Origin of the sequence: Uliginosibacterium sp. H1 (assembly GCF_036017065.1) — a bacterium.
GTDB lineage: Bacteria > Pseudomonadota > Gammaproteobacteria > Burkholderiales > Rhodocyclaceae > Uliginosibacterium.
Map to the genome: position 1 here is coordinate 1069433 of NZ_JAYXHR010000002.1, position 56744 is coordinate 1126176.

Sequence of the window (56744 nt, forward strand, 5' to 3'; positions counted from 1 at the left end):
AAGATCGAGATCTGCAAGCGCGCCTACGACCTGCTGGTGGGCATCGGCTTCCCGCCGGAAGACATCATCTTCGACGCCAACATCTTCGCCATCGCCACCGGCATCGAGGAGCACAACAACTACGCCGTCGACTTCATCGAAGCCGTGGGCTGGATCCACAAGAACCTGCCCTATGCCAAGACCAGCGGCGGCGTGTCGAACGTGAGCTTCAGCTTCCGCGGCAACGAGCCGATGCGCGAGGCGATTCACACCGTCTTCCTGTACCACGCCATCAAGAATGGTCTCTCGATGGGCATCGTCAACGCCGGTCAACTCGGCGTGTATGACGACCTCGACCCTGTCCTGCGCGAGAAGGTGGAAGACGTGGTGCTCAACCGCCACCCGGACGCCGGCGAGGCGCTGGTGGAGATCGCCCAGACCGTGAAGGGCCAGGCCAAGGAATCCGGCCAGGACCTCGCCTGGCGCGAATGGCCGGTCGAGCAGCGCTTGTCGCATGCGCTGGTGAAAGGCATCACCCAGTTCGTCGTCGAAGACACGGAAGAAGTACGCGCCAAGCTGGAGGCTGCGGGCAAGCCGCCGCTGTCCGTCATCGAAGGCCCGCTGATGGATGGCATGGGCGTGGTGGGCGACCTCTTCGGCGCCGGCAAGATGTTTCTGCCGCAGGTGGTGAAGTCCGCCCGCGTCATGAAGCAGGCCGTCGCGCACCTCATCCCCTACATCGAGGAAGAGAAGAAGCGCACCGGTGCGACCAACAAGGGCAAGATCGTCATGGCCACCGTGAAGGGTGACGTGCATGACATCGGCAAGAACATCGTCGGCGTCGTGCTCGGCTGCAACGGCTACGAAGTGATCGATCTCGGTGTGATGGTGCCCACCGAGAAGATCCTGCACGCCGCCAAGGAACATGGCGCGCAGGTCATCGGCTTGTCCGGCCTCATCACGCCGTCGCTGGAGGAGATGAGTTTCGTCGCCAGCGAAATGAAGCGTCTCGGCTTCGGCGGTGATGGTGGCAACAGCGCACTGCCGCTGCTGATTGGCGGCGCCACCACCAGCCGCGCCCACACCGCCATCAAGATCGCGCCGCACTACGACGGCCCGGTGGTGTACGTGCCGGACGCCTCGCGCGCCGTCGGCGTCGTCACCAGCCTGTTGTCGAAGGACCAGCGCCACACCTACGTCGCCGAGATCGCCGCCGACTACGAGCGTGTCCGCCAGCAGCACGCGCAGAAGAAGGGCGTCAAACTCGTGACGCTGGCCGAGGCCCGTGCCAACCGCTTCAAATGGAACGGTGACCCGGCCTATGTGCCGGTCAAGCCTTCGCGTCCCGGCATCCAGCGCCTGCGCAACATCGACGTCGCCACGCTGGTGGACTACATCGACTGGGGCCCCTTCTTCCAGACCTGGGACCTTGCCGGCCCGTATCCCGCGATCCTCACCGACTCCGTCGTCGGCGAGACGGCCACCAACGTCTTCAACGACGCGCAGAAGATGCTGAAGCAGGCCATCGACCAGCGCTGGATCGAGGTGCATGCCGTATTCGGCCTGTTCCCCGCTGCCACGCAGGACGACACCGTGCTGATCTACAAGGACGAGTCGCGCAGCGAGGTCATCGCGCGCTGGCACGGCGTGCGCCAGCAGCACGAGCGTCCCGAGGGCAAGCCGAACTACTGCCTGTCCGACTTCATCGCCGATGCGGGCAGCGGCGTGCCGGACTGGATCGGCGCCTTCGCCGTCAGCGCCGGCCGCAACCTGGAAAAGCGCATCGCTGACTACGAAGCCCAGCACGACGACTACCAGGCCATCATGCTCAAGGCGATTGCCGACCGCTTCGCCGAGGCCGCGGCCGAATGGCTGCACCAGCGCGTGCGCAAGGAGTACTGGGCGTACGACGCAAACGAGAGCCTGACCAACGACGAGATGATCGCCGAGAAGTACACCGGCATCCGCCCCGCGCCCGGCTACCCGGCCTGCCCGGACCACACGGCCAAGGGCGAGCTGTTCCGCCTCATCAACCCGGAAGAAGCCATCGGCCTCACGCTGACCGAAACCTTCGCGATGAACCCGGCCGCGGCGGTGAGCGGCTTCTACCTCGCGCACCCCGACTCGCACTACTTCGCCGTCAGCAAGATCGCCGAGGACCAGTTGAAGGACTGGGCGCAGCGTGCGGGCTTCAGCGAGGCGGAGGCCAGGCGCTGGCTGGCGCCCTTGCTGTGACGGGGTGAGAGGTGTCCATGCAACGGGCCGCAATCGCGGCCCGTTGCCTGTCGGTCGTCGCCGACAGGCGTCTGGCGCCGCGTGGGCGGCCGCCCGCCCGGCTGGCAACAGTCGGGGGCGCAGAGCCTCTTTCCCGCCTTTGTTGACGGAGATGCCCTCCGGACGGCCGTAGTCGCAAGATAATGACCCGACTGCAGGCAGCCGGCTGGCATGCGGCCCGCGGCAGGCAGTGCATCAGGCGGTGCTTTTCAAAGCCACGAAAGTCGGTTTGACCGGGAAGGCGCCTCATCGACGCAGCATCACAGACCCAGGGCCCGGCTCCATGCGCATCGTTTCCCGAATCTTCTCCGCCTACATGCGCGGCAACCTCGTGCTGCTCATCCTCGCGGGCATGATTTGCGGCGCGCTGCTCGCGTTGGCCTGGCCCGACGCAGGCAAGGCCGCATCCCTGTTCGGCGCCCTGTTCGTCGGCGCACTGAAGGCCGTGGCGCCGCTGCTGGTGCTGTTGCTGGTGGCGTCGTCGATCGCCAACAAGCGGCGTGGCAGCGCGACAGGCATGCGCACGGTGCTGCTGCTGTATCTGATCAGCACCTTTGCCGCGGCGGTGGTGGCGGTCTGCGCCAGCTTCCTGTTTCCCTCTACGCTGACGCTGGTGAGCGCCGCAGACGCAAGCAATCCACCGAGCGGCATCGGCGCAGTGCTGCGCAGCCTGTTGCTGCAGGTGTTCGACAACCCGGTGCACGCGTTGGCCAACGCCAACTACATCGGCGTGCTGGGCTGGGGCGTCGCGCTGGGCTTCGCGCTGCATCACAGCAGCGAGCCGACCCGGCAGCTCCTCGCCGATGTCTCGAATGCCGTGTCGCGCATCGTGCAGGTGGTGATCCGCTTCGCGCCGCTGGGCGTGCTCGGCTTGGTTGCGGAATCGGTGGCCGAGACGGGCTTCTCGGCGCTCGGCCGCTATTCCCATGTCCTGCTGGTGCTGCTCGGTTCGATGGCCTTCGTCGCGCTGGTCGTCAACCCGCTGATCGTCGCCGTGGTGACCCGCCGCAATCCGTATCCGCTGGTCTTCACCTGCCTGCGCGAAAGTGGCATCACCGCGTTCTTCACCCGCAGTTCGGCGGCGAACATTCCGGTGAACCTGCAGTTGTGCGAGAAGCTGGGCCTCAACGAAGACACGTACTCGGTGTCGATTCCGCTCGGCGCCACGATCAACATGGCCGGCGCGGCCATCACCATCACGGTGCTGACGCTGGCGGCGACGCAGACACTGGGCATCCCGGTCGACCTGCCGACGGCGCTGCTGCTGTGCGTGGTGGCAAGCCTCGCCGCATGCGGGGTCTCGGGTGTCGCCGGTGGCTCCTTGCTGCTGATTCCGATGGCATGCAGCCTGTTCGGCATGTCGAACGACGTCGCGATGCAGATCGTCGCCATCGGTTTCATCATCAGCGTGATCCAGGACTCAGCTGAAACCGCGCTCAACAGTTCGACCGACGTGCTGCTGACCGCCGCAGCTTGCATGGCCCATCCGCAAGACCAGCCGGCCACCCGCCAGGCCGGGCACGGCGTGGGCTGACACCGCAGCGGTGTTTTCGAGGACCGAACGACAAAGGGGCCGATGGCCCCTTTGTCGTTTGAGGTGGACCTTCGGTGCGGACATCCAGCGCCTGGTGAACTTTCTGGTGTGGCTGGCGCAGGTGCAGCAATCGGGCCCATGCGATTCCGTTGTCACGTGAATCTGAAGGGTTGCGGCGCAGCATCGAAACAGTGTTTCTTGCGTTCATGACGTTTGCCGCATTTGCTGGCGTGGCGGCCCGAAAGCGGGGGTTTTCTCGTGTGCTAGCCTGACTCTGGCCGCGCGTTTCCGGCGGCATCACAACAACCAGAATCAGAGGCAACCCGTCCATAAGGAGGACACAGAGATGACTACTTACCGCGCAGCAAAACTGCCCGTGCTGGCAATCCTGATGATTGCCCCGGCTGTCGCCTTCCAGGCCCACGCCGCCGACACCAGCAAGATCCCCTCGAAGCCCACGTCGCCCATCGTCGTGGAGAGCGGCCAGACCTACGACTTCGGCGGCCGCACGCTGGACGGCAGCAACATCAAGGACAACGGCCTGTTCCGTTGCTGGGGCAAGGACAAGGTCACCATCAAGAACGTCACCGTGACCAACAGCCCGCGCTACGCCATCCTGGCGCGCAACTGCACCAACGCCACCATCACCAACTTCAAGATGACCAACATGAAGAACAGTGTGGGCGGCATCCGCTTCGACATCGACGGCGATGCCAGTGGCCTGGTGATGGACAAGATCACCGGCAGCGACGTGGGCGGCCAGGCCATCGAGATCTGGAATGCCAATGGCTTCAAGATCGGTGACGTGACCATCGACCGCTCGGGCGGCAGCGGCCTGCTGCTGAACAAGAGCAAGAACGGCACCGTGGGCACCGTGAAGGGCACCTACAACAACCAGGGCGGCGGCTACGCCACCTTCCGCGTCGCCAACGGCAACGGCCCCAACGTCAAGGTCAAGAAGATCTACTCGCGCAACTCCGGCCGCGGCTTCTTCAGCGTCAGCAACAGCGGCGGCACCACCGTCGAGAGCGTGGACATCGCTTCCTCCACGAGCGAAGGCATCTACATCCAGGACTCCACCAACACCAAGGTCCAGGGCGGCAAGGTCCGCAGCACCGGTTCGGCCAACTGCCGCATCCGTGGCGGCTCCGGCAACTCCATCAGCGCGGATTGCGGCGGCACGATCCACAACTGATCGGTATTGAAGATGTAACCAGGGGAGGATGACCCGTCCTCCCCGCATGGTTCAGACTGAAGGGCGGCCCCGCGAGGCCGCCCTTCGCATTCATGGAGCACGCAACATGGCAGACAGCACATCCCTCACCCCCGATCCGCTGGAATGGGGTCACGGCAGGAAAGTCCTCGAAGTCTTCCTGGAGCCGACCTGTCCGTATTCAGGACGCGCCTTCGGCAAGCTCGACGCACTGCTCGCGCTGGCGGGCGCAGACAAGCTGACGATCAGGATCCGGCTGCAGCCGCAGCCCTGGCACATGTTCACGCCGGTCACCACGCGCGCCATCCTCGCCGCGGCCACGACTGCAGGTGGACGCGAAGCCGCGCGCAAGGTCATGGCCGCCATCTACGCGCATCGTGAAGAGTTCGAACCCACCGACCACTGCCGCGGCCCGCTGCTGGACAAGTCGCCGGCCGAATTGCTGGCGCGCATCGAGGAACTGAGTGGCATTGCCTTGCGTGCCGCCTTCGAGGACAGCGCGCTGACGCAGGCCGTGAAGTGGCAGGCCCGCTACGCGCGGCAGAACGGCATCCATGTATCACCGAGCTTCGTGGTCGATGGACTACTGGTGCCGGACATGAGTAGTGGGGATGAGGTGGGGGTGTGGCTGCAGAAGATCGGACTGGCTGCGTAAGCGCTATTGCCAGCCCTGAGAGAGTACGCCGGTCGGCAGGGATATCTGCAGACCGGCGTCTGTTGCCGTGCTACTGCGTGAGACCCAGCGTCAGGCTGTAGGCACCCGTGGAGCCCGAGTAATAGCTGGTCACCTCGATGGAATAGACGCCCGCGCTGCCAGCAGGCAGCGTGAAGACACCACTGCCGGCGGGAATCCGAGAATTGGTGCCGCCGCCCCCGTCATCGTTGGCGGCGATCACCGTGCCGCTCGGATTCTTCAGGTAGACGTAAGTGTCGAATGCCGAAGAGCTGAGTTGAATGGAAACGAGATTTCCCGGTGCGGCATTGAAGGTGTAGCGATACGTGTTGTACGACGAGCCGCGCGCACCTGCCGGACAGCCGGCCACCAGATTGCCGGTATAGCTGCCGCTCGTGATGTGCGTGCTGCAACTTGCCGGGGGCACCACGGCTGCAGCCTGATTCAGGTTGAAGGTACTCGTTACGCCCGAGGCGGACACTTGGGCGGTCGCGTAGCGAGCACTGCCGGTATTCGCTGCCACCTGGAACGAGACAAAGCCGTTGCCCGTGCCGCTGGTCGCGGATGTGGCCGTCACCCAGCTCGGCAGGCCGCTGAGACTCCAGGTGCAGGTCGACGCCGCGCTCACCTGGATCGACGACGATGTAGCGGCCGCGCCGAAACTGAGGAAGGTCGGATTCAACATCAGCACGGAAGTACAGGTTCCGGCCGCTGCCTGACTCACCTGCACGCTGCTGCCATAACCGCCGCTGGAGACCAGCAGGGACGCATTGCGCGCGCTGCCGGCATTCGCTGCAACCTGGAAGGTCACGGTGCCGTTGCCGGAACCACTGGTGGCTGAAGTCGGTGTGATCCAGGACGGCAGGCCGCTCAGGCTCCACGCGCAGCCGGCATTCACACTCACCTGCAGCGAACTGGTCGTGGCCGGCGCGGTGACGCTCAGGCTGGGCGGTGACACCGTCGGTGCCGGGCACGAAGCGCTCGAAGGCTGGGTGATGCTGGCGGCATTGTTGCCTAGCGACAGCGTCACGTTGCGGGAGGCGCCTGTAGAGTTGGTCGTGGCCGTAAACGTGAGGGCCAGGCTACCGGAAGCCGGCATGGTCTGCGGGCCCACCGCGCTCGCCGTCAGCCAGGCGGGCACGTTGGCGATCTCGAACCGGCAGCCCGGTGCGGCTGTCAGCGTAAAGATGACCTGGCCACCACTGGCAGCCAAAGTCTGCGAATTGCTGCCGGACAGCGCAATGACTTGCGGCGAACATGCCTTGGCCCAGATCTGCGCCGTGCTGTTCGCATCGTTCAGCTCCGCCCCGCCGACCAGCAGCAGGTCGCCGCCGGGCAGTAATGACGCCGTGCTGCTACGTACGGCCGCCCGTTTCGGGCCGGTCAGGTTCCATTGTGCGGAGGCCGCCTGATAGCGAATCAGATTTCGCGTGTAGTCGCCCATCACGATGACGTCGCCATTGTCGAGCACCGTGGCGGACGTTACTGCGGTGGCGATAGGCATTGCCGGGCCGGCCAGGAACTGGCCTGTTGCGGGGTCGTATATCTCGGTGCTCGAGAGGGAGGAGGTGTTCCTGCCACCCGGCACAAGTACCTTGCCGTCGCTTAGCAGGAAGGGGCGCACGTCCTGGCGGGGCTGTCCCATCGATCCCGTCGCGCTCCATTGATTCGTTGCCGGATCCCAGATCTCGGCGCGGTTCAGATAGTTGCTTGCATAGCCCCCCACCTTGAGCACGCGGCCGTCCTGCAGCACTACCAGTCCGTGCCAGCCGGTGACATCAATCATGCTGCCGGTCTGCGTGAACGTATTTGTAGCCGGGTCGTAGATCTCCGCAAACCGGACTGTGCTGTAGCTGTCCGGATTCATGACGAAGACCTTGCCGCTTGGCAAGAGGCGCGCCATCGCTCGGGCTCGTACGACATGCATGTTGGCCGCTGCGGTCCATTGATTCGTGGCGGGGTCCCAGATCTCGGTGCTCGCCGTGCCAACGAGCCCCGGGCTTGTCACGATCGAACCGCCGAAGACCATCACTCGGCCGTCCCTCAAGGTGACAGCTGCGTGCTCTGTCCGTGCCTGCAGCATCGGCGCAACGGCAGTGAACACGCCTGTCGCCGGGTCATAGCGCTCTACGCTTGCGTAAGGTGGGGTGCCGGGCCGGGCATAACCGCCGGCGAGCAATATCTTCCCGTCGGCCAGCGTGCTCGCGCTGTGCATCATGCGTGGCACGGTCGTGCTGCCCGTGCTGGTCGTGGCCGGGGAGAGAGTAGAAAAGAGGGAAAGAAAGAAGAGAACGAGGACTGCCAGAATGCTGCGGTGCTGCCGGTTGGACGTGCGGAGCCTGTGCATGTGTCATTCCATGTGAGTGAGTGCGCGCCCCTGCGGACCCATTTCCCCAGGGTGGCAGGACTATAACGACGGCGCCATGCAGGACATTGTTGGCATGCCCGCAAGAGCGGGCAGCCACCTGATGAGCGGCGGCCGGCAATGCCCGGACGCAGGAGCCGTTTGTTTTGGTGAGGCGGTGCGCAGCAGGGAGCTTCTGCATGGCCTGTCGACGAGCCCACACGCAGCCCGCATTGCTTGTATCGCGGGTGTTGGGAGGCCGTGCCGATCTGGCCTACTGCAGCCGTATGGCGTTGTCGAACACCCAGCTCCGGCGCAACTCGATGACGTCGTACTCCCGCGCCAGTCCCGCTGAGAAAGGCGGATAGGGCGCGGCGCTTTCCACGATCTTGCGGACGGCGGCATCGACGGCAGGCACGCCGCTGGACACGACGAAGGTGACCGCTTCCACCGAGCCGTCGCTGCGTAGCGCCACGGTGACCAGCGGCTGGGTGTGCGGCTGCCTCGCCAGTTCGCGCACGGTGTCGATGGGCGTGTTGAGCTGGATCTTGCGGGCCCAGGCTTCGGCGTAGAGGATCAGTTCCTGGTTGGGGTCGCTGCGGCCGAAGAGGCGGGCGCGGCGGATGCTGCTGGCGCTGGGCAGGGGCGGGCGCGGTGATGTCAGGGCGTCGGCGGCAGCGTCGCGTTGGGCGCGTTCTTCGTCGAGCTGGCGGCCGATGGCGCGTAGACGCTCTTCGCGGGCGGCCTCCTGTGCGGCACGGGCAGCGTCCTGCTGGGCCCTGGCTGCTCTGGCCTGTTCCTGTCGCGCGCTTTCCTGGCGGGCGGATTCCTGACGTTGTGCTTCGGCGCGTTCGCGTTCCTGTCTGGCGGTGGCTTCCCTTTCGGCTGCGATGCGCGCCGCCTCGGCCCGTGTAGCGTCCTGTCGGGCGGTTTCGGCTCTCGCCGCTTCCTGTCTTGCGGCTTCCTCCGCACGTTCGCGCTGCAGCTGCGCCTGCCGGGCCTGTTCGGCGCGCTGGGCTTCGAGGCGTTCCGTTTCCCGGCGTTCGGCCTCGCGACGTTCCGCTTCGCGGCGCGTGGCTTCGAGGCGGGCGATCTCCTGCTTCTCGGCTTCGAGACGGGCTGCTTCCACCCTGGCGGCTTCTGCGCGCGCCGTCTCGATCCGCTCGGCCTCGCGTTGCGCGGCGAGACGCGCCTGTTCCTGTCGTATCGCTTCCAGGCGCTGGGCCTCCTGCCGCAGCGCCTCGGTGCGTTCGCGCTCGGCGACGGCGGCGGCTTGTCTGACGGCTTCGACGCGCGCGGCTTCCTGGCGGGCGAGTTCCTGCTCGCGTTGTTGCCGTTGCTCGGCCTCGATGCGTGCCGCCTCGCGGCGCTCGGCATCCCGTCGCCGGGCATCGGCCTGCTCGCGCTCCAGTTGGACGGCGGCCTGGCGGGCGGCTTCGAGGCGGGCGGCCTCCAGCAGTGCGGCTTCGCGCTCGGCGGCGGCCTGCCGCGCCTGCTCCTGTCGCATGGTCTCGCCGCGTTCCGCAGCGAGGCGGACGGATTCCTGCCGGGCCTGTTCCTGTTGTTCGGCCAGTCTCTGTGCTGCCTCGGCGGCATGTACCGGCGCCGGTTTGTCGATCTCGGCGACCGGCGCGCTCTGGTCGGGCGCGATCTCCGGCACCACCGCTGGCGGCGTGTCGGGCGTGACCAGTACGGTGGCGGGAGAGGGCTCCGGCCTGGTGAGCACGGGCGGGCGGTTGGGGCTGGGGAGTGGTGGGGGCCGGGGCGGCGCCGGCGGCTCGGGCGCGACGGCCTCGGCAGTGCCGGCCGTGTCGCTGCCGGGTGTCGGCAGGGTGACGGTGGTGGCGTTGGCGGCTGGCTGCGCAGACGGAAAGCCGGAGGGCGGGGGGGGCAGCGGGGGGGCGTTGCTCTCCGTGGCGGACGTGCTGGCGTCCGGCATGGCGGGCCCGGGGGCGATGGCGGGCGTGGGAGGTGGCGCCGTGGCAGGAGTCGTGGCGGGTGCGGGGGCGAGCACGACGCGCAGGTCATCGGCCTGGAAGCGGCGTTCCCGCCAGAAGTCGAGCCCCGGCAGGCCCAGGCCCTGACCGCTGAGACTGAGGTTGAGCAGCAGGCCATGCACCAGCAGCGAGAGCAGCAGGGCGGCGCCGAGGCGTCGGCGCTCGCGCAGCGAGGCGGGGTCGGTTCTCAAGTCAGGCCCTGTTCGGTGTGCGGGCGTGGCGCCGGGGAGGTCGTAGCCTGCTTTTTATCATCCTTCGGTGCGGAACATGGCGGGGACAGTCTCTCGGGGCCGTGCGGTGACCGGCGGTTGATGTGGCGTATGGGCTGGATGCGCCACTGCCGCGCAGCGGGAGTCCGGCGGGCTTCTGCCTGTGACGCCGGGCGTGGGCGGGCCTTGCATCGTCCTCGGCGGCCAAGGAAAAAGGCCCGCGCGATGCGGGCCTTTCAGGCAGCGTGATGCGCGCTGCAGCGCGCGCAGTACCGGTCAGCCGGGTTGCTTGGTGGTGCGCAGGTACGGCTTGATGGTCTTGAAGCCGGGGAAGGCTTTCTCCGCGTCTTCGTTGGTGACGGCGGGGGTGATGATGACGTCGTCACCCTGCTTCCAGTTCACCGGGGTGGCGACCTTGTGCTTGGCGGTGAGCTGCATGGAGTCGAGCACGCGCAGGATTTCGTCGAAGTTGCGGCCGGTGGTCATCGGGTAGGTGAGCATCAGCTTGATCTTCTTGTCCGGCCCGACGATGAACACCGAGCGCACGGTGGCGTTGGTGGCGGCGGTGCGGCCTTCGCTGGTGCCAGCCTCGTCGGCGGGCAGCATGTTGTAGAGCTTGGCCACGGCCAGGTCGGTGTCGCCGATCATGGGGTAGTTGACCTTCGCGCCCTGGGTCTCCTCGATGTCGACGGCCCACTTGTCATGGTTTTCCACCGGGTCGATGGACAGGCCGATGAGCTTGGCGCCGCGCCTGGTGAACTCGGGCTCGATCTTCGCCATGTAGCCCAGCTCGGTGGTGCACACCGGGGTGAAGTCCTTGGGATGCGAGAACAGGATGGCCCAGCCGTCGCCGATCCACTCGTGGAAGTTGATGGTGCCCTGGGTGGTATTGGCGGTGAAGTCGGGTGCGGTGTCGTTGATGCGCAGGGACATGGTGACCTCTCTGTTGTACGTATTCACGTATGGCGTGGGTGGGAACGGGAAGGCGGTCCGCCTGCGGGCGCCGGTGACGTGCCGCGCAGGTGCGAGCACCTTCCCGGGGTGTTCTTGCGAAGTGGAGCCGGAAAATACTAGCACCGCGTCGCGACGCGCTTCATGACTTTCCGGCACTTGCAAATGCCTGGATGTCGCTGCGGAGCTGAGGGGGCCGGCGTTTGGCCTCGCGTGCCGATGACCCTGCAGGGTGAGGGCTGGGCGGAGTGGCAAGCCACCATTGTGCGTTGTCCGGGCATCACGCAAATTCAGTGCCGTTGCCGTGACTGTCGCATCTCCATTGGGCCGGCGACGCCTGCCCGGGGGCGGCCCGAGGCGGATCGGGATGCCGGGGCCGGGCTGAGATGCGACGACCTTGTCGACCTCACAGCTAGAGAGCTAGAGAGCTAGAGAGCTAGAGAGCTAGAGGGCGGTCATCGTCGCGCGCGAAGGCGACTCTGTGTGTGCGGGCCGTACCGCACGGATGCGCATCCACGGCCGCGCGCTGCGACGCGGCCGGCTGAGACGAAATGGGCGGCCCCGGGAGGCCGCCCGACCTGTCATCTCGCTGCGAAGCAATACAGGAAGCCACCGCCGCCCGTGGCGGCCAGCAATTCCGGGCTGCAGCCGCGCGAGGGATGCGACTGCACCCAGGACTTGGCGGGCGGCAGGTCGTTCAGGCCCTGGCGGTCGTGGTGGCCGACCATCGCCGAGCCCGTGCTGCTGGAGGTCCAGTTGCTGCAGGTGGTGTCGCCGCTGCCGGCGAAGGCCATGCCCATGGAATCGGTGCCGGTGAGGATGTCGTGCAGGTTCGGCTTGTCGCCGCGGCCGTTCACGACTTCACCCTTTTCGGTGAGCGCGGTCTGCTTGGTGAGCTTGTTGTCGCGGTGGAGTTCATCCACGTTCTTCGCGATCAGCTCGCCCTTGGCGTTGTACCAGGGGCCTTTGCCGATGCGGTCGCGCGCATTCACGGCCTTGCCGCCGCCGCTGGCCTGCGTGCTCAGGTAGGCGCGCCAGGTCTTCTTGCTGGAACCCGCGGCGTCGGCAAGCGACTGGCACAGCTTGTCGGCTCCGGCCAGCCCGCCGAGGTCGCCACCTTTGCCGCCGCCCTTGCTGCTGATGAAGAAGCTCATGGCCGGTGGATCGGCGGCCAGTGCGGCGGGGGTGAAGACCAGCGCGGACAGCGCGAACGTTGCGCCAAGGGTCGTGACATGCAGATGCCTGTTCGTCATCTTTCTCATTGCAGCACTTCCTTTCCATGTATGTCGGTGGAATCCACGGGCGTGAGCCGGGCCCGGGCTGCGCGGCGGTGGGGCGTCGCGTGTATTCACTATAAGCGCCGCTGCGCAGAAAGCACGGACAGCCGCAGCGGGCACCGGTTCAGCTGGCGCCATCGCCATGCCGGATTCATGGCAGTGTCGGCGGCACGCCTGCTGCCGGCCTCGGCGCTCAGGCCGGCGCGTGCTGCAGGCCGCTGTCGCGCGCGATGCGTTCCATCATGGCCTCGGCCACCGGCTGCCCGCGCAGGGTGTCGGCCACGACGATCTGTCCGCCGTCATCGAGTTTCGCGACCACGCGGTAGATCGTCTCGTGGCGCGCACCTTGCCGGGAGCGGTAGCCGACATCCAGCGCCAGGTGGCGGATGTCGCGTCGGTGGGCGCTGCGTCGATTCACGACGAAACCGAGGAAGCGGCGCTCGGTGCGCAGCCCGTGGCGGTCGATGTGCACGCGCAGGCTGTTGCCGAGCCCCCACAGGCCGGCGCCGGTGATCAGGACGCCGAAGAAGCAGAAGATGATGAAGAAGAAGACCGGCGCGCCCATCATGCGCGCACCGACGCCGGCGCCGCTGAAGATCAGCCCGACGACGGACCAGCCGATGGACAGGCCGGCCTGGCGGGCCGGGCCGAAGTACAGTTCCAGCGCATCGCCACGCCGGGTGATCTGCGCCAGCTCCTCTACGGCAGCGCGACGCTGTGCCTGCACGGTGGGCTGGTGCTCGCTGTCCTGCGTGATCAGGCGTGCGCGCGAGCCGGTGGCGAACACCGGAATCGCGAAGCGACGCGAGAAGCGTGGCGTGCCTTCTGTGCTGTCCAGTTCGACGCGCCAGCCGTGATGGCTGCCGTCCTCGTCGGGATCGCTGCTCGCCGGCAGGTCGCCCGGCACATCGAAGCGGAATGACAGGCGGGTTCCCTCGGCTGCCCACGCCGTCTGCGCCAGTCCGTCGGTCTGCCACAGCAGGCGTTCTTGCCAGTCCGTGTCGTTGCCGGTGCGATCGCGCCAGTGCTCGATGCAGCTGAGCACCACCTTGTAGCGGTGCTGCGGGTCGTGTCGTGTGCGCAGCGTCAGGCTGCCGCCGACATGGCCGCCAATCGAACCGGGGAAGGGGTCCAGCTGCAGGCGCAGGTCGCCATGACGTCGCCATTCAAGGGTGGCGCGGATGGCCCACGCCAGCACGCCGACGCCGGCGATGGGGAAGAGCATCGCGATGACCAGGCCGGGCGGTGGGTTGTCCAGCATCCTGTGGTCGTGCAGATACACGATGGGCGCGCACAGCAGGTTCCAGAAGATAGCCATGCCCCAGGCGACATAGACCTCCATGCGCTTGTCGGAGCGGATGCGGTTGTCCACCCATTCACGCCTGGCCAGCCACGGTTCGCCCTCGGTGCCGGGCGGCACCAAGACAGGCCCGGGCCTGCGCCACAGGAACCAGATGAAGCCGATGCCGAAGCCGCCGAACGCCAGCACGAACATCATGTGGAACAGCAGCAGGGGGATGCGCAGGCTACGGTCCAGCACGGCATCCTGCGGCGCGCCCGGGTTGACCCAGGCAGTGACCGGCATGCCGTTGGCAAGGCTGCGCTGCAGCGCATGGGCGAGGCGCTGGTGAAAGTCCCCGATGTTGTCGGCGCGATCCACGACCGCCACGCGCCTGCCCTCGTGGTCGAAGCCGTTGAAGCGATAGCGGTAGCGTGCCGTCGCGAGGTACGACGAGCCGTTGTTACCGCTGCCGACCTCCAGCAGTTCTGCCTGGACCGGCACCCAGCTCTTCATGCGTGCCCAGTCGTAGACCATCGGCATCACCATGAGGAACAGCACGGTAAGTCCGGTGGCGGCGAAGGGCAGGGAGAAGAGGGTACCGAGCCAGCGGGTGGCGGTGTGTCGGAAGCGGTTCATGCGGACGGGATGGGTGGCAGCATCGAGCGGTCACCGCCAGGGCGATGCCACGCTCAATACTGCCATGCCCCGTTTGCACGGGCCGCTGCTGTGCTGCTCAGTGCGCCTGATGGGCGCTGATCGCGGAGAAGCGGTTGATAACCCCCACCACTTCGCGCGTGCTGTCGTTGATCTGCGCGATCGCAGCGCCGGCGTCGTTGGCCAGCGCCACACCCTGCTGCGCCTGGTCGCGTGCGACGGTCATGCTGTCGATACCGCTCTGGGTGCCGGCGCGGATCCCGTCGATCATGCCGGTGATTTCCCGCGTGGAGCGATTGGTGCGCTCGGCCAGCTTGCGAACTTCGTCGGCCACCACTGCGAAGCCGCGCCCCTGTTCGCCGGCACGCGCGGCCTCGATTGCGGCGTTGAGCGCCAGCAGGCTGGTCTGGTCCGCGATCTCGTGGATGGTCTGCACGATGGTGGTGATCTGCTCGGACCGGGCGCCCAGTTCTTCGATGGCGCGCGAGGAATCGCAGATGCGCTCGGCGATGTTGCGCATCGCTCCGGTGGCGGATGCGATGACTTCGCTGCCGCGCTGGGCGATGGCCTGGGTCTGCTCGGAGATGCGCCAGGCTTCGCGGGCGTTCTCCATGTCGCGTTGCGTGGCCAGCTTGCGCGCGGTGACGTCGCTGGCGAACTTGACGATCTTGTACGCCTTGCCGTCCTCGTCGAGGATCGGGTTGTAGGACGCTTCCAGCCAGATCGGGCCGCCGCTGCGGTGCATGCGCTCGAACTCGCCGGACACGAATTCCCCGTGGTTCAGGCGCGCCCAGAAGCTGGCGTAATCCGGCGAGCCGACGATTGCCGGCGGGCAGAACATGCGGTGGTGCCGGCCCTGTACGTCGGCCAGGCGGTAGCCCACCGTGTCCAGGAAGTTCTGGTTGGCGGTCAGGATGTTGCCGCCGAGGTCGAACTCGATGACGGCCATCGAACGGTCCAGCGCATCCAGCTTGTGCGTCTGCTCCAGCGCGAGGTGTTCGCGCGCGGTGATGTCGCTGGCGATCTTGATGATCTTCAGCGGTCGGCCGTCCGGGCCGGGCACCGGGTTGTACGAGGCCTCCAGCCAGATGGTCTTTCCGTCGCGGCCGACGCGGCGGAACTTGCCGGAGATGTACTCGCCCTGGTTCAGCTTCTGCCAGAACTGCGCGTACTCCGCGGACCCCACCAGTCCGGGTGTGCAGAACATGCGGTGATGCCGGCCCACGATTTCCTCCCGCGCATAGCCGACGGTGGCGAGGAAATTGTCGTTGGCGCCGAGGATGGCGCCGTCCGAGCTGAACTCGATGAGTGCTGTCGAACGCTGGATGGCCGCGAACGCGGACTCCAGCTCCTGCATGCGCTCTGACGGCGCTTCGGGCTGGCGAGCCCGTTTGAAGCTGAACATTCCTTCTCCCTGTGCAACCTTGCTGCAAGGCGCGCAGGAGATTGCGCCTGCCCGCCCGATCCACAGCTGCGTGGATTTATGTGTCTACGGCCAGGCGAAAGATTTCCGCAATGAATACAGTGAATGTCATAAGCAGCAGGAACGGTAATCGCTTTACAGCAGTTTCAGGACGGCTTGCCGTGGCGGCCTTGGTCTGGGCCGCCGGCAGTGTTTCTTGGGGACCCCGATCGGGCGCGACCAATGCCGCGCCGGCCGGAAGCGTGAGGGCTTACGTAAGGTGCTGCATCAGCGGGGAATTGAGCTCACGCAGGCCATCGACCACCAGCTTGCCGACGGCGATGGCGCCGGTTTCGCGGAAGTGGGTGTTGTCCTGGGTGTCCGAGGTGTAGCCCGGGAAACCCTCGGACGCCTTCACCCACATGAAGTGGGCCCTTGAGTCTTTCTCGCCGACGCTCATGAAAAAGGCCATGCGCGCTGCGAGTTGATCACCCGTGCCGGTGGCGCTCAGCCGAAACGCAGCTTCATGGCCAGGATGAAGCCCGACAGCACGAAGGTGACGACATTGGCCAGGAAGAGTGGCCAGGACCGGATATAGAAGCCGTACACCAGCCAGCAGCCGATGCCGGTGACGAACAGGCTGTACATGCCCAATGACACGCCGTCGGCGGAACGGCGCTTCCACACCATCCAGGCCTGTGGCGCGAAGGAGATGGTGGTCAGGCCGGCGGCGATGAAGCCAAGTATCTCGATCGGCGGGATGGACATGGCGACACGTCCTTTCGGGAGGCGGTGCTGAAAGAATGGCATGCCATTTGCAAAATACCAGCAAAAGTTGCCTACACTGGTTGAGGGGGGCTGCGAGCCGGCGGTCACCGCATCTACCGCCGGTTCTCGCAGGGAGGGCAGGCATGCGCTCGGATCACATATCCTTCGTCAGCCTGCCGGGGGTGCGGGAGGGCATTGGCGAGACCCCGCGGAGACAGCGTGACGCCCGTTCATGTCGTTCCACAAGACGCGATTACAACGACGGAATCATCATGAGCCAACAGATCCTCCAGCCTATCGATTCTTCGCGCATCGACCCGCTGCTGGCGCACCACACGGCCGCGCTGGGCGCCGACCGGGAAGACTACCAGGACGCGATCCATCGCCTGATCGACAACCTGATCAACATCCGCGACGAGACCGGGCAGTTCCTGCTGCGCCTCGATGACGGACGGGTGCTCGACACCAAGAGCTGGAATGGCTGGGAGTGGACGCAGGGCGTAGGCCTCTACGGCGTCTACAAGATGTGGGAGATGACCGGTGATCCCAACGCCATGGAGATCATCACGCAGTGGTTCGAGGCGCGTTTCGCGGAAGGCACGCCCTCACGCAACATCAACACCGTGGCGCCCTTCCTGACCCTGGCCTACCTGTACGAGCGCAGCGGCAACCGCAGCTACCTGCCCTACCTCGACGTGTGGGGACAGTGGCTGTACGACGGGCTGCCGCGCACCGAGGAAGGCGGCTTCCAGCACGTCACCTACAACCTCGTGAGCCACCAGCAGCTGTGGGACGACACCCTCATGATGTCGGTCGTGCCGCTGGCCAAGATCGGCCTGGTACTGAACCGTCCGCACTATGTGGAAGAGGCCAAGCGCCAGTTCATGGTGCACATCAAGTACCTCGCCGACCGCAAGAGCGGCCTGTGGTTTCACGGCTGGTCTTTTGAAGGTCGCCACAATTTCGCGAACGCCCTGTGGGCGCGTGGCAACTCCTGGGTCACCATCGTCATCCCCGAATTCATCGAGCTGCTGGACCTGCCGGAAGGCGATGCGTTTCGCATGTTCCTCGCCTCCACGCTGGAAGCCCAGGTCAAGGCGCTGGCGAAATTCCAGGCGCCATCTGGCTTGTGGCGCACGCTGCTGGACGACCCCACTTCGTACGAAGAAGCCTCGGCTTCGGCAGGCTTTGCCTACGGCATCCTGAAAGCCGTGCGCAAGGGCTACATCTCAAAGGAATACGAGGCGGTCGGCATCAAGGCCGCCAAGGCCGTGCGCGCCAAGATCAACGCGGCCGGTGAACTGACGCAGGTCAGCTTCGGTACGCCGGTCTTCAACACCCTGCAGGAGTACAAGGACATTCCCCTCACCTCGATGCCCTTCGGGCAGGCAATGGCCCTGCTCGCGCTGGGCGAGTTCATGTACCGCTTCATCTAGCAAGCCTTACCCGCACGCAGATCACGCAGCGGGAGCACCGACTGCGGCAGACAACGCATGACTATCAGAGGGGGTGCGCATGAGTGGCGTCACACAAGCTCGCAAGCCAGGCTGGATCAATTACTGGGGCTGGGGGTCTGGCGACATGCTGGGCAGCGGGGCCCAGGCAGTCATCAGCGGTTGGCTGTTTTATTTCTTCACGACCTTCTGCCATCTCACGGCCGTCGAGGCCGGGCTGATCCTCGGGCTGCCGCGCTTGCTGGAGGCGATTACCTGCCCGCTGATCGGTTACATATCCGACAACCTGCGCCACACCTGGATCGGCCACAAGATTGGTCGACGCAGGTTGTTCCTGCTGATCACTGTGCCGCTACTGCCCAGCTTCGCGCTGATCTTCCGCACCGGCCATACCTTCACCTACTACCTGCTCTGCTTCATCTTTTTCGAGCTGCTCTACACCATGTTCCTCATCCCGTGGGAAACGCTGGCGGCCGAAATGAGCAAGGACTACAAGGAGAAAACCCGCTTTGCCGGCGCGCGGCTGATCATTGGCCAGGCGGCGGCGATCGTGGCGTCCTACCTGCCCACGCTGATCATCAACCAGGTCGGCGGCAAGGATTCGCCGGACACCTTCTTCATCATGGCGGCCATCTTCGGCCTGCTCTTCTCGACCGTCGTCGTGATCGTGCTGCTGACCACCTGGGAGCGCCCCTACAGTGCCGGCGAACTGGCTGCGCCGCCTGGGCAGCAGGCGCTGAGCCTGAGCAGCATCGTGAGCATTCCCGTCAAGATGTTCCGCGACCTGTTCTCGACGCTGCGCATCCGAGCCTTCCGCCAGCACCTGAGCCTTTATCTAGGCGGCTACATCTCGCAGGACATCTTCAACACAGCCTTCCCGATCTTCCTGGCGACCGTCCTGCTCGGTTCCACGCTGGTGATCTCACAGCTCATGACGGTGATGTATGCGGCGCAACTGGTGTCCGTCATCTTCGCCATCCAGATCGTCATCCGCACCGGGCCGATGCTGGCCTACCGCATTGCGATGTCCCTGTTCGGCATTGCCCTGCTGCTGTACCTGGCGTTCTACCTCCACTTGCCGCCCGGCGCCGGAACCGTCGTGCAGGGGCTGAACGACAACATCTTCAACGCGCTCGACCCGAGTCATCCCGCCTCCCGTTTCATGGTGGTGTTCTGGTTGTTCGTGCCGGTCCTGCTCGCGGGCCTGGGGCGCGGGACGCTGAACTTCGTCCCCTGGTCGGTCTACAACTACCTGCCCGACATCGATGAAGCGGTCACCGGTCAGCGTCGCGAGGGCATCTTTGCCGGGGTCATGACCCTGGTGCGCAAGTTCGCACAATCCGGCGCCATCATCGCCGCAGGCTTCATCATCGGTCTGGGCGGCTACGTGTCACCCACGGAGGGCGGTCAGGTGGTCCAGCAGACGCCCGAAGCGATCCGCACCATCTGCCTGCTGATGGTGCTGGCACCTCTCGCGGTGATGGCGCTGGGTCTGTACGCCGCGCGCTCCTTCCGCCTCAACGCGGCTACGCATGCGGTGTTGATACATGAAGTCGAACGCCTGCGCGGCGGCGCCCTGGAGCCTGAATCCGAAGAAAGCCGAAAAGTCGTCGAGGGCCTGACCGGCTGGAAGTACGAAACGCTCTGGGGGCGTGGTCGCTGAGCGGCATGCATTGCTCGCCGGGTTCGCCGGCGCCTACTACGAGGGCCGCACTTGCGGCCCTCGTGTCATGTCTGTCTCATCCCGGAGGCGGGAATCGGACAGCATGTGCGCGCGCTCAAGGAAGGCCGCCCGGGTGCATGGGAAACACCCCGGGCAGATCCGCAACGCTCACTTCAGGTGCTGCACCAGCGGGGAATTGAGCTCACGCAGGCCATCGACCACCAGCTTGCCGACGGCGATGGCGCCGGTTTCGCGGAAGTGGGTGTTGTCCTGGGTGTCCGAGGTGTAGCCCGGGAAACCCTCGGACGCCTTCACCCACATGAAGTGGGCCTTGGAGCCTTCCTCACCGACGCTCTTGAAGAAGGCCATGCTGCGCGCGGTGAGGTCGATCACCGGCGTGCCGGTGGCGGCGCCGAGGTTGCGCACCGCCTGCGGGTAGTCGCCGCCCTTGGTGGTGATGTGGCTGTTCTTCATGTTGCCGGAGCCGTCGGTGGCGAAGGTGCGGCGCGTCACCGGGGTGATCAGGATGGGATGGGCGCCCACGCTGCGCGCGTAGTCCACGTAGCTGGTCTTCAGCGTGTTGTAGAAGGTGGTCGCTGCCGGGTTGCCGTCCTCGTCGTTGTGGCCGAACTGGATCAGCAGGTAGTCACCGGCGCGGATCTGGCTCTTGATGCTGGTGTAGTTCGAGGTGCTGAGGAAGCTGGTGGTGCTGGCGCCGGACTTGGCGTGGTCCACCACGGTGGCGGTGTCCTTGAAGTACATCTGGAACGGCTGGCCCCAGCCCATGCGCGGATAGCGCGCGGCTTCGTACAGGCTGGCGGTGGAGTCGCCGGCGATGAAGATGCGGATGCCGGTGCTGCCCCCGGAGCTGCTGGAGGACGAGCTGCTCGACGAGCTGGAAGAGGAGGAAGAACTCGACGACGAACTGCTGGACGAGGAGGAGCTGGAGGAAGAAGAGCTCGATGACGAGGAACTGGAGGAAGAACTGGAAGAGGAGCTGGACGATGAACTCGACGAGCCCGCGCCGCTGGGCACCGAGCATTCATTGACGCCGCCCGCGATCTTGCCGCCGAAGGTGGCCTCGCTGCAGGCGAAGGCGCCGTTCAGCGTCTTGTAGAGGAATTGGTCCGCGCGGCCGAAGGCGACGCTGGTCGTTGCCGCCACCGAGCAGGCCGTACCTTCCTTGCAGATCGTCACGTAGCCCGAGGGCCGGTTGGCAGCCAGTGCGCTGCCCGCGGCGACGGCCAGCACGGCCGTGAACCACCATTGCTTCAACTTCATTTGTCGTCCTCCTGTGCAGGTCGGCGCATGGGCGTCGGAACGCCTTGGCCACGGCCGCCTTGTCGTGATGTGTGGGTGTCGCGCAAGTCACGCCGGGCCGCGAACGGTTCCGGCGCGCTCAGCGCCGGCGGAGCCTGGCGCGCGTATGTGCTGGCGTCTTGATCGGAATTGCGCTTTACGGCGTCTTTGCGGGCGTGGCGTGACGGCATTCACGCGGTGGCTTGCTGCGCTGCCAAAACCGCGGGCGCCAAAGGCGTGACAGCATGCGCGTCTTCTGCAACCCGAGATGTCCGTCATTCCCATGCGTATCACCCTCACTACCTTTGTCGCCGCCGCCACCATCGCGCTGGCCCTGCTCACCGGCTGCGCCAAGGAGCCCGCCATCGACGCCGACCAGGCCGAGCGTGCCGTGCCGCAGTTCCACACCGCCCTCAACGACGGCAACTTCGACGCCATCTACGAAGCCGCCGCGCCCGCCCTGAAAAGCAGCCAGTCGCAGGCCGACTTCGTGCGCTACCTGCAGGCCGTGCGCGGCAAGCTCGGCATGATCCGCGGCACCGAACGCACCGGCACCCGGGTGGAAGGCCAGCAGGCCACGCTGACCTACAAGTCGGCCTACGAGGGCGGCGAGGCGACCGAGGAATTCGTCATCCTGCTGGAGCCGGAAAAGGAGCCGGTGGTGGTCAGCTACCGCATGCTGTCGCCGGCGCTGTGAGGCCACGCATGGCGTCCTGAAACATCGACGCGCCATGCTTGCCGGCGCGCGGCAAGGTCGCCGCGCGTGGATAACAACAACAGGAGCGTGAAGATGAAGTGGATGCAGGGATGGATTGCCGTCGCGATGCTGGCGGCTGCGGGGAGCGCAGCGGCCGCCAACCGGCCCGCGGGCTACGTGACGATCTGCAAGGAGAACGCCGCCTGCTCGGTGGCGGTGGCGAGCAACGTCGCCTTCGGCCGCGCCGACCAGTTCCTCTACAAGGTGGTGACGGGCAGCTTCACCTGCAACGAGGCGACGTTCGGCGGTCGCATCGGTGGCGGGGTCAATGAGTGCTCGGTGCCCAACGGTTCCGGTTCGTCCAGCTCTTCGTCGTCCTCATCCTCGTCGTCTTCATCGTCCTCTTCGAGCAGCTCCTCGTCGAGCTCCTCTACATCGTCGTCCTCGTCCTCCTCCTCCGGCTCGTCGGGTGGCGTCAGCGGCAGCGCGCTCAACCTCGCGCGCTACGCCCTGGCCGGAAACCATGCACTGCCGTCCTCCAACGCGGCCGAGGCCTCCGGCGTCACCTGGAACTGGGACACCGACACCCTCTTCGTCATCGGTGACGAGGGCAAGCGCATCGTCCAGGTGAGCAAGCAGGGCGTGCAGATCGACAGCATGACGTTGTCCGGCTTCGAGGACACCGAGGGCATCACCTACGCAGGCGGCGGCAAGTTCGTCGTGACCGAGGAGCGCCTGCAGGACGCCTTCGAAGTGAGTTACCTCGCCGGCGCCACCGCGAAACGTGGCGACCTGACGGCGCTGTCCATCGGCGCGACCGTGGGCAACGAAGGCATCGAGGGCATCGCGCTGGACCGCATCTCCGGTCGCTACATCGCGGTGAAGGAGAAGTCGCCGCAGGCGGTGCATGACCTGGGCCTCAACTTCGCGGCCAGGAGCATCAGCGTCGCAAGCCTGTTCTCGTCGACCCCGCTGGGCCTGGTCGACCTCTCCGATGTGCAGCCGCTGGCGAACGTCGCCGGCCTGGACGTCACCGGCAAGATGAACCTGCTGATCCTCAGCCAGGAGTCCTCGCAACTGCTGGAGGTCACCCGCAATGGCCAGGTGGTCAGCCGGCTGGACATCAGCGGCATCTCCACCGACATCGAGGGCGTGACGGTGGACGCCAACGGCACCATCTACCTGGTGGCACAGACGCCGCGCCTCTACGTGCTCAGGCCGAACTGACGGCAAAGCCGGGCCCTGCCGTGCGGGCAGCCGTCGCCCGCACGGTTATCATCGGGCCCTGATCGCCAGCACGGAGCGCGTCGTGGTCCATCAGGAAGTCTTCACCGTCAGCACCGCCCGTCGCGGCAGCACCGAAGTGACGGACGCCGTCGCCGCCGTGGTGGCGCGCGCCGGCTTCGCGGCCGGTGTGGCGCATGTGTTCGTGCGCCACACCAGTTGCTCGCTGCTGATCACCGAGAATGCCGACCCCACCGTGCGGCGCGATCTCGAAACCCTCGCCCGGCGTTGGGCGCCCGACGGCGACCCGGCCTACCAGCACGACACCGAAGGCGACGACGACATGGCCGCGCACGCCCGTGCCGTGCTCACCGGCACCTCGGTCAGCGTGCCGCTCGCGCAGGGCAGGCTGCTGCTCGGCACCTGGCAGGGCATCTACCTGTGGGAGCACCGCAGCAGCCATGGCCACGATCGCGAGATCGTCGTCACGGTGACCGGCGAATGAACCCGCTGCAACTCGTGGTGCCCGCCCGGCCCTTCCTCGAAAGCTATCGCGACGCCCTGCTGCGTGGTTGGTCGCCGAACAACCTGCGGCCGCAGACAGCGGTAGAGGAACTGGCGCTCATCGCCGCCGACGCGGATTCATTTCTGCACAGCCTCGATGATCGCGATCCGGTCGGGCAGACCGTCACCTTGCCGGATGGCTCCCGTGTGCCGAAGCTGCCGGGCTTCCGCCGCTGGATGTGGGACGGCGGGTTCTGCGGCAGCATCGGTCTGCGTTGGCAGGCGGGCACGGCGGAGTTGCCCGCGTATTGCCTGGGGCACATCGGCTATGCCGTGGTGCCGTGGAAGCAACGTTGTGGCTACGCCACGCGGGCGCTGGCCCTGCTGCTCGACGAGGCGCGCACCCTGTCTCTGCCGTACGTGGAGCTGACCACCGAGCCGGACAACACCGGCTCGCTCAAGGTCATCGAAGCGCAGGGCGGCGAGCTGGTGGAGGGTTTCGACGCACCCGCCCAGTACGAGGCCGGACAGATGCTGCGCTACCGCATCACGCTAGGTTGATCGCGGCAGCGCATCCGCCATGCTGTCAGTCCATTCCTTCATTCGTCCGCGCTGCCGGCCGACGCGTCGCTGCGTGCGCACTCCGTAGCATCGGTCGCACACACAATGACGAGGAGACAAGCATGCCCCCGCTGACCATGAAGGACATCAGTGCCGTGATGCGCGACATCGACATCTGCATGATGACCACGCGCACTTCGTCGGGCGAGCTGGAAGCGCGTCCGATGAGCAACAACCGGCAGGTGGAGTACGAGGGTGATTCCTGGTTTTTCGCGCGCGACGATGCGTCTGCCGTGCAGGAAATCGGTGCCGATCCGGGCGTGGGCCTCAGCTTCCAGCGGGAAGCGACGCTGGGCCTCTACGTCTCCGTCACCGGCCAGGCCCGCGTGGTGGACGACCGCGATGAAATGGCCGAGCACTGGGTGGATGGCCTGAACCGCTGGTTCCCGCAGGGCCTGGATACCGACGGCCTGGTGATGATCCATGTGCGGGCTGCCAGGGTGAAGTACTGGAAGGACGGCGAGGAAGGCGAACTGCGGGTGTGATCCGCCGGGTGTGGCAGCAGCTGTCGGGAGACGGCGGCAAGGGCGGTGTGTAAGCTGTATTTTTATACAGTAATTGCTCGCAAGCCCTGACGTATCGCCGTGGACATCGCCGACAAGCTCGCCATCCTCACCGACGCCGCCAAGTACGACGTCTCCTGCGCCAGCAGCAGCGCGCCGAAACGTTCCTCGCACGGCAAGGACGGGCTGGGCGCCACCAGCGGCATGGGCATCTGCCACAGCTTCACGCCGGACGGCCGCTGCGTCGCGCTGCTGAAGATCCTGCTCACCAACCTCTGTGTGTACGACTGCCAGTACTGCGTGAACCGCCGCAGCAGCAACGTGCCGCGCGCACGCTTCACGGCGGACGAGGTGGTGCGCCTGACGCTGGACTTCTACCGGCGCAACTACATCGAAGGCCTGTTCCTCAGCTCCGGCATCATCCGCTCCAGCGACTACACGATGGAGCAACTGGTGGCGGTGGCGCGCAGCCTGCGCGAACAGCATGGCTTCCGCGGCTACATCCACCTCAAGACCATTCCGGACGCCGACCCGCTGCTGATCGAGGCCGCCGGCCGTCATGCCGACCGGCTCAGCGTGAACATCGAGTTGCCCACCGAGGCCGGTATCGCCCGCCTGGCGCCGGAGAAGCAGATCTTCACCATCAAGCGCGCGATGGGCACCATCCGTGGTGGCATCGAGGAGGCTGCAGAAGCGCGCCGGCCGAAACCGAAGACGCCCGCGCCGCGCGCACGTCCGCCACGCTTCTCACCGGCGGGGCAGAGCACGCAGATGATCGTCGGGGCGGACGACACCGACGACCGGACCATCCTCGACACCGCCGAGACCCTGTACGGCTCCTATCGCCTGAAGCGCGTGTATTACTCCGCCTTCAGTCCGATCCCCGACAGCCCGCGCAGCGTGCCGGCCGCACCGGCACCGTTGATCCGCGAGCACCGGCTGTACCAGGCGGATTTCCTGGTGCGCGGTTACGGCTTCCGGGTGGGCGAGCTGCTGCCCGCCAGCGGCAACCTCGCGCTGGACATCGATCCCAAGCTCGGCTGGGCGCTGGTGCACCGCGAGCACTTTCCGGTCGACCTCAACGTCGCCGAGGAATGGCTGGTCGCCCGCGTGCCGGGCATCGGCGTGACCAACGCCCGTCGCATCATGGCGCTGCGCCGCCAGCGCGCGATTCGCTGGGACGATCTCGCGCGCCTGCGTTGCAGCATGCCCAGGCTGAAGTCCTTCATCGTCACGGCGGACTACCGGCCGCAGGCTGCCGGGCAGAGCAGCGACAGGATCAGGCGTGCCCTCACGCGGAAGCAGCCGGCGCAACTGTCGCTGTGGGGGGATCTGGCGCCGGGTTGAGGCCTGGCGTTGTCACTTCATGTTGTCCTCCACGACGCTCCGTCATGCCTGCACGCCGACGTACTTCGCTGCCTGGCGCGATGCCGCGCGGCAATTTCTCGCGGCGAGCGTCGCGCCGCACGACATCGACTGGCTGGATGCACGCGATGCGGGCCAGGGGCTGTTCGGCGGGTCGGCGCAGACGCCGGAAACGCTGTCGTCACCCGCGGCCCGGGCGGGGCACATGGTGGTGTCTCCGGCGCTGCTCGAGTTGTTGCGGCTGGCGTCCTGCCACGATGCGCATGACCGCTGGGCGCTGCTGTACCGCGTGCTGTGGCGATGGACGCATGGCGAACGCGAGGCCGCGCTCGCTGCCGATGCCGACGGTGCGCGCCTGCACCAGATGGTCAAGGCGGTGCGCCGCGAGATCCACCACCTGCATGCCTACGTGCGCTTCCGCGAGCGTGGGGAAGCGCTGGACGGTCCGCGATTCGTTGCCTGGTTCGAGCCGGCGCACGACGTGTTGCAGGACGCGGCGCCGCACTTCCTGCACCGCATGGGCAAGCTCTCCTGGCTCATCGCCACGCCGCGCGGCAGCGTCGCCTGCGACGGCGATGCACTGCATTTCGGGCCCGCGATGCCGCGACCGGCGGACGACGAGGATGCCGGCGAGAAACTGTGGCTCACTTACTACCGGAACACCTTCAATCCGGCGCGCGTCAACGTGGAGGTGATGCGCGGGCACATGCCGGTGCGCTTCTGGAAGAACCTGCCGGAAGCGCCGCTGATTCCCGCCATGTCGGTGGCCGCGCAGACCGGCGCGCGCCGCGCCGGACAATCGCGCGACGTGGAAGAGAAGGTCGGATCAGGAGCCGGTCGCAGGGTAAACATCTCCGCCGGACGCGCGCAACCTGTGCGACCCGATGCGCACCTGCTGGACGCCTGCCGGCGCTGCGACCTGTGGCGCACGGCGACCCGCGGCGTGCCGGGCACGGGGCCGGACAACGCCCGCATCCTCATCGTCGGCGAACAGCCCGGCGACCAGGAGGACCTGCAGGGACAGCCCTTCGTCGGCCCTGCCGGCGAGGTGCTGGACCACGCCATGCAACTGGCCGGCCTGTCGCGCGAGGCGGTGTTCCTCACCAATGCGGTGAAGCACTTCAAGTGGGAGTTGCGCGGCAAGCGGCGTCTGCACAAGACGCCTGGCCAGCGCGAGATCATGGCCTGCCATCACTGGCTGGAGCAGGAACTGGCTACGCATCCCGCGAAGGTCATCGTCGCCCTTGGCGCCACCGCGCTGAAGGCGGTGCTGCAGATTCGCGAGGTGGCACTCGGGGAGGTGCTGGGCCAGGCGCTGGAGCACGCGGGGCGCCACGTGGTGCCGACCTATCACCCCTCGTACGTGCTGCGTCTGCGCGAGGCGTCGGAGAAGACCGCGGCCGGCGAGCGCATCGTGGCAGCGCTGCGCCTGGCGATGGAACTGGCGGGGCCGGCCGTCGCTGCGCCGGTGGCCCGTCGCGAGCGCCCGTCCTCCTGAGCCATCGCTGCCACGGCCACAGCGCGGCATGCCGTCGCGCCGTGGCCGTTACGTGCTCAGCGAGCGCGCAGGAACTCCGCCACTTCCAGCAGGATGAACTCGTTGTCGTCGGCCTGGTTGGGGTCGCGGCTGCTGGAGAAGGGCAGGTTGTTGTCGTTGCCCGCCACGATGTGGGTGGCATCGACGACGTCCACGTTCTCGATGGTGAAGAACGGGAAGGTCAGCACGCCGTTGTCCAGGGGCTTGCGCGACAGCTTCTGCGGATCGGCGATGTTCATCAGGTCGATGTAGCCGATCTTGCGCACCGGTCCGCCGACGTTCGCATCCGTCATCTCCACCTTGTAGACGCGCTTGAACTTCGCAGTGTCCTTGAAGCAGCGCGAGGTGTCGGTGGCGCCCTGGGCGCAGCCGCGCGCCTCGGTGCCTTCGCCGTTGTCGCGCTCGATGATCAGCCCGGTGTTGTTGTCGATCATGTTGAAGTCGCCGATCGCCAGGCCGTTCTTCTCCAGCACGTACTTCCAGTGGCGGCCGGTCCAGCGTTCCGCCTTCACGTCGAACTCCAGCACGCGCAGGTATTCGCGGCCGTCGATCTTCTCGCTGTCCTTGCTCGCTGCGTCCCAGGCCGGGCCTTCCAGCAGCGCGTACAGCTTGCTGCCGTCCGGCGACGAAGCCATGCCCTCGAAGCCCTTGGAGCGGCGGATCTCGAAACTCGCGGTGGCGTTCGGCGCAGCGGGTGACGCGACGGCGGGGTTGTCCGGCGAGCGCACCGGCTTGCCGTCCACCAGCGTGTCGAACACCGCCTGCACGCGGCCCTTCATGTCGGCCTTGATCAGCCAGGGGCCGAACTCGTCGCCGATCCACAGCGCACCACCGGCGAACTGGAAGCTCTCGGTATCGAAGTCGGCGCCGGTCAGGTAACGCTCCTTCGTGGCTTCGTGGACGATGCGGAACGGCACCTTCTTGTCGGGGTCCTGCAGGTACACGATCTCGCGGCGCTGCGCGCTGCCGCCCTTGAAGTCCAGCGTGTAGCGGTTAAGGAACAGCGCACTGTCCGCCGAGTTGTTCTTCGCGCCGAAACCGTTGTCGGTCAGCACCCAGTAGCTGCCGTCACCCATGCGCTTGATGCCGGAGTGCCCCTGCAGGGGTTGCCCCCTGAACGGGACCGACACCCCGGTGGGACGGCCGGCGGACAGACCGACCACGCTTTCCGCATCCTCCACGCGCTTGCCGGTGGTGAACTTGCCGCTGAGCCGGAAATCCGCCGGCGCATCTCCCGGCGGGGTGATGAAGGAGCGCGCGGGAATCACGACATGGCCGGCCAGCGTGGCCGGAAAGGCGTTCTCCTGCGCGTGCAGCGGCGTGGCGATCGTGGCAAACGCGGCGGTCGTGCTCAGGGCGGCAAGCAGGCAGAGGGTGCGGCTGGACGACATGGACAGGTGATCCTGTGTGAGGGAAAGGCGTCGTTCTACAAACCGCGCGTGACAACGCGATGAATGCGCGTGCCGGCCGCGCGATGCTGCGCGGTGTTGCGCGGTGTTGCGTCATCGCCCGTGTGCGGCCCGGTGCTTACAAACGATTACAACCGCGTGTCGCCGGCGCGCAGCGGGCCGGCGTTGATTGCCCATGCCAACAAGAACGTGGCGATCCGGCTGTTGTGCCCCCACGACAACCATACGAGTGATCGCCGCGCACAGGAGACTGCAATGCCCCCGTCGCCCGCCATGCGTGCCCATCCGCTCCCGCCTCCCTTGCGGCGCCTGCGCCTCGGCGCCCTCACGCTGTTCGCGGCCACAGTGTTCGCCATCGCGCCGGAGCCCAGCCGCGCCGGGGTGAACGTCGACATCCAGATCGGCTTCCCCGGTGTGTTCATCGAAGTCTTCGATCCGCCTCCGCCGCCGCGCGTGGTGGTGTTGCCGGCGCCGCGTCGTGGTTACGTGTGGCGCCCTGGCTTCTGGGAATGGGACGGCTACCGCCATGTGTGGATCGACGGCGTGTGGCTGCGTGAGCGACCGGGTTACATCTGGGTGCCCGAGCGCTGGGTGTACATCGACCGCGGCTGGCGTTTCGCGCCGGGGCGCTGGGACCACCATCCGCACGACTGGCGGGGTGAGCAACGCCGCGAGTACGACCGCTGGCGCCACGAGCGCGAGCGCTGGAACCATGAACGGGTGCGCTGGGAACGTGAGCGCGAAGATCGCGAGCGTGATCGCGACCGCTGGGAGCGCGAGCACCGCGAACGCCAGCGCGAATGGCAGGCCCAGCGCGAACGGGCTGAACGGGAGCGTGACCGCGATCGCGAACGTGCGGAACGTGACCGGGACCACCGCGAGCGGGAACGCGAACAGCATGCCCGCGAGCAGGACCAGCGCCGTCGCGAGGCACAGCAGCGCGAGCATGAAGAGCAACGTCGCGTGGCGCAGGAACGCGAGCGTGGCGAAGACCAGCGCCGCCAGCAGGAAGCCCAGCGCGAATCGCAACGCCGTGACCAGGACCGCCAACGCCAGGAAGCGGAACGTCGTGACCGCGAGCAGGCAGGCGAACAGCGGGCGCGCGAACAGCAGGCACGCGAGCAGCAGGTGCGTGAACAGGAAATGCGCCGCGTGGCCTACGAACGCGAGCGCCAGCAGAACGAACGCCAGGAAGGCGAGCGCCGCCAACGCGAGCAACAACAGCAACAACAGCAGCAGGAGCAACAGCGTCGTGAGCAGGACCGGCAGCGCCAGGAGGCGGAGCGCCGCGAGCGCGATCGTCAGCAACAACAACTAGCGGAGCGCAGGGACATGGATCGTCAGCACAACGAACGTCGCCAGCAGGACTGGGACCGTCGCGAACGTCAGCAGGAGGCCCAGCGCCAGCCGGACCGGCAGGAGGCGCGTCGCGATCATCAGCGCGAGCAGCGCGAACACCACGAGCGCGGCCGCTAGGCGCCATCCCGCTCCGTCGGGCCACGCGCCTACAGGAAGGGGCGGCCCCGCACCGGAATGGCGTTGTACTCGGCAATGCGCTGCATGCGCGTGAGGTCACCCAGCCGCAGGTGGCCGTTGTCCAGTTCGTACAGGCCGGCACTGGCCAGGCGCCGCAGCGTCCTGTTGGTGTGCACCAGCGACAGGCCCAGCGCATCGGCGATGTGCTGCTGGGTCACTGGCAGGTGCATGCCGCGCTGGTCGACCAGCCCCAGCACCTCGCTGCGCTTGTAGAGGTGCACCAGCAGCATGGCGACGCGTTCCAGCGCCGTGCGCCGGCCGACCGACACCAGGTTCTCGTCCACGATCAGTTCCTGGTGCGCGCTCAGCCAGGTGAGGTCGTAGCCCAGGCTGGGGAAGCGGCTGTACAGGTCCCACAGCCGGCTGCGCGGAAAGACGCAGAGCTCGGCGTCGGTCAGGGCCTCGACGCCATAGGGCGTGTTGCCGGCCACTTCCTGCTGCAGGCCGGTGAAGTCGCCCGGCAACAGGAAGTTGAGGATCTGCCGGCGGCCATCGCTCAGCGTGCGGTAGCGGAAGGCCCAGCCGCTGCGCAGCGTGTACAGGTCGTCATTGGACGCCGCCTCGCGCACCACGGTGCCTCCCGCCTCGACGTGCAGCTCCCGCTTCCGGAACGCCTGGATGAACGCCGCTTCCTCCGGCGTGTGCGACGAGAAGATCTTCACCGCCTTCAGCGGGCATTGCCGGCAATCGATTTCGTTGCGCATGTTCTTTTCTCCCTGATCCGCGCCGGCGACCCCGTGATGACACGGGAATGCCGTCGGCCTGCGTGGCGCGCGACATCCGTCGCCACGCCCCCCCGGTATGTCTTTTGATATTTCGCCTGGCGCGCGCCGTCCCTACAGTGCGCGCTCCCCACCGACAGGCCGAGGCCGCTTCCGGATGAGTGCACTCTTCCACATTGTCTGTACCAGTGTCATCAGCGCCAGCGCGCACCCCAACCATGTGGTGGATAGCGCAAGGATCGCCCGCAACCGCCACGAGTCCGCCGGCATCACCGGCGTCATGGCCTTCGACGGCTGGCGCTTCCTGCTGTACATGGAGGGCGAGGCGGAGCAGGTGGACGAGATGGTCGCGGCCCTGCGGCGCGACCCCTGCCACCAGGCCCTCACGGTCCTGCACCAGGGCGCGTTCGACGGCCCGCGCCGCTTCCGCGACTGGGCGTCGGGCTACCCGGTGGACGCCGGCGACGACACCTTGCAGCGGGTGTCCCTGCTGAGTGGCGAGGACGCCCTGCGGGCGCTGGAGGCCGCGCTGCCCCACCTCTACCTGGGCTGACCGGTCCGGGCCGGGGCCGGTGGCGCGCATTGCCGCCGGCTGCCGCACGCCCCACAATGCGTCGTGACATTGCCAACGTGCCGGTACGAGCCATGAATGACGCACACATAGAGCGCCTGCCCTACCGCCAGGCCTGGATCGACCAGGCGCGGCAGCACCCCCTCACCACCTTCGGCCTCGCGATGGCCGCCCTGTGCGTGCTGTGGCTGCTGGGGCACAGCCTGGTCAGCGTGAGTCGGGGGGAGGCCAGTCTCAACCTGCTGCATGGCCTGATGGCGGGTGGCGCCGGCTTCGCGGCGACGGCGCTGGGTGCCGCATCGGGCTGGCTGCTGCGCGACCTGCGCGCGCGTACCGAGGACACCATGCTCGGCTTCGCCGCCGGCATGATGCTGGCCGCCAGTTCCTTCTCTCTGATTCTGCCGGGCATCGAAGCCGCCCGCGGCATGACCGACAGCGGCGCGATGGCTGCGCTGGTGGTGGTGGCCGGGCTGGGCCTGGGCGTGCTGCTGATGCTGGGGCTGGACGAATTCACGCCGCATGAACATGCCAGCACCGGGCCCTGCGGGCCGGCGGTCGCACGTGTCAATCGCGTGTGGCTATTCGTGCTGGCGATCACCCTGCACAACCTGCCGGAAGGCATGGCGATGGGCGTGAGCTTCTCGCAGGGCGACCTGTCGGTGGGCCTGCCGCTCAGCACCGCCATCGCCATCCAGGACATTCCCGAAGGGCTGGCGGTGGTGATGGCGCTGCGCGCCGCCGGCATGAGCAGTGGCCGCGCCGTGCTGCTGGCGGCAGCCTCGGGCCTCATGGAGCCGCTGGGCGCCTTGCTCGGCGTCGGCTTGGCCGGCGGTTTCGCGCTGGCCTACCCGCTGGGGCTGGGCTTGGCGGCGGGGGCGATGATCTTCGTGGTATCGCATGAAGTGATTCCGGAGACCCATCGCAATGGCCACCAGACACCGGCGACGCTGGGCCTCATGGCGGGCTTTGCCCTCATGATGGTGCTGGATACCGCACTGGGCTGAACCGGAGGCGACACGCACTGTCGATCCACGCATGGATGAACTGATCGCCAACCCCTACGTCGCCCTGGTCGTCGCCCTCGCGGTGGCGGCGGTGGTCGGCACCCTGATCCACCGCAGCGGCCGCATCGTACTGGCGCGCCTCAGTGCGCCGGTGCCCATCGCGCAGACGGTGCTGCAGAAAATGAGCGTGCCGGCCGGCTACGCGCTGCCCTTGCTGCTGATGCAGCTGGTGCTGCGCGGCGCGCCGGATGACTTGCGCGGCATCGACCCGCTACGCCACGTCTGCGCGGTGCTGCTGATCATCGCCATCACCTGGCTGCTGCTGCGCGCGGTGTCGGGCCTGGCGCGCGGCATCACCGACCGCCACCCCCTCAACGTCGTCGACAACCTCAACGCGCGGCGCATCCACACCCAGACCAACGTGCTGATGCGCACCACCATGGTGGTCATCGTGCTGTTCGGCCTGTCGGCGGTGCTGATGACCTTTCCGTCGGCGCGCACCCTGGGGGCCAGCCTGCTGGCGTCCGCCGGGGTGGCCGGCATCGTGCTGGGCATGGCCGCCAAGCCGGTGTTCGGCAACCTGATCGCCGGCGTGCAGATCGCCCTCACGCAACCGATCCGCGTGGACGACGTGCTGATCGTCGAGGGCGAATGGGGCTGGGTGGAGGAGATCACCGGTACCTACGTGGTGATGCGCCTGTGGGACCGTCGTCGCCTCATCGTGCCGCTGCAGTGGTTCATCGAGCACCCCTTCCAGAACTGGACGCGTACCAGTGCGTCCATCATCGGCTCGGTGTTCTGGTGGGTGGACTACCGCATGCCGCTGGAGCCCCTGCGCGTCGAGTTGCGCCGCCTGTGCGAGGAAGTGCCCAAGTGGTGGGACAACGACGTGGTGGTATTGCAGGTGGTGGATTCCGGCCTGGAGTCCATGCAGTTGCGGGCGCTGGTGTCGGCGCGCAACTCGCCGGACTGCTGGGACCTGCGCTGCCATGTGCGCGAAGGCATCGTGCGCTTCGTGCAGCGCGACTACCCCGAGTTCCTGCCGCGCCTGCGAGCCGAGATGTCGGCGCTGCCGGGCGAGGAGGGCGCCCCGCCGCCGATACCGTCGATGCCGCCGGGAGCGTCGGGAACGGGAACACCGACCGCCGCCCCGACAGCCTGAGCAGGCCGGGGCGGCGACATGCCTGCAGCGCCTACAGCGGGTAGGTCCTGCTGACTTTCTCCTTGTCGCTTTCCTGCTGCGCCAGCAGGCGTTCCTTGATCTTCTCCGCGATAGCTTCCTCGGCCACCTTGCGCGTCTCCGGGTCCATGGCGTTCAGGTCATCCTCGGTCAGCCCCAGCTCCTTCATGACCGCCTCGCGCAGGCGTTCCTCCGGAGATTTCTTCATGTAGGCGAAGAACTCGGCCTGCGCGTCGCTGATGTACTTGTCGCGCGTATCTGGGAGGGGCTTCGCTTCGCGGGCCGGTGCTTCAGTGAGTCCGCCGTAAGGCGTCTCGCGGGCGCGTGTCAGGGCGGCCTCGAACGTGCCCCCGGACACCTCGACTCCCTTGGGCCACTGGCGACCCAGCGGGGATGTGTCGGTCGGGTTGATCTTCATGTCATGTCCTTCTGGAAGAGCCTGTGCGATGCGTGACGCTGCATATCGCATGCCATCCAGCTGCAAGGGCGCTGTGCCATGGCGGGCGCGCCGCAGGCATGCAGTGCGCGGCAGTGTTTGCCGCTTGCAGCGGCAGGCTTTGCCCGTCACCGGCACGCCCGTCTGCCGCTTTCGGTAACATTCCGGTTCTCCCAACGAAAGGACTCCGCCATGAGCGAACCCGTCACCACCGAATCCGGCCTCATCTACGAAGACAGCATCCTGGGCACCGGCGCCGAGGCCAAGGCCGGCCGCACGGTCGTCGTGCACTACACCGGCTGGCTCACCGACGGCAGCAAGTTCGACTCCAGCAAGGATCGCGACGACCCCTTCATGTTCCCGCTGGGTGGCCGCCGTGTCATCGCCGGCTGGGACGAAGGCGTGCAGGGCATGAAGGTCGGCGGCACCCGCAAGCTGACCATCCCGCCGCAACTCGGCTACGGCGAGCGTGGCGCAGGCGGCGTGATTCCGCCAAATGCGACGCTCGTGTTCGAGGTGGAGCTGTTGGAAATCCTCTGATTTCCTTTCCTCCGAGGACTTCCCTTCCCGCCGCTCCGGCAAGCAGGAGGCCGCCATGAACGCACCCCTCAGCCAGCAGGACCAACTGATCGCCCGTCTGATCGAGATGGTGCGCAGCGATTCGCTGCTGTCCTGTGTGGGCGTCAAGTCGGTCATGCCTGCAAGGGCGCCAGCGAAGGCGGGAAGTGGTTGCGTCGCAGTCAACGGTCCCGTTCGTCACGCGACCGGTCGGGTGACAGAAGCCCTGACAGAGAAAAACTACAGGGCCTCGGCCCGGCGTCCGACGATGGCCGCAGGGGTAGCCCCCTACAGTTCGGGTACGGACCACGCGTTCCAGTGCGTGGCGACCAAACCAAGGAGGAACGCGCCATGAGTTTCCAGACCACACTGATCAACGAAGCGGCCGACGACGCCGACAAGGCACTTGCCCGCAAACGCGCGGAGCAGGAGGCTGCTCGCCATGACGCCGAAGGGGCTGCGGGTGTCGTGCCCATCGACCCGCCGCTGCCGGAGGAAGAAACCCGGCTGGAGCACGCTGCGGCCGAAGGCGGTGACGCGCAGGCCAGCGCGGAAGAAGTCGACGCGAAGACCAAGGCCGACTACCGGCCTTGAGCAGCGCTTGAGACAGGCAACAAAAAACCGGGCGCGATGCCCGGTTTTTTGTTACGTCGCCGGGAAGCCCCGGCCGCGATCAGGATGGCACGGTGCCGGTTATGACCCGTGGCGCGCCGGGCTCTTCCACCTTGCTGGGCATCGGCGCCGGCAGCATGTGTGCGTACTTCGCGCAGGCGCCCAGCACGCCGGACACCACGAGGTAGCTGAAGGCCACGGCCGGACTCTGAGCGATGCCGATGGCCTCGCCGTGCATGAAGCCGAAGAAGGTCAGCACGGCACCTGCGAGCGCGAAGGCGCTGGCTTTCATGAACTGGCGCTCGATCACGCACACGCCGATGGCGCCGAGGATCAGCCCGCCGAGGATGGCGCCGCCGCCCATCACCTCCAGCCCGTGGTAGAGGATGCCGACCTGTCCCAGCTTGTCGAGGCCGACCGCCGCCGCGCTGGTGCCGGCTGCGCCCAGTGCGTTGTCGATCTGCAGCTTGCCCCAGGCCGCGAGGTGCGGCGTCAGGGCCAGCACGATGGCCGGTGCGTGCTTGTGCGGCGTTTCCTGGAAGGCTTGCGCGCCGATCAGCATGCCGATGTAGAGCAGGATGGGCGAGATGGCCACCACCGGCACCAGGGCCATCATCAGCGCGATGATGCCGAACCATGACAACAGGATGACCACGATGCCCGTCGCGGCCGAGTAGCCGATGCGTCCGCCCATCGCCTTCCAGCCCGGGTGGCCGATGTACACCGCGTTGATGAAGGGGTTGCCCATCAGGCAGCCGATCAGGCTCACCACGCCGTCCGCCGTCAGCACCCGCGTGGTGGGGAAGCTGTCGCCGGCCACCGCTGCGCTTTCCACGTTGTCCATCGCTTCCACCAGGTCGTAGATGCCGAAGGGAATCGCAGTGACGAGGATGATGCCGAGGAACTCGAAGCCGGAGAACACATGGCCGATGGCGGGCACAGGCACCGAGAAGCCGAAGCTGGACAGCGCGCTGGTGACGTTGCCGAGGCTCATGCCACCGTAATTCAGGCCGAACAATGTGGCCCCCCAGGCGATCACGCAGCCGACCGCGATGGCCACCAGCCCCGCCGGAATGCCACGGAAGCGCACGCCGCCGAACCAGCCGACGAGGATCAGCGAGAAGCAGATGAGGCCCAGCACCGGGGTGATGAACATCTCCTGCGCCGGCCGCATCGAGATGAAGGCGATGGACACGCCGGCCAGCGTGCCGAGCAGCGCGGCGCGCGGCGTGATCTTGCGGATCCACGGTGCGACGAAGCCGCCGATCATCAGCACGAAGCTCTGCACGAACACCCAGGTGAGCCCGGCCTCCCAGCCGCGCACGGGGTCACCGGTCTTCACCGAGATCGGCAGCATGATGACGAACACCACCACGAACATGTGCGGCACGCTGATGCCCGAGGGCAGCGCACACACGTCGCTGCGCCCGGTCTCCTTCGCCAGCTTGTAGGCGAGCCACGCGTAGTACAGCGTGGACAGGCACATCATCAGCCCGACGGCAGGCAGGATGCGGCCGAACACGATGTCGTCCGGCATCTTCAGCACGAAGCGCAGCAGGCCGGTGAGCACCAGCATGTTGACCAGGATGTTGGTGCCGAAGCCGAAGAGTGCGTTCCAGTCGCCGGGCGTCCAGAGTCGCGGTTTGAAGACAGCAGAGTTCATCGCTACACCTCCCTGTTGGTGTGAGAACGTGAGGAACAACCGCACTACGGGTGCAGCCGGTCAGCGATGCCCGGCCCGCCCCCAGTCCCGGGGCGCGGCGTGGTGGAACCGTGGTGTGTCTCAGCCCAGCGCGGCGACGATCCGCGTGGAATCGGACACCCAGCCGAAGATGCCGCCTTGCGCCTTGATCATGCGCAGGCCCATCTCGTGGAACTCGGGGAAGTAGGAGGCGCAGCAGTCGCCCGGCACGATGCAGCGGTAGCCGCGGTCGTTTGCCTCGCGCACCGTGGTGTGCACGCAGACCTCCGTGGTCACGCCGCAGACGATCAGGGTGTCGATGCCGCGGTTGAGCAGCATGGTCTGCAGGTCGGTGGCGTAGAAGGCGCCCTTGCCGGGCTTGTCCACCACGGGCTCGCCGGCCAGCGGATACAACTCGGGAATGATGTCGTGGCCGGCCTCGCCGCGGATGAGGATGCGGCCCATCGGCCCGGGTGAGCCGATGCGCAGGCTGGGCTCGCCGCGTTCCACCTTGGCCTTCGGTGCGTCGGCCATGTCCGGCCGGTGGCCTTCACGGGTGTGGATCACCAGCATGCCGTGGGCTCGCGCGCTGACGAGCAGTGCCTGGATCGGGGCGATGGCGCGCTTCAGCAGGGACACATCGTTGCCCAGCGTTTCGCCGAAGCCACCCGGCTCCAGGAAGTCGCGCTGCATGTCGATGACGACCACCGCGGTGCGCGCAGGGTCGATGGCGATGGCCTCCGGCTCGGCGTCGATCAGCACCTGCCCCGTCTCCCTGTGTCCCATGTCGCGCTCCCGTATGTCCGCGTCGCTGCCAGGGGCTGGTACCGGCCCCGGCGTTCCCATCAAGCAAGAGCCGAACCAGTTGCATACAAGAATGTCGACATGGCGAAGCGTGAGAGCTGGCGCGGCTCTGCAGCCATTCATGACTGGTCCGACCTGCGTCAGGATTCGCGGCCGGGTGGCAACCTGCGCAAGAGCGGTGCGCCGGCTGCGCTGCTTTGGGGCGGACTCTGCTCGGTGGCGACCCACTGGGCGGGCGAGTGTGAGCTGGGTGCCGTTGACCTTCCCATGATGGGAAAGTCCAGCATCCGGTCGTACCATCCGTCCTGGAGCAAAGCCATGGTTTCAAGCCTGATGAATCCCGTTCCCCCGTCACAGCCCATTCCCGCAGCGCTGCATCTCCCCATCGAGGGCATGACCTGTGCGAGCTGCGTCGCCCGCGTGGAGCGCGCGCTTCGCGCAGTGCCGGGCGTGGCGGATGCGACGGTGAACCTGGCGACCGAGCAGGCCAGCGTGCGCGGCAGCGCCAGCCTGGACCCGGCGGCGCTGGTGGCCGCCATCGAACGCACCGGCTTCCGGGTGCCGGCGCAGGAGATCGACCTGTCCATCGAGGGTATGACCTGCGCGAGCTGCGTCGCCCGCGTGGAACGCGCGCTCGCCACCGTGCCGGGCAGCGAGACGGTGGCGGTGAATCTCGCCACCGAGCGCGCCCGCGTGCGTACCCGCAACCCGGCTGCGCTCGACGACCTGCTGGCGGCCGTGGCGCGCGCTGGCTACCAAGCCACGCCGGTGACGGCCGATGCCGGGCCATCCACCCGTCCCCGCGACGCGCACGAGCGCTGGATGCTGGCCGGCAGCGCGCTGCTGAGCCTGCCGCTGGTGTTGCCCATGCTGCTCGCGCCGCTGGGCATCGATGCGATGCTGCCGGGCTGGTGGCAGTTGCTGCTGGCCACCCCGGTGCAGTTCATCGCCGGGGCGCGCTTCTATCGCGCCGGATGGCATGCGCTGCGTGCGCGCAGCGGCAACATGGACCTGCTGGTCGCGCTGGGCACCAGCGCGGCCTATGGACTGTCCCTGTGGCAGGTCCTGCGCCATGGCGGCCATGCCGGGCATGGCGACATTCATCTCTACTTCGAGGCCTCCGCGGTGGTCATCACCCTGGTGTTGCTCGGCAAATGGCTGGAGACACGCGCCAAGCGGCATACGCTGGACGCCATACGCGCCCTGCAGGCCTTGCGGCCGGAGACCGCCCGCGTACTGGAAGCGGGGGGCGAGCGCGAACTGCCGCTCGCACAGTTGCGTGCCGGCATGACCGCGGTGGTCCGCCCCGGCGAGCGCGTGCCGGCCGATGGCGAGATTGTCGAGGGCGACACGCACGTGGATGAATCCCTGATCACCGGTGAAAGCCTGCCGGTCGTGCGTGGCGTTGGCGACAGCCTGACCGGTGGTGCGATCAACGGCGAGGGGCGCGTGCTGTTGCGCGTCACCGCCGTGGGCGCACAGTCGCGCCTGGCCCGCATCATCGCGATGGTGGAAGACGCGCAGGCGCGCAAGGCGCCGATCCAGCGGGTGGTGGATCGCGTCAGCGCCGTCTTCGTGCCGGTGGTGCTGGGCATCGCCCTGCTGACCCTGCTGGGCTGGGGGCTGGCGAACGGCGACTGGACGCAGGCCACGCTCAACGCGGTGGCGGTGCTGGTGATCGCCTGTCCCTGCGCGCTCGGCCTGGCGACGCCGACCGCCATCATGGCGGGCACCGGCGTGGCCGCCCGTGCAGGCATCCTGATCCGCGACGCGGAGGCGCTGGAAGTGGCGCAGGCGGTGCGCGTCGTCGCCTTCGACAAGACCGGCACGCTGACGGCGGGCAGGCCACGACTCACCGCGCTGGTGCCACTGGAAGCGGGTGCAGACGCGGATGCCCTGCTTGCCGTCGCGGCCGGCCTGCAATCCGGCAGCGAGCATCCGCTCGCGCGCGCCGTGCTGCAGGCAGCGCAGGACCAGAGCGTCGCACCGCTCCCGCTGGCGGACCTGAGGACCGAGCCGGGTCGCGGTCTGCGCGGTGCGGTGCATGGCCGTCGCTACGTGATCGGCAATGCGCGCTGGATGGACGAACTCGGCCTGCCCACCGCCGCAGCCCTGCAGCAGCACGCCGAGCTGCCGGGCCGCGGCGACACCGTGTCCTGGCTGGCCGAGACGGACGCTGCCCCTGACCCTGACAGGCCGCCGCGCCTGCTGGCCTTGCTGGCGTTCAGTGACACCCTGCGCGAAGGCGCGCAGCAGGCCATCGCGACACTTGCCGCCCAGGGCGTGCGCAGCGTGATGATCAGCGGCGACCACCGCACGGCTGCCCGGCACATCGCGGCGCAGGTGGGCATCCGCGATGTGCACGCGGAAACCCTGCCGCAGGACAAGGCCGCCGTGGTGGAAGCGCTGAAGACACAGCTTGGCGATGGACAGGGCCGGGTGGCGATGGTGGGCGACGGCATCAACGACGCGCCCGCGCTGGCGGCTGCCGACGTCGGCATCGCCATGGGCGGCGGCACCGACGCCGCCATGCACGCCGCCGGCATTACCCTGATGCGTAGCGATCCGCGCCTCGTGGCGGACGCACTAGATGTGTCGCGCCGCACCTGGCGCAAGATCCGGCAGAACCTGTTCTGGGCCTTCATCTACAACCTGGTCGGCATTCCGCTGGCCGCCTTCGGCCTGCTCAACCCGGTGATCGCCGGGGCTGCCATGGCCCTGTCCAGCGTCAGCGTGGTGAGCAACGCGCTGCTGCTCAAACGCTGGCAACCCCGCCACGAGGAGAACCCCTGATGCCGGCCCACCGCGCCCCGCTGGAACACGCCCACGCACGCGAGCAAGGCCTGCTGGACATCGGCCAGGCCGCCGCGGCCAGCGGCGTGTCCGCCAAGATGATCCGCCACTACGAGGAGATCGGCCTGCTGCGCGAGGTGCCGCGCACTGCGGCCAACTATCGCGTGTACAACGCGCAGCACGTGCATGCGCTGCGTTTCATCAGGCGGGCCCGGAAGCTGGGCTTTCCCGTCGCGGAGATCCAGGCCCTGCTCGACCTTTGGCAGAACCAGCGTCGCTCCAGCGCGACCGTGAAGCGCATCGCGACCCGCCATATCGATGCATTGCAGGCCCGCGTGGATGAGCTGCAGTCGATGCTGGCCACGCTGCGCCACCTGGTGCATTGCTGCGCCGGCGACGAGCGCCCGGATTGCCCTATCCTTGACGATCTGGAACACCATCCGGCGGAACATTGAACGCGTCAGCCGGGCCGTCATGTGGCGTGCAAACGGCTGGCATGCAAGGTGTCGTTCCGTTTTCGACTATTCGTGTTTCTGCCGAGTTTTACTGCCCGCCCGACCCCCGCTCATGTCTGCACAGACCCCCTACGAAGAGATCGGCGGCGAAGCCACCGTGCGAAACCTGGTGGATCGCTTCTACGACCTGATGGAACTGGAGGAGCATGCCGTCGGCATCCGCTCGCTGCATCCCTCCACCCTCGATGGCAGCCGCCAGAAGCTGTTCGAGTTCCTCAGCGGCTGGCTGGGCGGCCCCAGCCTGTACATCGAGAAGTACGGACACCCACGCATGCGTGCGCGGCATCTGCCTTTTGCCATCGGTGAAGCCGAGCGCGATGCCTGGCTGGCATGCATGCGCCAGGCGCTGGACGAGGTGCTCGGTGGCCATCCGCTGGTGGAGCCGCTCTACAAGACCTTCGCGGACTTCGCCGACCACATGCGCAATCGCTGAACCACTGCGCGCGACATGATTTTTTACGCAATCATGTTTTGCATGAAACACAGTTTCATGTTGTTCCATGCTTATGGCATTGCGCCGGATATTGTCGATTCGGCTGGTTTCCAGCGGATTTATTGATCTGCCAGAGGGCAGAAAGCCGCCGGCGCAGCATCGCCAACCGCCCGGCGTTAACAAGCTGCCAGGACAGGCGACGGAACCCTTCAGGACATACCCTATCTACCCGAAAAGACAGATGCTGCGATGCACAGCGCTGCCTACGATGCTGCAACACCTCCGGGAGAGAGCCGATGTTCGATGCCGCCGTGTACTACAAGACCGACAAGGGTCGCGAAGAGGTCAACTCCCGCGCTTACCACCTCACCGCGCGCATGCGCGCCGCCCTCATCCTGATCGACGGCAAGACCAGTGGCCGCGAACTGCGCGTGATGCTGGGGCCGCTGGGTGAGGTCGAGCAGATCATCCAGCAGCTCATCGACGACGGGTTCATCGAATCGGACTTCGATCTGCCATCCGCGTCCGTGATTGCCCAGACCTTCGGTTCCCTCAACGTATCGCGCTGAACCGGCGATGCGATGTTTGCCGCAACGGGCGTGAGTCCGTTGCGGTTTTTCGTTTACGGGGACGGTGCGGCGGGAGCGGGGCGCGCTCAGCGGATCGGTTTCACGCCCGGCAGCGGCGTGTCGAGGATGGCCTCGCGCAGCAGGTCGATGACCTTGGTGCGCGGGTAGGTGACGCGCCAGGCGATTGCCACCTTGCGCGAGGGCACCGGCGCCGCCAGCGGTCTTACCGCCACCAGTTTCTGCGTACTGCTCAGCGGGTCCGCCGCGGTGCTGGGCAGCACCGTGACGCCGAGGCCGGTCGCCACCATGTGGCGTATCGTCTCCAGCGAACTGCCCTCTAGGGTCTTCTGCAGCCCGGTGCCGTGCGCGCAGCGCGGGCAGGCTTCCAGCACCTGGTCGCGGAAGCAGTTGCCGGCGCCGAGCAGCAGCAGCGGTTCTTCCTGCAACTTGGCGACGCTGATCTCCCTGGCGTCCGTCCACGGATGGGTGGCGGGCATGACGACGCGGAACGGTTCCTCGTACACCGGCTGGGCGACGATGCCGTTCTCCTCGAAAGGCAGGGCCAGGATCGCCACGTCGATGTCGCCGCGCTTCAGCGCTTCGGAAAGGCGGCTGGTGTAGTTCTCCTGGATCATCAGCGGCATGCGCGGTGCCCGCTCGGTCAGCAACGGAATGAGGCCCGGCAGCAGGTAGGGGCCGATGGTGTAGATGACGCCCAGGCGCAACGGGCCGGCGTATGGATCGCGACCGGATTCGGCGATGTCGTGTATCTGGTTGGCCTCGCGGATCACGCGCTCGGCCTGGTCGACGACGTGGCGGCCGATCTCGGTGATCTTCACGTCGGTGGCGCTACGCTCGAACAGCAGCACGCCCAGTTGCTCCTCCAGCTTCTTCACCGCGACTGACAGGGTGGGCTGGCTGACGTGGCACTTCTCGGCGGCACGGCCGAAGTGGCGCTCCTGGGCGAGGGCGACGATGTAGCGCAGGTCGGTGAGGGTCATGGGAGGGCGGTCCGTCGGCAGATCAACGCAGGCATTGTAAGTCCGCCTTGTACGGCACGTCCCGCGTCGCTTCGATGCGCCCTCGCAAAAGCAGCGCGGGGCTTGAAACGCGCCTGATGAGCCCCCACTTTGTAAGCGACTGTAAGCCCCCGGAACAGGGCTGGCGGGCATCGGTCTGTCGCCCTGTCACGACGTTTCTTTCAAGGAGCAAGAACCATCATGAAGTGGTCCCCTTCCCGTACCGTCCTGGCGGCCGCTGTGGCCGTCGTTGCCTTTGCCGGCGCGGTGCATGTCGGCTTCGACATCGCCCCGTCGAGCGCCAACGCCGCTTCGCCGGCGGTTGCCGCGACCAACGCCACCGCATCTCCGGCCGTGGTCGCGCCCTCTGCCCGTGTCGCGCTGCCCGACTTCAGCGCGCTGGTGGAGCAGGTGGGCCCGGCGGTGGTGAACATCAGCGTGACCAGCGTCGATCGCAGCGCACGCGGCGGCATCCAGATCGACGAGAACGATCCGATGTACGAGTTCTTCCGTCGCTTCGGCATCCCGGTGCCCGGCGCGCCGGGGGGACCCAACGCCGCCCCGCGGGTGCAGCAGGGCGTGGGCTCGGGTTTCATCGTCAGCGCCGACGGCTACATCCTGACCAATGCCCACGTGGTGGATGGCGCCACCGAAGTGACGGTGCGCCTGACCGACAAGCGCGAGTTCAAGGCCAAGGTGATCGGCCTGGACAAGCGTACCGACGTGGCGCTGGTGAAGATCGAGGCCGGCGGCCTGCCGGTATTGAAGACCGGTGACACCGAGAAGACCAAGGTGGGCGAATGGGTGCTGGCGGTCGGCTCGCCCTTCGGCTTCGAGAACACCGTCACCGCCGGCATCGTGTCCGCCAAGGCACGCCGCCTGCCCGACGAGAACTTCGTGCCTTTCATCCAGACCGACGTGGCGATCAACCCCGGCAACTCGGGCGGCCCGCTGTTCAACCTGAGCGGTGAGGTGATCGGCATCAACTCGCAGATCTACTCGCGCTCCGGCGGCTTCATGGGCATCTCGTTCGCGATTCCCATCGACGTGGCGCTGAAGGTGAAGGATCAGCTTCAGCAGCACGGCAAGGTGCAACGCGGCAAGCTGGGCGTGGGTTTCCAGCCGCTGGACAAGGACCTCGCCGAAGCCCTGGGCCTCGACAAACCGCAAGGCGCGCTGGTGCGCGAAGTGGAGTCCGGCGGCCCCGCCGACAAGGCCGGTGTGCAGCAGGGCGACGTGATCCAGCAGGTGGATGGCACCCGTGTCGAGGACGCGGGAGACCTGCCGCGCGCGATCGGCGAACGCCGCCCCGGCGACACGGTGAAGCTGCGCATCTGGCGCGACAAGAAGGCACGCGACGTCAGCGTCAAGCTGGCGGAGATGCCCTCTGACGTTGCCAGCGCGGACGAGCCGGAACAGGGCAAGGAAGCGCCGGCCGGCAAACTCGGCCTGTCGGTGCGTCCGCTGACCGGCAACGAGTCGCAGCGCCTGAACGTGCCCGGCGGCCTGCTGGTCGAGCAGACTACCGGCGCGTCGCAGCGCGCGGGCATCCGCCAGGGTGACATCGTGCTCGCCGTCGGCAACACCTCGGTGAACACCATCGACCAGTTGCGCAAGGCCGTGGATGCCGCGGGCAACCGCGTGCCGCTGCTGGTGCAGCGAGGCAGCAGCCGGCAGTACGTGGTGGTGCGGGCCGGCTAAACGCTTCTGCGCGACTCATGAAAAAGCCGCACGGCATGCCGTGCGGCTTTTTTTCGTTCATGGCCTTGGGTGGACCTGATCTGGCGCGTCGCCTCGTGAAAGGTGTCGACCGACTACTGGCGGCCCGTCGACTGCCGCGCCACCAGCCTCGGTTCCAGCAGGGTGTCGGCGTCCGGCCAATTGCCGGCCAGCGCGCCGAGCAGGCGCTCCATGGCCACCACGCCCTGGCGCTCGCTCTGCATGTCCACGGTGGTCAGCGGCGGGTTGGCGTAGCGCGACAGCGGGATGTCGTCGAAACCGGCCACCGCTACGTCGTCAGGCACCTTGAGGCCCAGCGACTGCGCTTCGTGCATGAAGCCCAGTGCGATCAGATCGTTGTAGCAGACCACCGCGTCGGGCCGGTCGTCCGCCAGCAGCACGCGTGAACAGATGGCCTCGCCTTCTTCCGGCGTCGGCAGATTGACGTCGAAGACCTTCGCGCTGGCGCCGATTTGCGCGAGACCGTCCTGCAGGCCCTGCAAACGCTCGGCATTCCAGCGTGCCTGCGGGAAGCCGACGTAGGCAAAGCGCTTGCGCCCCTGGCTGGCGAGGTGGCGACCGAGCATGTTGGCCGCGCGGTAGCCGTCGGTACGCACGGCAACGACGCCCTGGCGCTGGATGGCGCCGAAGAACACCACCGGCTTGCCCTGCTGGGCCAGCCAGTCGACGGTCTCCAGCGGGATGCGCGAACTGACGATCAGGCCGTCCACCCGCCGCGACAGGGCGCCCAGCAGCTCCTGTTCGCGCTTCGGGCTTTCTTCGAGATCGACCACAAGCAGGTTGTAGTCGTGTTCGATGGCGACGCGGTTGGCGCCCTTCACGATGTTGGCGAAGTGCGGATTGCGCACGTCCATGATGGCCAGGCCGACGCTCTTCGTCTGGCCGGTGACCATGCTGCGCGCCAGCGGGTTCTGGCGGTAGCCAAGCTGATCGATCACGGCCTTCATGCGCGCCTCCACTTCGGCGGAGAAGCGCTGCTGGCCGTTGATGAATTTGGAGACGGTGGCTGTCGAGACGCCGGCCGCTGCGGCCACGTCGCGGATGGTGGCGGGCTTCTTGGGCTGCATGACTTTCACTGTGAAGGGGGTCCGGAGAACTGCGCAAGCACCTGGAACAGGCGTCGGATGGAAAACGTTTATGCCGTCTAAGCCAGTAATTCTTAAGAAACGAATTTCCGCTGAACGTTAATGAGCAGGAAAAAACCTGTCAAGGCAGTTAAATAGTTTTACTTCGCGGTCCCTACGTACGATCAATGTGTTGACGGCGGCTTGCCTCCGCGTCTAGACTGGAATCAGTTAAACGATTAACTCGATGCTCAAACAAACTAATTTGCGGCGATGTGGCCGCCTGGTAGTGGGTTCTCGTTGATTCATCGGATTGCTGCCGCACGTCTGGGGCGGCGATCCACAGGTCCCTGCCGTTGGTCTTGCCGGACCGGCGGTCGGGTTGCGATGACGGATTGTCTCCCCGTCACCGCGCAGAAGCGGGCTGTTGCCGCAGCACGCTTCGAACACCCCAAGGTGTCCTCCAGAAGGGTGTCCTCCGTTCCACCGTCTCCACTTTAGCGAGTGGAGACGGTTTTTTTTGCCCGCGTCGGGCTGGACTAGCGACGCAGTGCGGGGCTGGCAGGCAGCGCGCAGGCCGCTGCGTATTCGCTGGCAAGGCGGGCCACCAGTTCGGCCGTGGGCGGCACGTCGTGGATGGTGGCGACGCCGTGACCCGCACTCCAGGTGTCGCGCCAGGCCTTGGCCTCTTCGGCCAGATCCTTCAGCACGGCTTTGCCTGCCGCTGGATGGAGTTTGTCGCGGCTGTAGCCGGCGGCGGCGAGCGAGGGCATCAGGAAGTTGGCGTTGGCTCCCGAAATGACGTCCGTATACACGATGTCCGCCGCGTTGCTGTCCACCACCATGCGCTTGTAGTCGGGCTGCGCGCGGGACTCCCGGGTGGCGATGAAGCGGGTGCCGAGGTAGGCCAGATCGGCGCCCAGCGTCTCGGCTGCGCGAATGCCCGTGCCATCGGAAATCGCGCCGCCGAGCACCAGCAGCCCGTCCCAGAACTCGCGGATCTCGCGCACCAGCGAAAACGCACTCTGGCTGCCGGCGTGCCCCCCCGCCCCGGATGCGATGGCGATGATGCCGTCGACGCCGGCTGCCGCCACCTTGCGCGCATGCGTGGCGTGAATGACATCGGCCAGCACCAGGCCACCGTACGCATGCACCGCCTCGACCACCTTACCGGGATGTCCCAGGCTGGTGATGACGAAGGGCACCTTGTGGTTCACGCAGAGCGCCAAGTCGTCGGCCAGGCGGACGTTGCTGGCGTGCAGGATGAGATTCACGCCGTAAGGCGCGGCATCGGCATCCAGCGCGTCGCCGATCTGTCCCAGCCACATGTCGAACTGGCTGGACGGCCGCGCGTTCAGTGCCGGGAACGTGCCGGCGACGCCGGCCGTGCAGGTGGCGATGACCAGTTCGGGGCCGGACACGAGGAACATCGGCGCGGCAATCGCCGGCGCGCGCATGCGGCCTTGGAACAGGGCGGGCAGGGACATGGAAGAGCCTCCGGCAGATGACCGCCGGAGGCTAGCATACGCAGGGGTACGGGGCGATGCGGGACGCTACCGATACCAGCGCCCCGTGATCGCTCAGGGCAGGCGCGACTCGCCGGCGAAGAGGCTCTGCACGGTTTCGCGCGCGCGCACCAGATGCACCTGGTCTCCATCTACCATCACCTCGGCAGCACGCGGACGGGTGTTGTAGTTGGAGCTCATGACCATGCCATAGGCGCCCGCCGACTGGATGGCCAGCAGGTCGCCCGCCGCGATGGCGAGCTTGCGGTCGTGGCCGAGGAAGTCGCCGCTCTCGCAGATGGGACCGACGATCTCGTACACCTGTTCCGGCGTATCGGTGCCGGGCGCCACGGCCACCATGTCGTGATAGGCGTCGTACAGCGCGGGGCGGGCCAGGTCGTTCATGGCCGCGTCGACGATGGCGAAGTTCTTGGTCTCGCCGTGCTTGAGGAATTCCACCCGCGTCAGCAGCAGGCCGGCATTGCCGACCAGCGAGCGGCCGGGCTCGAAGCACAGCTGCTCCTTGCGGCCCGCGAAGCAGGCGAGCAGCGGGGCGAGGTAGTCCGCCACCTTCGGCGGCACCTCGTTGGCGTAGCGGATGCCGAGGCCGCCACCGAGGTCGATGTGTTCCAGGTGGATGCCTTCGCTCTCCAGCTGGCGCACGAGGCCCAGCACCTTCTCGGCGGCTTCGGTCACCGGTGCGCCATCCAGCAGTTGCGAGCCGATGTGGCAGGCGATGCCGCTGACATGCAGATTGGGCAATGCGGCCGCACGGCGGTACAGCGCAAGCGCATCGGCGAAGGCGACACCGAACTTGTTGTCGCGCAGGCCGGTTGAAATATAGGGGTGGGTCTTCGGGTCGACGTTGGGATTCACGCGCAGCGCGATGGGCGCGCGCTTGCCCAGACTGCCGGCCACTTCATTCAGGCGGTCGATCTCGGTGGGGGACTCGACGTTGAAGCAGCGGATGCCGGCGACCAGCGCATCGCGCAGCTCCGCCACGGTCTTGCCGACGCCGGAGAACACGATGCGGTCGGCACGGCCACCGGCGGCCAGCACACGCGCCATCTCGCCACCGGACACGATGTCGAAGCCGGCGCCGAGGCGGGCGAACACATCCAGCACGGCGAGGTTGCTGTTGGCTTTGACGGCGAAGCAGACGAGTGAATCGCGGCCTGCCAGCGCGTCGGTGTAGCTGCGGTAGGCCGCCTCGAGCGCGGCGCGCGAGTAAACGTAAGTGGGGGTGCCGTACTGCTCGGCGATCTGGCGCAGCGGAACGGCTTCCAGGCGCAGGCCGTCCTTGGCCTGGGCAAGGGTGGGCATGGCAAAGCTCATGGTGCAATAGGCGCAGGGGCCGTGGTGGGTTTGTTGTTATGATCAGCCGCGCTGGTCGGCGCCGGAGCAGGCGCCTGTTGCGGCGGGGGCAGGTACAGGCCGCCCTTGATGCCGCAGGCAGTGATCGACAGCAGGAGCGCGCAGGTCAGCAGGATGCGCATGATGATTGGCGGCAGCAGCAAAGCCGGGATGGTAACAAAGAGCACACGATGGACGAACGGGAATTCCTGAGCCTGGCCGACGCGACGATGAGTCGCCTGGAGGAGGTCATCGAGTCCGCGCTGGATGCGGCGGACGTCGATTACGACAGCGAGCTGCAGCCGGGCGGCATCCTTGAGCTGACTTTCGAGGACGACAGCAAGATCATCATCAACCGCCACGCGGCCGCCCGCGAGATCTGGGTGGCGGCACGTGCTGGCGGCTTCCACTACCGCCACGACGGCGGGCGCTGGATCGGCACCCGCGATGGCGAAGAGCTGTTCGCCGCCTTGTCACGCTACATCTCAGCCCAGGCCGGGGCACCGATCTCCCTGCAGGATTAGCGCGTCGCGCACTCGGCGCACCTCACTTACGCGGTGCCGCCGCGCTAGTCCGCGTGCGGATTCGGAAGGTTGGAGGTTGGGGCGGCGGCATCCGGTGGCGGTGGTGCGGGTGGCGGCTCTACGACTGCCGGGATGTGCTCCTCGTAGATCAGGTCGTCCTGGTCGCCGGTCTTCACCGGAACGAGTCCGGAAGGCATGGGCATGGATTCTTCCGGCACACCCTTGAGCACCTTGTCCATGTAGCCGATCCATACCGGCAGGGCCAGCGCGCCGCCCGTCTCGCCCGAACCGAGGCGCTTGGGCTGGTCAAAGCCGGTCCACGCGATGGCCACGACGCTGGACTGGTAGCCGCAGAACCAGGCATCTACATATTCGTTGGTGGTGCCGGTCTTGCCGGCGAGGTCACCGCGACCCAGCGCCATCGCCTTGCCTGCCGTGCCCCGGCGCACAACGTCCTTCATCATCACGTCCATGAGGTAGACGTTGCGCGGATCGAGCACCCGTTCGGCCTGCTCGCCGGCTGCCTTCGGGGTGTAGCGGGCCACGACGCGATCGGCCTCGTCGCGGATCTCGCTGACCACGAAAGGGGCGACGCGATAACCGCCGTTGGCGAAGACGCCGTACGCCTCCAGCATCTGCCAGGGCGTCACCGAACCGGCGCCCAGCGCCATGGTGAGATAGGGTGGATTCTTCGCGGCATCGAAACCGAAGCGGCTGGTGACGTAGTCCTGCGCATAAGCGGTGCCGATGTCCTGCAGAAGGCTGATGGCCACCACGTTCTTGGATTTGGCGAGCGCGGTGCGCAGGGACATCGGCCCGTCGTACTTGCCGTCGTAGTTCTGTGGCGTCCAGGCCTGGCTACCGGTGGCTTCCGCCGAGAAGGACAAGGGTGCGTCGTTCATCATCGTCGCCGGCGTGTAACCCTTCTCTACCGCGGCCGAGAAGATGAACGGCTTGAAGCTGGAGCCCGGCTGGCGCCAGGCCTGCGTGACGTGGTTGAACTTGTTGCGGTTGAAGTCGTAGCCGCCTACCAGCGCGCGCACGGCGCCGGTTTTCGGATCCATCGACACGAAGGCCGATTCGACCTCCGGCGGCTGGGTGATGATCAAGCCGCCCTTCGCACCCTCCGCCACGCGGATGACCGCGCCGCGGCGCAAGCGCTTGTTGGGCGGTGCGTTGTCGGCGCGCATGGCCGCGACGAACTTCAGCGCGTCACCGGTGATGTCGACGGCCTTGCCGTTGCGCAGGTAGACGCGCAGCGCCTTGGGCGTGCTGGAGAGCACGATGGCCGCATACATATTGCCGTGGTCGGGGAAGTCGTCGATCAGGTCTTCCAGCGCTTCGTCCTGGTCGGACTTGACCGCACCCATGTCCACAAAGGCCTCGGCCCCCCGGTAGCCATGGCGACGGTCGTAATCCAGCGCGTTCTTGCGCAGGGCATCGTATGCCGCCTGCTGGTCAACCTTGCGGATGGTCGTGATGACCTTGATGCCCCGCGTATAGGCCTCGTCCTTGAACTGTTCGACCGCCATCTGTCGGGCCATTTCGGCGACGAACTCGGCGTGTACGGTGGGCGTGCTGCGAGCCGTGGCCGAACGTCCGATGACCAGGCGTTGCGGCTCGGCGCGGGCCTGCTCGTAATGGCGATCGTCGATCTGGTTCAGTTCGAACATGCGCCGCAATACATAGTGCTGACGCAGTTTGGCGCGCTCCGGGTTGGCGACAGGGTTGTAGGCAGACGGCGCCTTGGGCAGGCCGGCCAGCATCGCGGTTTCCGCCAGTGTTAACTCTTTGAGGCGCTTGCCGTAATAGGTCTGGGCGGCCGATGCAAAGCCGTACGCACGTTGCCCGAGGTAGATCTGGTTGATGTAGACCTCAAGAATCTGTTCTTTTGACAGGCTTTTCTCGATCTTCAGTGCAAGCAGGATTTCGTAGAGTTTGCGATTGAAGGTTTTCTCGCGGCTCAGATAGAAATTGCGTGCGACCTGCATGGTGATGGTGCTGCCGCCCTGGCGACGGCCTCCCCCCATCAGGTTGAGCAGTGTGGCGCGCGTAAGGCCGGCGAAGTCGACACCACGGTGTTCGAAGAAGCGGTCGTCCTCGGCAGCGAGGATGGCGTGGACCAGATCCGGGGGAACATCCCGGTAAGCGACGAAAGTACGCCGTTCCTCGCCATATTCGCCGATCAGCGCACCGTCCGCGGTATATACCCGCAACGGCACGCGTGGCTTGTAGTCGGTCAAGGCTTCCAGCGTTGGAAGCTTGGGGTAGGCAAAGGCGGCAGCAATGCCCAGCGCGGCGGTGCCGAGCAGGGCAAGTGCGACCAGGGCAGCAACAGAAATGGTCAGCCAGCGGGTGAACATGGGTTTCCTTCGATTGGCTGGCCATTATAGGTCGGTCCATTCGTCGGCCCCGACCCAGCCGCCGTTCGGCGTCGAATTGCTTTACATATTCGACGGCTTACTGCTAGGATTTAAAGTAATTTGTGGTTAGTGCGCCTAACTATCGGATTTTAAACGATAATTAAAGGATGGCTCCACTGTGATTGATTTCAGCGCCCTGCTGGGGGGGAAGGCGCGGCCCTTGATTGGCCTCGATATTTCCTCGTCGGCAGTCAAGATGGTCGAGTTGTCCGCAGCGGCCGCCAACCAGTACCGGTTGGAACGGTATGCCATCGAACCTTTGCCGCGTGATGCGGTGACGGACGGAAACATTGCGAGCCTGGAAGGGGTTGCTGAGTCCGTTCGACGCGCATGGAAGCGTTTGGGTTCCAGCACCCGTAACGTCGCCCTGGCGTTGCCTGCCTCCGCCGTCATTTCCAAGAAGATTGCGTTGCCCGCCGGCTTGCGCGAGCTTGAGATGGAAGTGCAGGTCGAGTCCGAGGCCAACCAGTACATTCCCTTCGCTATCGAGGAAGTGAACCTCGACTTCGAAGTGATTGGCCCCATGCCCGGCAGTCCGGACGAAGTCGAAGTGATGATCGCCGCCTCCCGGAAGGAAAAGGTCGAGGATCGCGTCGCCGCCGCGGAAGCCGCGGGCCTCAAGGCCATAGTGATGGACGTCGATGCGTTTGCGGCGCAGGCGGCCTTCGACCTGATCCGCCAGCGCCTGCCTGATGGCGGCAAGGGCAAGATCGTCGCGATGGTCGATGCCGGTGCAACGGCGATGAAGGTCACCATCATGCGCGACGACAACGTGTTGTACTCGCGCGATCAGGCTTTCGGCGGCAACCAGCTGACGCAGGATATTTCGCGCAACTACGGCATGAGCCCGGAAGAGGCTGAAGCCGCGAAGCGCTCCGGCACGCTGCCCGAAAACTACGAACACGACCTGATGCGCCCGTTCATGGACAGCCTGGGGCTGGAAGTGTCGCGCGCGCTGCAGTTCTTCTTCACCTCCACCCAGTTCAATCAGGTCGACCAGATCATTCTGGGCGGTGGTTGTTCCGTGGTGCCCGGCCTGGATCAGGCCGTGTCGAGCCGGACGCAGGTGGCAACCCAGGTGGCCAATCCCTTCGTGGGCATGGCGCTGTCGCAGAAGATCCGCCCCAAGAGCCTGGCCGGTGACGCGCCGGCCTTGCTGGTGGCGTGTGGCCTGGCAATGAGGAGGTTCGACGCATGATCCGCATCAACCTCCTGCCGCACCGGGAAGAAGCCCGCAAGCGGCGTCGCCAGGAGTTCTACACCCTCATCGGGCTTGTCATGCTGCTGGCGTTGGCAATTGCCTTCGTCGTGCATACGTTTATCGCCAACTCCATCGAGCAGCAGCAGAACAAGAACGACTTCCTGAAGCGCGAGATTGCGGTGCTGGACAACGACATCGCCGAGATCAAGCGCTTGCGGGAACAGACGCAAGCGCTGTTGTCACGCAAGCGGGTGATCGAGGAGCTGCAGAGCAATCGCGCCGAGACCGTTCACGTCTTCAACGAGCTTGTGAAGCAGACGCCGGAAGGCGTGTACCTCAAGTCGATCAAGCAGACTGGCAGTGTCATCAATCTGGTTGGCTACGCGCAGTCGAACGCACGCGTGTCGCAGTTGATGCGCAATCTGGACGCATCGCCCGCGCTTCAATCCCCGCAACTCATCGAAATCAAGGCCGCCGACGTCAATCGGCGTCGGGTCAGTGAGTTCAACCTGAACATTTCGATCGAACGGCAAGTGCTGGAAGATCCGAGTGGCAAGCCGGCTACTGACGCCAGCGCGCCTGCCGCAGCGGGAGGTAAGTCATGAAGCTGTCGGGCGGAGTGAATTTCGGTCAGATTGCGGATGATTTCCGCAATCTCGATCCCAACGACCCCGGAGTCTGGCCGCTTGCACCGCGCGTGGCAGTTCTCATCGGTCTGTTGATCGCAGCCCTGGTGGCAGCTTGGTGGTTCGACTGGAGCAGCCAGATGGATGCTCTGGAACAACAACGCCAGGAAGAGGCCAAGCTCAAGGAAGAGTGGGCCGGCAAGAAACGTCAGGCGGTCAACCTGGATGAGTACAAGAAGCAATTGGCCGAGATTGATCGTCAGTTTGGCGCCCTGCTGAAACAGCTGCCGAACCGTACCGAGATGGAAGGCCTGCTGGTCGAGGTGAATCAGGCGGGTAGAGGGCGTGGTCTGCAGTTTGATCTCTGGAAGCCGGGTGCCGAAGGCATGAAGGAGTTCTATGCCGAATTGCCCATCGCGATGCGCGTCGTCGGCGGGTATCACGACCTCGGCAACTTCGTCAGCGATGTGGCGCAACTGCCGCGCATCGTGACGCTGCGCGATCTGTTCATCGAACAGAACAAGGAAGGCGGCCTGAAGATGGAGGCCAATGCCGTGACCTATCGCTATCTCGACGAAGAAGAGGTGGCCAAGCAACGGCGCGAAAAGGCTGAGAAGGACAAGAAGAAATGATCCTCAACCGCAAGCCTGGCTTACTGCTTTGTCTGGTGCTCCCGGTCTTTCTCGGCGCGTGCGCAAGCGAAGAGCACAGCGACCTGAAGGCCTGGATGGCTACCGAGGCATCGACCATGCGCGGCCGTGTGCCCCCGCTGCCTCAACTGCAGACATTTCCCGTCGTCGCCTATGACGTCGGCAGCATGCTTGATCCGTTCCAGTCTTCCAAGCTGGAACCACAAGGGCGTGGTGGAGCGAATCGTCCGGACACGAATCGACGCAAGGAGCCTTTGGAGTTCTATGCGATCGAGACCATGAGGATGGTAGGCCTGCTTCAGATGAAAGGTGTTCCGGTGGCGCTTGTTCAGGCCGACAAGAACATCCACCAAGTGCGGGTCGGCAACTACATCGGACAGAACTTCGGCGTTATCACGAAGATCTCCGAATCCGAAATATCCATCAAGGAACTCATTGAAGACGCCAACGGCGACTGGGTAGAACGCGTCGCCGCCATGCAACTGCAGGAGCAGGAGGCCAAGAAATGACAAGAACCATTCGACTGTGTGCAGCGCTGATGTATGTAGCAGGTGTGATGTTCGCATCGGGCGCATCTGCTCAGTCGCCGGCGCCGGCGACTCCTGCCGCGGCTGAAGGCCGCAATGCCATTGAATCGATCCGTGCCGAGCAGAACATGGGCGTGGTGACGGTTCGCATCACGCTACGGCGGCCACTGGAGGGGCAGCTGGGAACGTTCAGTGTTTCCAATCCGGCGCGCGTTGCGATCGACTTTCCTGCTACTTCCAATGCGACCGGCTCGGGCTCCAAGGCGCTCAACGAGGGAGATGTTCGCAGTGCCAATCTGGTGCAGGTCGCAGACCGGACCCGTCTGGTGCTGAACCTGACCCGTCCGCTCGCATTCGAGACGAAGAATGAAGGGCGCGACGTGGTCATCAATCTGACTGCGGCGACATCCAAGTCTCCCGAGGCCACGACGACTGCCCGTTTTGTCGAGCAGAAAGGTGGTCCTGACCAGCACAGCATCAACGACATCGCGTTCCGTCGTGGCAAGGATGGCGAAGCACGCCTCGTGATCGATCTGTCTGATTCGAACACGGGCATCGATATTCGCCAGCAGGGTAGCAATCTCGTGCTGGAGTTCCTGAAGACGGCCGTGCCGGACCGCCTCAAGCGCCGCCTCGACGTCACGGATTTTGGTACGCCTGTGACCGATGTCGTGACCACGCAGCAAGGCAACGCCGTGAGGATCGTTGTGGCGCCGAAGGGGCTGTGGGAGCACAGTGCTTATCAGAGCGACAATCAGTTCGTGCTGGAGGTCAAGTCGGTTCAGGAAGATCCGCGGAAGCTTGTCCAAAGCGCAAACAAGGCCGTGAAGTATGCAGGCGAGAAGCTGTCCCTGAACTTCCAGAACATTGATGTCCGATCCGTGCTTCAGGTGATCGCTGACTTCACCAACTTCAACATCATTACCAGCGATACGGTGACCGGCGCTCTGACGCTGCGCTTGAAGGATGTTCCGTGGGATCAGGCCCTCGAGATCATTCTGCAGGCCAAGGGTCTGGACATGCGCAAGAATGGCAACGTGATCTGGATTGCGCCAAGCGATGAACTGGCGACCCGTGAAAAGCTCGAGCTGGAAGCAAAGTCACAGATCCAGGATCTCGAGCCTCTGCGGACCGAGAGTTTCCAGATCAACTATCACAAGGCTCGCGCGATTTCGGACTTCATGAAGAACAAGGAGCAGACCATCCTTTCCAAGCGCGGATCGGTCGTGGTTGATGAGCGCACCAACAAGGTTTTTGTGAACGATGTTGGCGCTCGGCTGGATGATATCCGTCGCTTGCTTACCGAAATCGATGTGCCGGTACGCCAGGTTCTGATCGAAGCCCAGATCGTCGAGGCCAGCGATGCCTTTGCACGGAACATTGGCATGCGCCTCGGACTGCACATGACCGACTCTGCTGCCGGACGCTACCGCGTGGGTGGTGGGCTGGCGGATACGGGTTATCACACAGGCCAGACTTCAACGGTCCCCGACTTCCTGAATGACTCGTTGTCCTGGAACAACCCGGCGCCTAGTCTTTCGAGCAAGAACGTCGGAGCTCTGTCGCTGGTGTTGTGGAACAGTGCAGCTACGCGCTTCCTGAATCTTGAAGTTACGGCACTGGAGACGGATGGGCGCGGCAAGGTGGTTTCCCGTCCTCGCGTCATGACGGCCGACCAGACCGAGGCGACAATCGAGCAGGGTACGGAGTTGCCCTACAAGCAATCCACCAGTTCGGGCGCTACTTCGGTTGCCTTCCGCAAGGCAGTGCTGGCGCTGAAGGTCAAGCCGCAGATCACGCCCGATGGCAAGATCTTCATGACTCTGGATGTCAACAAGGACACGCCCAACGAGCGTTTGAATAAT

51 protein-coding genes (2 of these 51 running past the window's edge) are annotated in these 56744 nt (G+C 66.2%); 31 read left to right on the forward strand and 20 right to left on the reverse strand.

Annotation, left to right across the window (positions count from 1 at the left end; all coding sequences use genetic code 11):
• The 4 genes from metH to VVD47_RS14470 form a co-directional block, all read left to right on the forward strand.
• Positions 1–2214, forward strand: the 3' portion of a protein-coding gene (gene metH, locus VVD47_RS14455; protein ID WP_327604189.1) for a methionine synthase. The gene continues 1497 nt to the left of window position 1, outside the view; the window shows 2214 of its 3711 coding nt (coding positions 1498–3711); its start codon lies beyond the left edge, outside the window; it ends in the stop codon at positions 2212–2214.
• A 322-nt stretch (positions 2215–2536) separates the two neighbouring features.
• The gene (gene sstT, locus VVD47_RS14460; RefSeq protein WP_443080987.1) at positions 2537–3787 is read left to right on the forward strand and encodes a serine/threonine transporter SstT; all 1251 of its coding nucleotides are present in this window, start codon (positions 2537–2539) and stop codon (positions 3785–3787) included.
• 346 nt (positions 3788–4133) lie between these two features.
• Positions 4134–4982, forward strand: coding sequence for a right-handed parallel beta-helix repeat-containing protein (locus tag VVD47_RS14465; protein WP_327604190.1), 849 nt, complete (start codon positions 4134–4136; stop codon positions 4980–4982).
• 106 nt (positions 4983–5088) lie between these two features.
• The gene (locus VVD47_RS14470; RefSeq protein ID WP_327604191.1) at positions 5089–5655 is read left to right on the forward strand and encodes a DsbA family protein; all 567 of its coding nucleotides are present in this window, start codon (positions 5089–5091) and stop codon (positions 5653–5655) included.
• Between the two features lie 70 nt (positions 5656–5725).
• Here the strand turns inward: VVD47_RS14470 and VVD47_RS14475 are convergent, their stop codons facing one another.
• The 8 genes from VVD47_RS14475 to VVD47_RS14510 all read right to left on the reverse strand — a co-directional run bounded on the left by VVD47_RS14475 (position 5726) and on the right by VVD47_RS14510 (position 16557).
• Positions 5726–8020, reverse strand: coding sequence for a kelch repeat-containing protein (locus tag VVD47_RS14475; RefSeq protein ID WP_327604192.1), 2295 nt, complete (start codon positions 8018–8020; stop codon positions 5726–5728).
• 271 nt (positions 8021–8291) lie between these two features.
• Positions 8292–10205, reverse strand: coding sequence for a TonB C-terminal domain-containing protein (locus tag VVD47_RS14480; RefSeq protein WP_327604193.1), 1914 nt, complete (start codon positions 10203–10205; stop codon positions 8292–8294).
• A 294-nt stretch (positions 10206–10499) separates the two neighbouring features.
• Positions 10500–11156, reverse strand: coding sequence for a peroxiredoxin (locus VVD47_RS14485; RefSeq protein ID WP_327604194.1), 657 nt, complete (start codon positions 11154–11156; stop codon positions 10500–10502).
• 599 nt (positions 11157–11755) lie between these two features.
• The gene (locus VVD47_RS14490; RefSeq protein WP_327604195.1) at positions 11756–12436 is read right to left on the reverse strand and encodes a hypothetical protein; all 681 of its coding nucleotides are present in this window, start codon (positions 12434–12436) and stop codon (positions 11756–11758) included.
• A 208-nt stretch (positions 12437–12644) separates the two neighbouring features.
• On the reverse strand, positions 12645–14369 hold the full coding sequence (locus tag VVD47_RS14495; protein WP_327604196.1) for a DUF3592 domain-containing protein: 1725 nt from the start codon (positions 14367–14369) through the stop codon (positions 12645–12647).
• Between the two features lie 97 nt (positions 14370–14466).
• A complete protein-coding gene (locus VVD47_RS14500; RefSeq protein WP_327604197.1) occupies positions 14467–15792 on the reverse strand; it encodes a methyl-accepting chemotaxis protein in 1326 nt (441 codons plus the stop codon).
• A gap of 268 nt (positions 15793–16060) precedes the next feature.
• Positions 16061–16261: a hypothetical protein gene (locus VVD47_RS14505; protein WP_327604198.1), complete on the reverse strand. Its 201-nt coding sequence runs from the start codon at positions 16259–16261 to the stop codon at positions 16061–16063.
• Positions 16262–16296: 35 nt separating this feature from the next.
• Complete coding sequence (locus tag VVD47_RS14510; protein ID WP_327604199.1) at positions 16297–16557, reverse strand: SemiSWEET transporter; 261 nt, start codon at positions 16555–16557, stop codon at positions 16297–16299.
• Between the two features lie 272 nt (positions 16558–16829).
• Here VVD47_RS14510 and bglB point away from each other — a divergent pair, with 272 nt between their 5' ends.
• Both bglB and VVD47_RS14520 read left to right on the forward strand, forming a co-directional pair.
• A complete protein-coding gene (gene bglB, locus VVD47_RS14515) occupies positions 16830–17993 on the forward strand; it encodes a beta-galactosidase BglB (RefSeq protein WP_327604200.1) in 1164 nt (387 codons plus the stop codon).
• Between the two features lie 79 nt (positions 17994–18072).
• Positions 18073–19674: an MFS transporter gene (locus VVD47_RS14520; RefSeq protein WP_327604201.1), complete on the forward strand. Its 1602-nt coding sequence runs from the start codon at positions 18073–18075 to the stop codon at positions 19672–19674.
• A 168-nt stretch (positions 19675–19842) separates the two neighbouring features.
• Here the strand turns inward: VVD47_RS14520 and VVD47_RS14525 are convergent, their stop codons facing one another.
• A complete protein-coding gene (locus VVD47_RS14525; RefSeq protein ID WP_327604202.1) occupies positions 19843–20955 on the reverse strand; it encodes a rhamnogalacturonan acetylesterase in 1113 nt (370 codons plus the stop codon).
• A 301-nt stretch (positions 20956–21256) separates the two neighbouring features.
• Here VVD47_RS14525 and VVD47_RS14530 point away from each other — a divergent pair, with 301 nt between their 5' ends.
• The 7 genes from VVD47_RS14530 (at position 21257) to VVD47_RS14560 (ending at position 27385) form a co-directional block, all read left to right on the forward strand.
• A complete protein-coding gene (locus VVD47_RS14530) occupies positions 21257–21670 on the forward strand; it encodes a hypothetical protein (RefSeq protein ID WP_327604203.1) in 414 nt (137 codons plus the stop codon).
• 93 nt (positions 21671–21763) lie between these two features.
• Positions 21764–22897, forward strand: a complete 1134-nt coding sequence (locus tag VVD47_RS14535) for an SdiA-regulated domain-containing protein (protein ID WP_327604204.1) — start codon at positions 21764–21766, stop codon at positions 22895–22897.
• Positions 22898–22979: 82 nt separating this feature from the next.
• Positions 22980–23399: a secondary thiamine-phosphate synthase enzyme YjbQ gene (locus tag VVD47_RS14540; RefSeq protein WP_327604205.1), complete on the forward strand. Its 420-nt coding sequence runs from the start codon at positions 22980–22982 to the stop codon at positions 23397–23399.
• On the forward strand, positions 23396–23959 hold the full coding sequence (locus VVD47_RS14545) for a GNAT family N-acetyltransferase (RefSeq protein ID WP_327604206.1): 564 nt from the start codon (positions 23396–23398) through the stop codon (positions 23957–23959). Before VVD47_RS14540 ends, VVD47_RS14545 begins: the two co-directional genes overlap by 4 nt.
• A gap of 122 nt (positions 23960–24081) precedes the next feature.
• Entirely contained in the window at positions 24082–24504 is a 423-nt protein-coding gene (locus VVD47_RS14550) for a pyridoxamine 5'-phosphate oxidase family protein (RefSeq protein ID WP_327604207.1), read from the forward strand.
• A 99-nt stretch (positions 24505–24603) separates the two neighbouring features.
• On the forward strand, positions 24604–25869 hold the full coding sequence (locus VVD47_RS14555; protein ID WP_327604208.1) for a putative DNA modification/repair radical SAM protein: 1266 nt from the start codon (positions 24604–24606) through the stop codon (positions 25867–25869).
• A 19-nt stretch (positions 25870–25888) separates the two neighbouring features.
• A complete protein-coding gene (locus VVD47_RS14560) occupies positions 25889–27385 on the forward strand; it encodes a UdgX family uracil-DNA binding protein (RefSeq protein WP_327604209.1) in 1497 nt (498 codons plus the stop codon).
• 56 nt (positions 27386–27441) lie between these two features.
• Here VVD47_RS14560 and VVD47_RS14565 read toward each other — a convergent pair whose 3' ends face one another.
• Positions 27442–28815: an esterase-like activity of phytase family protein gene (locus tag VVD47_RS14565; protein ID WP_327604210.1), complete on the reverse strand. Its 1374-nt coding sequence runs from the start codon at positions 28813–28815 to the stop codon at positions 27442–27444.
• 273 nt (positions 28816–29088) lie between these two features.
• Between VVD47_RS14565 and VVD47_RS14570 the strand changes: the two genes are divergently transcribed.
• Positions 29089–30309 (forward strand): YXWGXW repeat-containing protein, encoded by a 1221-nt coding sequence (locus VVD47_RS14570; protein WP_327604211.1) that lies wholly within the window; start codon positions 29089–29091, stop codon positions 30307–30309.
• A gap of 29 nt (positions 30310–30338) precedes the next feature.
• Here the strand turns inward: VVD47_RS14570 and VVD47_RS14575 are convergent, their stop codons facing one another.
• Positions 30339–31073, reverse strand: coding sequence for a Crp/Fnr family transcriptional regulator (locus tag VVD47_RS14575; protein ID WP_327604212.1), 735 nt, complete (start codon positions 31071–31073; stop codon positions 30339–30341).
• Positions 31074–31248: 175 nt separating this feature from the next.
• Between VVD47_RS14575 and VVD47_RS14580 the strand changes: the two genes are divergently transcribed.
• The 3 genes from VVD47_RS14580 to VVD47_RS14590 all read left to right on the forward strand — a co-directional run bounded on the left by VVD47_RS14580 (position 31249) and on the right by VVD47_RS14590 (position 33828).
• Positions 31249–31644 carry a BLUF domain-containing protein gene (locus tag VVD47_RS14580; RefSeq protein ID WP_327604213.1) on the forward strand — a complete coding sequence of 132 codons (396 nt, stop codon included), beginning with the start codon at positions 31249–31251 and terminating at the stop codon, positions 31642–31644.
• A gap of 92 nt (positions 31645–31736) precedes the next feature.
• Positions 31737–32666 (forward strand): ZIP family metal transporter, encoded by a 930-nt coding sequence (locus VVD47_RS14585; protein WP_327604214.1) that lies wholly within the window; start codon positions 31737–31739, stop codon positions 32664–32666.
• A gap of 31 nt (positions 32667–32697) precedes the next feature.
• The gene (locus VVD47_RS14590) at positions 32698–33828 is read left to right on the forward strand and encodes a mechanosensitive ion channel family protein (RefSeq protein ID WP_327604215.1); all 1131 of its coding nucleotides are present in this window, start codon (positions 32698–32700) and stop codon (positions 33826–33828) included.
• A gap of 31 nt (positions 33829–33859) precedes the next feature.
• On the opposite strand, the gene VVD47_RS14595 is transcribed toward VVD47_RS14590, so the two are convergent.
• Positions 33860–34264: a hypothetical protein gene (locus tag VVD47_RS14595; RefSeq protein ID WP_327604216.1), complete on the reverse strand. Its 405-nt coding sequence runs from the start codon at positions 34262–34264 to the stop codon at positions 33860–33862.
• A 210-nt stretch (positions 34265–34474) separates the two neighbouring features.
• Between VVD47_RS14595 and VVD47_RS14600 the strand changes: the two genes are divergently transcribed.
• From VVD47_RS14600 to VVD47_RS14610, 3 genes are read left to right on the forward strand one after another with little or no spacing between them, the layout of a single operon-like run.
• Positions 34475–34822: an FKBP-type peptidyl-prolyl cis-trans isomerase gene (locus VVD47_RS14600; protein ID WP_327604217.1), complete on the forward strand. Its 348-nt coding sequence runs from the start codon at positions 34475–34477 to the stop codon at positions 34820–34822.
• A gap of 55 nt (positions 34823–34877) precedes the next feature.
• Positions 34878–35195, forward strand: coding sequence for a hypothetical protein (locus tag VVD47_RS14605; RefSeq protein WP_327604218.1), 318 nt, complete (start codon positions 34878–34880; stop codon positions 35193–35195).
• Positions 35192–35434 (forward strand): hypothetical protein, encoded by a 243-nt coding sequence (locus tag VVD47_RS14610; RefSeq protein ID WP_327604219.1) that lies wholly within the window; start codon positions 35192–35194, stop codon positions 35432–35434. The genes VVD47_RS14605 and VVD47_RS14610 overlap by 4 nt, the downstream gene beginning before the upstream one ends.
• 79 nt (positions 35435–35513) lie before the next feature.
• Here the strand turns inward: VVD47_RS14610 and VVD47_RS14615 are convergent, their stop codons facing one another.
• Together VVD47_RS14615 and VVD47_RS14620 are read right to left on the reverse strand one after the other, a co-directional pair.
• Positions 35514–37115, reverse strand: a complete 1602-nt coding sequence (locus VVD47_RS14615) for a hypothetical protein (RefSeq protein WP_327604220.1) — start codon at positions 37113–37115, stop codon at positions 35514–35516.
• A gap of 120 nt (positions 37116–37235) precedes the next feature.
• Positions 37236–37919, reverse strand: coding sequence for a cysteine hydrolase family protein (locus tag VVD47_RS14620; protein WP_327604221.1), 684 nt, complete (start codon positions 37917–37919; stop codon positions 37236–37238).
• Positions 37920–38255: 336 nt separating this feature from the next.
• Here VVD47_RS14620 and VVD47_RS14625 point away from each other — a divergent pair, with 336 nt between their 5' ends.
• From VVD47_RS14625 to VVD47_RS14640, 4 genes are all read left to right on the forward strand, one after another.
• On the forward strand, positions 38256–40730 hold the full coding sequence (locus tag VVD47_RS14625) for a heavy metal translocating P-type ATPase (protein WP_327604222.1): 2475 nt from the start codon (positions 38256–38258) through the stop codon (positions 40728–40730).
• Positions 40730–41185 (forward strand): Cu(I)-responsive transcriptional regulator, encoded by a 456-nt coding sequence (gene cueR, locus VVD47_RS14630; RefSeq protein WP_327604223.1) that lies wholly within the window; start codon positions 40730–40732, stop codon positions 41183–41185. The genes VVD47_RS14625 and cueR overlap by 1 nt, the downstream gene beginning before the upstream one ends.
• 112 nt (positions 41186–41297) lie before the next feature.
• On the forward strand, positions 41298–41678 hold the full coding sequence (locus tag VVD47_RS14635; RefSeq protein ID WP_327604224.1) for a group II truncated hemoglobin: 381 nt from the start codon (positions 41298–41300) through the stop codon (positions 41676–41678).
• A gap of 296 nt (positions 41679–41974) precedes the next feature.
• Positions 41975–42247 (forward strand): hypothetical protein, encoded by a 273-nt coding sequence (locus tag VVD47_RS14640; RefSeq protein ID WP_327604225.1) that lies wholly within the window; start codon positions 41975–41977, stop codon positions 42245–42247.
• An 86-nt stretch (positions 42248–42333) separates the two neighbouring features.
• On the opposite strand, the gene VVD47_RS14645 is transcribed toward VVD47_RS14640, so the two are convergent.
• Entirely contained in the window at positions 42334–43248 is a 915-nt protein-coding gene (locus tag VVD47_RS14645; protein WP_327604226.1) for a hydrogen peroxide-inducible genes activator, read from the reverse strand.
• 219 nt (positions 43249–43467) lie between these two features.
• Here VVD47_RS14645 and VVD47_RS14650 point away from each other — a divergent pair, with 219 nt between their 5' ends.
• Positions 43468–44967, forward strand: coding sequence for a DegQ family serine endoprotease (locus tag VVD47_RS14650; RefSeq protein WP_327604227.1), 1500 nt, complete (start codon positions 43468–43470; stop codon positions 44965–44967).
• Positions 44968–45080: 113 nt separating this feature from the next.
• On the opposite strand, the gene VVD47_RS14655 is transcribed toward VVD47_RS14650, so the two are convergent.
• The 4 genes from VVD47_RS14655 to lptM form a co-directional block, all read right to left on the reverse strand.
• Complete coding sequence (locus tag VVD47_RS14655; RefSeq protein WP_327604228.1) at positions 45081–46073, reverse strand: LacI family DNA-binding transcriptional regulator; 993 nt, start codon at positions 46071–46073, stop codon at positions 45081–45083.
• Positions 46074–46609: 536 nt separating this feature from the next.
• On the reverse strand, positions 46610–47557 hold the full coding sequence (locus tag VVD47_RS14660; RefSeq protein WP_327604229.1) for an NAD(P)H-dependent flavin oxidoreductase: 948 nt from the start codon (positions 47555–47557) through the stop codon (positions 46610–46612).
• 93 nt (positions 47558–47650) lie between these two features.
• The gene (gene lysA / locus VVD47_RS14665; protein WP_327604230.1) at positions 47651–48898 is read right to left on the reverse strand and encodes a diaminopimelate decarboxylase; all 1248 of its coding nucleotides are present in this window, start codon (positions 48896–48898) and stop codon (positions 47651–47653) included.
• 8 nt (positions 48899–48906) lie between these two features.
• Entirely contained in the window at positions 48907–49071 is a 165-nt protein-coding gene (gene lptM, locus VVD47_RS14670) for an LPS translocon maturation chaperone LptM (RefSeq protein ID WP_327604231.1), read from the reverse strand.
• A gap of 48 nt (positions 49072–49119) precedes the next feature.
• Here lptM and cyaY point away from each other — a divergent pair, with 48 nt between their 5' ends.
• The gene (gene cyaY, locus VVD47_RS14675; RefSeq protein ID WP_327604232.1) at positions 49120–49452 is read left to right on the forward strand and encodes an iron donor protein CyaY; all 333 of its coding nucleotides are present in this window, start codon (positions 49120–49122) and stop codon (positions 49450–49452) included.
• 44 nt (positions 49453–49496) lie between these two features.
• Here cyaY and VVD47_RS14680 read toward each other — a convergent pair whose 3' ends face one another.
• Positions 49497–51815, reverse strand: coding sequence for a penicillin-binding protein 1A (locus VVD47_RS14680; RefSeq protein ID WP_327604233.1), 2319 nt, complete (start codon positions 51813–51815; stop codon positions 49497–49499).
• 178 nt (positions 51816–51993) lie between these two features.
• Between VVD47_RS14680 and VVD47_RS14685 the strand changes: the two genes are divergently transcribed.
• The 5 genes in view from VVD47_RS14685 to pilQ are tightly spaced (each overlapping or abutting the next) and all read left to right on the forward strand, a layout consistent with a single transcriptional unit that may run on beyond the window.
• The gene (locus VVD47_RS14685) at positions 51994–53073 is read left to right on the forward strand and encodes a pilus assembly protein PilM (protein WP_327604234.1); all 1080 of its coding nucleotides are present in this window, start codon (positions 51994–51996) and stop codon (positions 53071–53073) included.
• A complete protein-coding gene (locus VVD47_RS14690; RefSeq protein WP_327604235.1) occupies positions 53070–53681 on the forward strand; it encodes a PilN domain-containing protein in 612 nt (203 codons plus the stop codon). The genes VVD47_RS14685 and VVD47_RS14690 overlap by 4 nt, the downstream gene beginning before the upstream one ends.
• Positions 53678–54334 (forward strand): type 4a pilus biogenesis protein PilO, encoded by a 657-nt coding sequence (locus tag VVD47_RS14695; protein ID WP_327604236.1) that lies wholly within the window; start codon positions 53678–53680, stop codon positions 54332–54334. Before VVD47_RS14690 ends, VVD47_RS14695 begins: the two co-directional genes overlap by 4 nt.
• The gene (locus VVD47_RS14700) at positions 54331–54861 is read left to right on the forward strand and encodes a pilus assembly protein PilP (RefSeq protein ID WP_327604237.1); all 531 of its coding nucleotides are present in this window, start codon (positions 54331–54333) and stop codon (positions 54859–54861) included. The genes VVD47_RS14695 and VVD47_RS14700 overlap by 4 nt, the downstream gene beginning before the upstream one ends.
• Positions 54858–56744: the 5' portion of a type IV pilus secretin PilQ gene (pilQ, locus tag VVD47_RS14705; protein ID WP_327604238.1), read on the forward strand. Its footprint extends 249 nt past the window's final position; 1887 of the gene's 2136 nt are visible here — the first part of the coding sequence; the start codon lies at positions 54858–54860; its stop codon lies off the right edge, out of view. The genes VVD47_RS14700 and pilQ overlap by 4 nt, the downstream gene beginning before the upstream one ends.

Coding starts and splice junctions, on each gene's coding strand:
- lptM (WP_327604231.1), bottom strand. CDS start 49,071: ATGCGCATCCTGCTGACCTGCGCGCTCCTGCTGTCGATCACTGCCTGC.
- lysA (WP_327604230.1), bottom strand. CDS start 48,898: ATGCCCACCCTTGCCCAGGCCAAGGACGGCCTGCGCCTGGAAGCCGTT.
- VVD47_RS14700 (WP_327604237.1), top strand. CDS start 54,331: ATGATCCTCAACCGCAAGCCTGGCTTACTGCTTTGTCTGGTGCTCCCG.
- VVD47_RS14680 (WP_327604233.1), bottom strand. CDS start 51,815: ATGTTCACCCGCTGGCTGACCATTTCTGTTGCTGCCCTGGTCGCACTT.
- VVD47_RS14655 (WP_327604228.1), bottom strand. CDS start 46,073: ATGCAGCCCAAGAAGCCCGCCACCATCCGCGACGTGGCCGCAGCGGCC.
- VVD47_RS14610 (WP_327604219.1), top strand. CDS start 35,192: ATGAGTTTCCAGACCACACTGATCAACGAAGCGGCCGACGACGCCGAC.
- VVD47_RS14625 (WP_327604222.1), top strand. CDS start 38,256: ATGGTTTCAAGCCTGATGAATCCCGTTCCCCCGTCACAGCCCATTCCC.
- VVD47_RS14520 (WP_327604201.1), top strand. CDS start 18,073: ATGAGTGGCGTCACACAAGCTCGCAAGCCAGGCTGGATCAATTACTGG.
- VVD47_RS14575 (WP_327604212.1), bottom strand. CDS start 31,073: ATGCGCAACGAAATCGATTGCCGGCAATGCCCGCTGAAGGCGGTGAAG.
- VVD47_RS14635 (WP_327604224.1), top strand. CDS start 41,298: ATGTCTGCACAGACCCCCTACGAAGAGATCGGCGGCGAAGCCACCGTG.
- VVD47_RS14465 (WP_327604190.1), top strand. CDS start 4,134: ATGACTACTTACCGCGCAGCAAAACTGCCCGTGCTGGCAATCCTGATG.
- VVD47_RS14660 (WP_327604229.1), bottom strand. CDS start 47,557: ATGTCCCTGCCCGCCCTGTTCCAAGGCCGCATGCGCGCGCCGGCGATT.
- VVD47_RS14690 (WP_327604235.1), top strand. CDS start 53,070: ATGATCCGCATCAACCTCCTGCCGCACCGGGAAGAAGCCCGCAAGCGG.
- VVD47_RS14560 (WP_327604209.1), top strand. CDS start 25,889: ATGTTGTCCTCCACGACGCTCCGTCATGCCTGCACGCCGACGTACTTC.
- VVD47_RS14615 (WP_327604220.1), bottom strand. CDS start 37,115: ATGAACTCTGCTGTCTTCAAACCGCGACTCTGGACGCCCGGCGACTGG.
- VVD47_RS14585 (WP_327604214.1), top strand. CDS start 31,737: ATGAATGACGCACACATAGAGCGCCTGCCCTACCGCCAGGCCTGGATC.
- VVD47_RS14530 (WP_327604203.1), top strand. CDS start 21,257: ATGCGTATCACCCTCACTACCTTTGTCGCCGCCGCCACCATCGCGCTG.
- bglB (WP_327604200.1), top strand. CDS start 16,830: ATGAGCCAACAGATCCTCCAGCCTATCGATTCTTCGCGCATCGACCCG.
- VVD47_RS14475 (WP_327604192.1), bottom strand. CDS start 8,020: ATGCACAGGCTCCGCACGTCCAACCGGCAGCACCGCAGCATTCTGGCA.
- VVD47_RS14565 (WP_327604210.1), bottom strand. CDS start 28,815: ATGTCGTCCAGCCGCACCCTCTGCCTGCTTGCCGCCCTGAGCACGACC.
- cueR (WP_327604223.1), top strand. CDS start 40,730: ATGCCGGCCCACCGCGCCCCGCTGGAACACGCCCACGCACGCGAGCAA.
- VVD47_RS14640 (WP_327604225.1), top strand. CDS start 41,975: ATGTTCGATGCCGCCGTGTACTACAAGACCGACAAGGGTCGCGAAGAG.
- VVD47_RS14525 (WP_327604202.1), bottom strand. CDS start 20,955: ATGAAGTTGAAGCAATGGTGGTTCACGGCCGTGCTGGCCGTCGCCGCG.
- sstT (WP_443080987.1), top strand. CDS start 2,537: ATGCGCATCGTTTCCCGAATCTTCTCCGCCTACATGCGCGGCAACCTC.
- VVD47_RS14505 (WP_327604198.1), bottom strand. CDS start 16,261: ATGGCCTTTTTCATGAGCGTCGGCGAGAAAGACTCAAGGGCCCACTTC.
- VVD47_RS14495 (WP_327604196.1), bottom strand. CDS start 14,369: ATGAACCGCTTCCGACACACCGCCACCCGCTGGCTCGGTACCCTCTTC.
- VVD47_RS14645 (WP_327604226.1), bottom strand. CDS start 43,248: ATGACCCTCACCGACCTGCGCTACATCGTCGCCCTCGCCCAGGAGCGC.
- VVD47_RS14485 (WP_327604194.1), bottom strand. CDS start 11,156: ATGTCCCTGCGCATCAACGACACCGCACCCGACTTCACCGCCAATACC.
- VVD47_RS14510 (WP_327604199.1), bottom strand. CDS start 16,557: ATGTCCATCCCGCCGATCGAGATACTTGGCTTCATCGCCGCCGGCCTG.
- VVD47_RS14695 (WP_327604236.1), top strand. CDS start 53,678: ATGAAGCTGTCGGGCGGAGTGAATTTCGGTCAGATTGCGGATGATTTC.
- VVD47_RS14535 (WP_327604204.1), top strand. CDS start 21,764: ATGAAGTGGATGCAGGGATGGATTGCCGTCGCGATGCTGGCGGCTGCG.
- VVD47_RS14550 (WP_327604207.1), top strand. CDS start 24,082: ATGCCCCCGCTGACCATGAAGGACATCAGTGCCGTGATGCGCGACATC.
- VVD47_RS14570 (WP_327604211.1), top strand. CDS start 29,089: ATGCCCCCGTCGCCCGCCATGCGTGCCCATCCGCTCCCGCCTCCCTTG.
- VVD47_RS14605 (WP_327604218.1), top strand. CDS start 34,878: ATGAACGCACCCCTCAGCCAGCAGGACCAACTGATCGCCCGTCTGATC.
- VVD47_RS14590 (WP_327604215.1), top strand. CDS start 32,698: ATGGATGAACTGATCGCCAACCCCTACGTCGCCCTGGTCGTCGCCCTC.
- cyaY (WP_327604232.1), top strand. CDS start 49,120: ATGGACGAACGGGAATTCCTGAGCCTGGCCGACGCGACGATGAGTCGC.
- VVD47_RS14600 (WP_327604217.1), top strand. CDS start 34,475: ATGAGCGAACCCGTCACCACCGAATCCGGCCTCATCTACGAAGACAGC.
- VVD47_RS14650 (WP_327604227.1), top strand. CDS start 43,468: ATGAAGTGGTCCCCTTCCCGTACCGTCCTGGCGGCCGCTGTGGCCGTC.
- VVD47_RS14545 (WP_327604206.1), top strand. CDS start 23,396: ATGAACCCGCTGCAACTCGTGGTGCCCGCCCGGCCCTTCCTCGAAAGC.
- VVD47_RS14470 (WP_327604191.1), top strand. CDS start 5,089: ATGGCAGACAGCACATCCCTCACCCCCGATCCGCTGGAATGGGGTCAC.
- VVD47_RS14490 (WP_327604195.1), bottom strand. CDS start 12,436: ATGAGAAAGATGACGAACAGGCATCTGCATGTCACGACCCTTGGCGCA.
- VVD47_RS14595 (WP_327604216.1), bottom strand. CDS start 34,264: ATGAAGATCAACCCGACCGACACATCCCCGCTGGGTCGCCAGTGGCCC.
- VVD47_RS14580 (WP_327604213.1), top strand. CDS start 31,249: ATGAGTGCACTCTTCCACATTGTCTGTACCAGTGTCATCAGCGCCAGC.
- VVD47_RS14500 (WP_327604197.1), bottom strand. CDS start 15,792: ATGTTCAGCTTCAAACGGGCTCGCCAGCCCGAAGCGCCGTCAGAGCGC.
- VVD47_RS14620 (WP_327604221.1), bottom strand. CDS start 37,919: ATGGGACACAGGGAGACGGGGCAGGTGCTGATCGACGCCGAGCCGGAG.